This window comes from Mesorhizobium sp. CA16 (assembly GCF_020165175.1).
Classification (GTDB): Bacteria; Pseudomonadota; Alphaproteobacteria; order Rhizobiales; family Rhizobiaceae; genus Mesorhizobium.
This window is the reverse complement of the sequence record NZ_JAIUHP010000002.1, coordinates 227,820-283,646: the sequence shown is the minus strand read 5'-3', so window position 1 is coordinate 283,646 and position 55,827 is coordinate 227,820. Positions and strand designations below refer to the sequence as shown.

52 protein-coding genes, 1 tRNA gene and 1 pseudogene (2 of these 54 running past the window's edge) are annotated in these 55,827 nt (G+C 63.4%); 29 read left to right on the top strand and 25 right to left on the bottom strand.

Annotation, left to right across the window (positions count from 1 at the left end):
* On the top strand, positions 1-879 hold the 3' portion of the coding sequence (locus tag LB525_RS05135; RefSeq protein ID WP_224543784.1) for an alpha/beta hydrolase. The gene continues 282 nt to the left of window position 1, outside the view; only the last 879 of its 1,161 coding nucleotides appear in the window; its start codon lies off the left edge, out of view; its stop codon occupies positions 877-879.
* Positions 880-886: 7 nt separating this feature from the next.
* On the opposite strand, the gene ade is transcribed toward LB525_RS05135, so the two are convergent.
* Complete coding sequence (ade, locus tag LB525_RS05130; protein ID WP_224543783.1) at positions 887-2,704, bottom strand: adenine deaminase; 1,818 nt, start codon at positions 2,702-2,704, stop codon at positions 887-889.
* 161 nt (positions 2,705-2,865) lie between these two features.
* Here ade and LB525_RS05125 point away from each other — a divergent pair, with 161 nt between their 5' ends.
* Positions 2,866-3,522 (top strand): outer membrane protein, encoded by a 657-nt coding sequence (locus LB525_RS05125; protein WP_224543782.1) that lies wholly within the window; start codon positions 2,866-2,868, stop codon positions 3,520-3,522.
* 230 nt (positions 3,523-3,752) lie between these two features.
* Here the strand turns inward: LB525_RS05125 and LB525_RS05120 are convergent, their stop codons facing one another.
* A complete protein-coding gene (locus LB525_RS05120; RefSeq protein WP_095765580.1) occupies positions 3,753-3,980 on the bottom strand; it encodes a hypothetical protein in 228 nt (75 codons plus the stop codon).
* A gap of 263 nt (positions 3,981-4,243) precedes the next feature.
* On the opposite strand from LB525_RS05120, the gene LB525_RS05115 reads away from it, so the two are divergent.
* On the top strand, positions 4,244-4,462 hold the full coding sequence (locus LB525_RS05115; RefSeq protein ID WP_224543781.1) for a hypothetical protein: 219 nt from the start codon (positions 4,244-4,246) through the stop codon (positions 4,460-4,462).
* Between the two features lie 61 nt (positions 4,463-4,523).
* On the opposite strand, the gene LB525_RS05110 is transcribed toward LB525_RS05115, so the two are convergent.
* From LB525_RS05110 to LB525_RS05100, 3 genes are all read right to left on the bottom strand, one after another.
* Positions 4,524-4,967: a hypothetical protein gene (locus LB525_RS05110; RefSeq protein ID WP_224543780.1), complete on the bottom strand. Its 444-nt coding sequence runs from the start codon at positions 4,965-4,967 to the stop codon at positions 4,524-4,526.
* 43 nt (positions 4,968-5,010) lie between these two features.
* Positions 5,011-5,095 (bottom strand) — tRNA-Leu (locus LB525_RS05105).
* A gap of 324 nt (positions 5,096-5,419) precedes the next feature.
* Positions 5,420-5,998, bottom strand: a complete 579-nt coding sequence (locus tag LB525_RS05100; protein ID WP_140627472.1) for an NUDIX domain-containing protein — start codon at positions 5,996-5,998, stop codon at positions 5,420-5,422.
* Positions 5,999-6,187: 189 nt separating this feature from the next.
* Here LB525_RS05100 and LB525_RS05095 point away from each other — a divergent pair, with 189 nt between their 5' ends.
* From LB525_RS05095 to LB525_RS05085, 3 genes are all read left to right on the top strand, one after another.
* Entirely contained in the window at positions 6,188-7,291 is a 1,104-nt protein-coding gene (locus LB525_RS05095; protein ID WP_224543779.1) for an NADH:flavin oxidoreductase/NADH oxidase, read from the top strand.
* Between the two features lie 165 nt (positions 7,292-7,456).
* A complete protein-coding gene (locus tag LB525_RS05090) occupies positions 7,457-7,735 on the top strand; it encodes a DUF982 domain-containing protein (protein ID WP_095765138.1) in 279 nt (92 codons plus the stop codon).
* Positions 7,736-7,760: 25 nt separating this feature from the next.
* Complete coding sequence (locus LB525_RS05085) at positions 7,761-8,000, top strand: DUF2188 domain-containing protein (protein WP_095765137.1); 240 nt, start codon at positions 7,761-7,763, stop codon at positions 7,998-8,000.
* Between the two features lie 70 nt (positions 8,001-8,070).
* On the opposite strand, the gene LB525_RS05080 is transcribed toward LB525_RS05085, so the two are convergent.
* Together LB525_RS05080 and LB525_RS05075 are read right to left on the bottom strand one after the other, a co-directional pair.
* Positions 8,071-8,343 (bottom strand): hypothetical protein, encoded by a 273-nt coding sequence (locus tag LB525_RS05080; RefSeq protein ID WP_224525477.1) that lies wholly within the window; start codon positions 8,341-8,343, stop codon positions 8,071-8,073.
* A gap of 175 nt (positions 8,344-8,518) precedes the next feature.
* Positions 8,519-9,481 carry an alpha/beta fold hydrolase gene (locus LB525_RS05075; RefSeq protein WP_224543778.1) on the bottom strand — a complete coding sequence of 321 codons (963 nt, stop codon included), beginning with the start codon at positions 9,479-9,481 and terminating at the stop codon, positions 8,519-8,521.
* Positions 9,482-9,617: 136 nt separating this feature from the next.
* Between LB525_RS05075 and LB525_RS05070 the strand changes: the two genes are divergently transcribed.
* The 4 genes from LB525_RS05070 to LB525_RS05055 all read left to right on the top strand — a co-directional run bounded on the left by LB525_RS05070 (position 9,618) and on the right by LB525_RS05055 (position 12,721).
* Entirely contained in the window at positions 9,618-10,358 is a 741-nt protein-coding gene (locus tag LB525_RS05070) for a competence/damage-inducible protein A (protein WP_224543777.1), read from the top strand.
* A gap of 80 nt (positions 10,359-10,438) precedes the next feature.
* Positions 10,439-11,272: a universal stress protein gene (locus LB525_RS05065; protein ID WP_224525470.1), complete on the top strand. Its 834-nt coding sequence runs from the start codon at positions 10,439-10,441 to the stop codon at positions 11,270-11,272.
* Between the two features lie 261 nt (positions 11,273-11,533).
* The gene (gene gpt / locus LB525_RS05060) at positions 11,534-12,034 is read left to right on the top strand and encodes a xanthine phosphoribosyltransferase (protein ID WP_095765134.1); all 501 of its coding nucleotides are present in this window, start codon (positions 11,534-11,536) and stop codon (positions 12,032-12,034) included.
* A gap of 198 nt (positions 12,035-12,232) precedes the next feature.
* Positions 12,233-12,721 carry an NUDIX hydrolase gene (locus LB525_RS05055; protein ID WP_224543776.1) on the top strand — a complete coding sequence of 163 codons (489 nt, stop codon included), beginning with the start codon at positions 12,233-12,235 and terminating at the stop codon, positions 12,719-12,721.
* Positions 12,722-12,726: 5 nt separating this feature from the next.
* Here LB525_RS05055 and LB525_RS05050 read toward each other — a convergent pair whose 3' ends face one another.
* From LB525_RS05050 to LB525_RS05030, 5 genes are all read right to left on the bottom strand, one after another.
* Positions 12,727-13,884: a hypothetical protein gene (locus LB525_RS05050; protein ID WP_224543775.1), complete on the bottom strand. Its 1,158-nt coding sequence runs from the start codon at positions 13,882-13,884 to the stop codon at positions 12,727-12,729.
* A 311-nt stretch (positions 13,885-14,195) separates the two neighbouring features.
* Positions 14,196-16,001, bottom strand: coding sequence for an ABC transporter ATP-binding protein (locus LB525_RS05045; RefSeq protein ID WP_224525462.1), 1,806 nt, complete (start codon positions 15,999-16,001; stop codon positions 14,196-14,198).
* A gap of 373 nt (positions 16,002-16,374) precedes the next feature.
* Positions 16,375-16,782, bottom strand: a complete 408-nt coding sequence (locus LB525_RS05040) for a GNAT family N-acetyltransferase (RefSeq protein WP_224525461.1) — start codon at positions 16,780-16,782, stop codon at positions 16,375-16,377.
* Positions 16,783-16,802: 20 nt separating this feature from the next.
* Entirely contained in the window at positions 16,803-18,482 is a 1,680-nt protein-coding gene (locus LB525_RS05035) for an NAD+ synthase (protein ID WP_224525460.1), read from the bottom strand.
* Between the two features lie 228 nt (positions 18,483-18,710).
* Complete coding sequence (locus LB525_RS05030) at positions 18,711-19,424, bottom strand: DNA-3-methyladenine glycosylase I (protein WP_224543891.1); 714 nt, start codon at positions 19,422-19,424, stop codon at positions 18,711-18,713.
* Between the two features lie 91 nt (positions 19,425-19,515).
* On the opposite strand from LB525_RS05030, the gene LB525_RS05025 reads away from it, so the two are divergent.
* Positions 19,516-20,079, top strand: a complete 564-nt coding sequence (locus tag LB525_RS05025) for a DUF1003 domain-containing protein (RefSeq protein WP_224543773.1) — start codon at positions 19,516-19,518, stop codon at positions 20,077-20,079.
* The gene (locus LB525_RS05020; protein WP_140840291.1) at positions 20,076-20,675 is read left to right on the top strand and encodes a DedA family protein; all 600 of its coding nucleotides are present in this window, start codon (positions 20,076-20,078) and stop codon (positions 20,673-20,675) included. Before LB525_RS05025 ends, LB525_RS05020 begins: the two co-directional genes overlap by 4 nt.
* A 14-nt stretch (positions 20,676-20,689) precedes the next feature.
* Here LB525_RS05020 and LB525_RS05015 read toward each other — a convergent pair whose 3' ends face one another.
* Positions 20,690-21,049 carry a diacylglycerol kinase gene (locus LB525_RS05015; RefSeq protein ID WP_224543772.1) on the bottom strand — a complete coding sequence of 120 codons (360 nt, stop codon included), beginning with the start codon at positions 21,047-21,049 and terminating at the stop codon, positions 20,690-20,692.
* A 78-nt stretch (positions 21,050-21,127) separates the two neighbouring features.
* Positions 21,128-21,547, bottom strand: a complete 420-nt coding sequence (locus LB525_RS05010) for a GFA family protein (RefSeq protein ID WP_224543771.1) — start codon at positions 21,545-21,547, stop codon at positions 21,128-21,130.
* 317 nt (positions 21,548-21,864) lie between these two features.
* On the opposite strand from LB525_RS05010, the gene LB525_RS05005 reads away from it, so the two are divergent.
* From LB525_RS05005 to LB525_RS04995, 3 genes are all read left to right on the top strand, one after another.
* A complete protein-coding gene (locus LB525_RS05005; protein ID WP_224543770.1) occupies positions 21,865-22,935 on the top strand; it encodes a GGDEF domain-containing protein in 1,071 nt (356 codons plus the stop codon).
* Between the two features lie 63 nt (positions 22,936-22,998).
* Positions 22,999-23,376: an antitoxin Xre/MbcA/ParS toxin-binding domain-containing protein gene (locus LB525_RS05000; protein ID WP_027166494.1), complete on the top strand. Its 378-nt coding sequence runs from the start codon at positions 22,999-23,001 to the stop codon at positions 23,374-23,376.
* Positions 23,336-24,103, top strand: coding sequence for an RES family NAD+ phosphorylase (locus LB525_RS04995; RefSeq protein ID WP_224543769.1), 768 nt, complete (start codon positions 23,336-23,338; stop codon positions 24,101-24,103). The genes LB525_RS05000 and LB525_RS04995 overlap by 41 nt, the downstream gene beginning before the upstream one ends.
* Positions 24,104-24,289: 186 nt before the next feature.
* On the opposite strand, the gene LB525_RS04990 is transcribed toward LB525_RS04995, so the two are convergent.
* Entirely contained in the window at positions 24,290-24,994 is a 705-nt protein-coding gene (locus LB525_RS04990) for a hypothetical protein (protein WP_140840299.1), read from the bottom strand.
* Positions 24,995-25,186: 192 nt separating this feature from the next.
* Here LB525_RS04990 and LB525_RS04985 point away from each other — a divergent pair, with 192 nt between their 5' ends.
* Positions 25,187-26,767 carry a glycosyltransferase family 39 protein gene (locus LB525_RS04985; protein WP_224543768.1) on the top strand — a complete coding sequence of 527 codons (1,581 nt, stop codon included), beginning with the start codon at positions 25,187-25,189 and terminating at the stop codon, positions 26,765-26,767.
* Between the two features lie 85 nt (positions 26,768-26,852).
* On the opposite strand, the gene LB525_RS04980 is transcribed toward LB525_RS04985, so the two are convergent.
* From LB525_RS04980 to LB525_RS04970, 3 genes are all read right to left on the bottom strand, one after another.
* Positions 26,853-28,226, bottom strand: coding sequence for a class II 3-deoxy-7-phosphoheptulonate synthase (locus tag LB525_RS04980; RefSeq protein ID WP_095765121.1), 1,374 nt, complete (start codon positions 28,224-28,226; stop codon positions 26,853-26,855).
* Between the two features lie 212 nt (positions 28,227-28,438).
* A complete protein-coding gene (gene mfd, locus LB525_RS04975; RefSeq protein WP_224543767.1) occupies positions 28,439-31,936 on the bottom strand; it encodes a transcription-repair coupling factor in 3,498 nt (1,165 codons plus the stop codon).
* A gap of 13 nt (positions 31,937-31,949) precedes the next feature.
* A complete protein-coding gene (locus LB525_RS04970) occupies positions 31,950-32,237 on the bottom strand; it encodes a succinate dehydrogenase assembly factor 2 (protein ID WP_140646163.1) in 288 nt (95 codons plus the stop codon).
* A 93-nt stretch (positions 32,238-32,330) separates the two neighbouring features.
* On the opposite strand from LB525_RS04970, the gene recG reads away from it, so the two are divergent.
* Positions 32,331-34,439, top strand: a complete 2,109-nt coding sequence (recG, locus tag LB525_RS04965; protein ID WP_224543766.1) for an ATP-dependent DNA helicase RecG — start codon at positions 32,331-32,333, stop codon at positions 34,437-34,439.
* Here recG and LB525_RS04960 read toward each other — a convergent pair.
* On the bottom strand, positions 34,391-35,146 hold the full coding sequence (locus LB525_RS04960) for a DUF502 domain-containing protein (protein WP_140840309.1): 756 nt from the start codon (positions 35,144-35,146) through the stop codon (positions 34,391-34,393). The two genes, recG and LB525_RS04960, sit on opposite strands and share 49 nt — an antisense overlap.
* Positions 35,147-35,262: 116 nt before the next feature.
* Positions 35,263-37,086, bottom strand: a complete 1,824-nt coding sequence (gene glmS / locus LB525_RS04955) for a glutamine--fructose-6-phosphate transaminase (isomerizing) (protein ID WP_095765116.1) — start codon at positions 37,084-37,086, stop codon at positions 35,263-35,265.
* Between the two features lie 326 nt (positions 37,087-37,412).
* Between glmS and LB525_RS04950 the strand changes: the two are divergent.
* A pseudogene (locus LB525_RS04950) lies at positions 37,413-37,788 on the top strand (ADP-ribosylation/crystallin J1).
* A 4-nt stretch (positions 37,789-37,792) separates the two neighbouring features.
* Here LB525_RS04950 and glmU read toward each other — a convergent pair.
* Complete coding sequence (glmU, locus tag LB525_RS04945) at positions 37,793-39,163, bottom strand: bifunctional UDP-N-acetylglucosamine diphosphorylase/glucosamine-1-phosphate N-acetyltransferase GlmU (RefSeq protein ID WP_224543765.1); 1,371 nt, start codon at positions 39,161-39,163, stop codon at positions 37,793-37,795.
* Between the two features lie 221 nt (positions 39,164-39,384).
* Here glmU and LB525_RS04940 point away from each other — a divergent pair, with 221 nt between their 5' ends.
* Positions 39,385-41,283, top strand: a complete 1,899-nt coding sequence (locus tag LB525_RS04940) for an adenylate/guanylate cyclase domain-containing protein (RefSeq protein ID WP_224543764.1) — start codon at positions 39,385-39,387, stop codon at positions 41,281-41,283.
* 177 nt (positions 41,284-41,460) lie between these two features.
* On the opposite strand, the gene LB525_RS04935 is transcribed toward LB525_RS04940, so the two are convergent.
* Positions 41,461-42,207 carry a cytochrome c biogenesis CcdA family protein gene (locus LB525_RS04935; RefSeq protein ID WP_224543763.1) on the bottom strand — a complete coding sequence of 249 codons (747 nt, stop codon included), beginning with the start codon at positions 42,205-42,207 and terminating at the stop codon, positions 41,461-41,463.
* Between the two features lie 164 nt (positions 42,208-42,371).
* Here LB525_RS04935 and LB525_RS04930 point away from each other — a divergent pair, with 164 nt between their 5' ends.
* From LB525_RS04930 to rpmG, 8 genes are all read left to right on the top strand, one after another.
* Complete coding sequence (locus LB525_RS04930; protein ID WP_224543761.1) at positions 42,372-42,749, top strand: hypothetical protein; 378 nt, start codon at positions 42,372-42,374, stop codon at positions 42,747-42,749.
* 278 nt (positions 42,750-43,027) lie between these two features.
* Positions 43,028-45,595 (top strand): type I DNA topoisomerase, encoded by a 2,568-nt coding sequence (topA, locus tag LB525_RS04925; RefSeq protein ID WP_224543760.1) that lies wholly within the window; start codon positions 43,028-43,030, stop codon positions 45,593-45,595.
* A gap of 6 nt (positions 45,596-45,601) precedes the next feature.
* Entirely contained in the window at positions 45,602-47,908 is a 2,307-nt protein-coding gene (rnr, locus tag LB525_RS04920; RefSeq protein ID WP_224543758.1) for a ribonuclease R, read from the top strand.
* Complete coding sequence (locus tag LB525_RS04915) at positions 47,908-48,351, top strand: DUF983 domain-containing protein (RefSeq protein ID WP_224543757.1); 444 nt, start codon at positions 47,908-47,910, stop codon at positions 48,349-48,351. The genes rnr and LB525_RS04915 overlap by 1 nt, the downstream gene beginning before the upstream one ends.
* Before the next feature lie 92 nt (positions 48,352-48,443).
* The gene (locus LB525_RS04910; protein ID WP_140840325.1) at positions 48,444-49,184 is read left to right on the top strand and encodes an NUDIX hydrolase; all 741 of its coding nucleotides are present in this window, start codon (positions 48,444-48,446) and stop codon (positions 49,182-49,184) included.
* Positions 49,185-49,204: 20 nt separating this feature from the next.
* Entirely contained in the window at positions 49,205-50,380 is a 1,176-nt protein-coding gene (locus tag LB525_RS04905; RefSeq protein ID WP_224543755.1) for an MFS transporter, read from the top strand.
* A 91-nt stretch (positions 50,381-50,471) separates the two neighbouring features.
* Complete coding sequence (locus LB525_RS04900; RefSeq protein WP_224543754.1) at positions 50,472-50,930, top strand: hypothetical protein; 459 nt, start codon at positions 50,472-50,474, stop codon at positions 50,928-50,930.
* Between the two features lie 156 nt (positions 50,931-51,086).
* Positions 51,087-51,254, top strand: coding sequence for a 50S ribosomal protein L33 (gene rpmG / locus LB525_RS04895; RefSeq protein WP_006201775.1), 168 nt, complete (start codon positions 51,087-51,089; stop codon positions 51,252-51,254).
* Between the two features lie 440 nt (positions 51,255-51,694).
* Here the strand turns inward: rpmG and LB525_RS04890 are convergent, their stop codons facing one another.
* A complete protein-coding gene (locus LB525_RS04890) occupies positions 51,695-53,068 on the bottom strand; it encodes a PleD family two-component system response regulator (RefSeq protein ID WP_095765104.1) in 1,374 nt (457 codons plus the stop codon).
* Positions 53,069-53,099: 31 nt separating this feature from the next.
* Positions 53,100-53,471 (bottom strand): response regulator, encoded by a 372-nt coding sequence (locus LB525_RS04885; RefSeq protein WP_027166515.1) that lies wholly within the window; start codon positions 53,469-53,471, stop codon positions 53,100-53,102.
* 240 nt (positions 53,472-53,711) lie between these two features.
* Between LB525_RS04885 and LB525_RS04880 the strand changes: the two genes are divergently transcribed.
* Positions 53,712-54,011 carry a DUF3572 domain-containing protein gene (locus LB525_RS04880; RefSeq protein WP_224543752.1) on the top strand — a complete coding sequence of 100 codons (300 nt, stop codon included), beginning with the start codon at positions 53,712-53,714 and terminating at the stop codon, positions 54,009-54,011.
* Positions 54,008-54,661, top strand: a complete 654-nt coding sequence (locus LB525_RS04875; RefSeq protein WP_224543750.1) for a hypothetical protein — start codon at positions 54,008-54,010, stop codon at positions 54,659-54,661. The genes LB525_RS04880 and LB525_RS04875 overlap by 4 nt, the downstream gene beginning before the upstream one ends.
* Positions 54,662-54,670: 9 nt before the next feature.
* Here the strand turns inward: LB525_RS04875 and LB525_RS04870 are convergent, their stop codons facing one another.
* On the bottom strand, positions 54,671-55,827 hold the 3' portion of the coding sequence (locus tag LB525_RS04870) for a hypothetical protein (protein ID WP_224543748.1). It continues 421 nt past the right edge of the window; only the last 1,157 of its 1,578 coding nucleotides appear in the window; its start codon lies off the right edge, out of view; its stop codon occupies positions 54,671-54,673.

The following is a 55,827-nucleotide window of genomic DNA, read 5'->3' as shown; positions in this document are numbered from 1 at the left end:
TCGGCAGACTCCAATCCGGCCAAGCAGTTCACCGCCACCGATGTCGTCCACTATGGCGACGCGCGGCAATTCGCCAAGGCGGTCGGCGCCGACATTTCCATGCGCGGCGACCGTGCCCTGGTGTTCGTGCACGGCTTCAACAACGGTTTCGACGACGGCATCTACCGCATCACGCAGATAGCGCATGACACCAAATATCCCGGAACGCCGGTGCTGTTCTCATGGGCATCGAGCGCCAAGGCGACCGGCTACATCTATGACAAGGACAGTTCGACCGCCGCACGCGACGATCTCGAGGCGACGCTGCGGATGCTTGCCAAGACACGCGTCAAGAGCATCGACATCATCGCCCATTCGATGGGCACCTGGCTGACGATGGAGGCGCTGCGCCAGCTCGCTATCACCGGCGACCGCGATCTCGGCGGCAAGCTCGGCTATGTCATCCTCGCCTCGCCCGACATCGACGTCGATGTCTTCAAGAAGCAGATGATCCGCTACGGCAAGCCCGACAAGCCCTTCGCCATCCTGCTTTCGGGCGACGACCGTGCGCTGAAGCTGTCGAGCTTCATTTCCGGCGACAAGCCGCGCGTCGGCGACTACGGCAACGCGGCCGACCTCGCTGATTACGGTGTGACGGTCGTCGACCTGACCCACGCCAAGGGCGGCGACGGACTGAACCACGCCAAATTCGCCGATAACCCGATCCTGGTGCAATTGCTGGGCAACCGGCTGCGCACACCGGCCGGCCTTGCGTCGGACGAGCCCGACCCGACGCAGCTCAACGATATCGGCCAAGGCCTCGGCAAGGCGGTCGGCTCGGTCGCCGAGGTCGTCATCACCACGCCGTTCCGTGTGTTGACAATCGCGACCGGCGGATAGCTGGCACTCAGATAAAAAGATCGACCTTCCGGAACGTCGTCACGTCGACAAGGCCGACATCCGAGATCCTGAGCTCCGGAATGACCACGAGCGCCAGCAGCGAGTGCTGCATATAGGCGTTGTTGAGCGAGCAACCGACCTTGCGCATCGCCTCGGTCAGTTGATCGGCCTTGGCCGCGACGATCTCGGCGCGTTCGTCCGACATCAGGCCGGCGATCGGCATCTCGACCAGCGCCAGTTCCTTGCCCTCGGAATAAAGCACGACGCCGCCGCCCACCTCGCCCAGCCGGTTGACGGCCAAGGCCATATCCCCCTTGTTGGTGCCGACGACGATTATGTGGTGCGCGTCATGCGCCACGCTGGACGCCATCGCGCAGTCTTTCACATAGCCGAAGCCGGAGACGAAGGCGTTGGTGATGCCGCCCGTGCCGCGATGCCGCTCGACCAGGGCGATCTGGCAGATGTCGTTGCGGCGATCCATGGCGACCAACCCGTCCTCGACCGCCAGATCGGCTTCCAGAGCCCGCGTCGGCGCCTGGTTCTCGATCACGCCGATCACCCGCGCCCGCACCTCGTTGGCGCCCTGCGGCGCGGAAATGTCAAAATCCTTCGCCGCGAGTTTCTTGCCGAGCTTGACAGTGTTCTTCGCGGATTGCGGATAGTCATAGGCGGGGATGTCGATCTCGAGCTTGCCGGCCTTGGCCAGCCGGACGCCGCGGGCATAGACCTCGTCGATGGTCATCCGGGCAAGGTCCGAAACGATCAGCAGATCAGCCAGCCGTCCGGGCGCGATGGAGCCGATCTCGCGCTCCAGCCTGAAATGCTGCGCCGTGTTGAGCGTCGCCATCTGGATCGCCGTCACCGGCTTCAGCCCCTGGCTGATGGCATGCCGCACCACGCGATCCATATGGCCTTCATGCACCAGCGTGCCGGAATGGCTGTCATCGGTGCACAGGATGAAGTTGCGCGGGTCGATGCCGCCTTCGGTCACCGCCTTGATCTGCGCCGCGACGTCGTACCAGGCCGATCCCAGCCTCAGCATTGCCTTCATGCCCTGGCGCACGCGCGCGATCGCATCCTCCGCGCGCGTGCCTTCATGGTCATCCTCCGCCCCGCCGGCGACGTAGCCGTGAAACGGTAGGCCGAGATCGGGCGATGCATAGTGCCCGCCGACCGTCTTGCCGGCCTTGACCGTCTCGGCGATCTCGCCCGACATCACCGGATCGTTTGCGGCAACGCCGGGAAAATTCATCACCTCGCCAAGCCCGATGATGTTTTCCCAGGTCATAGCCTCGGCAACGTCGGCAACGGTCAATTCGGCGCCGGCATGCTCCAGCCCCGGCGCCGACGGCACGCAGGACGGCATCTGCACATGCACGTTGATCGGCATCGCGACCGCCTCGTCGTGCATCAGGCGCACGCCCGGCAGTCCAAGCACATTGGCGATCTCGTGCGGATCGATGAACATCGAGGTCGTGCCGTGCGGGATGACCGCACGGCAGAACTCCGTCACCGTCACCATGCCGCTCTCGACATGCATGTGCGCGTCGCAAAGGCCGGGGACCAGATAGCGCCCGCCGGCATCGACGACCTTCGTCCGCTGCCCGATGGCATGGCCTGCGTTCGGCCCGCAATAGGCGAAGCGGCCGGCGGCGATCGCGATATCGGTGCCGGGGATGATCTCGCCCGAATGGACGTTCACCCAACGACCGTTGCGGATGACCAGATCGGCCGGCTTTCGGCCCATCGCGACGTCGACAAGATGTGTCGCCACTTGCGTCCACGGCTTTGGCTTTGCGGCGCTAGTCGGCTTGGCGTTCGTCATGGGCTTTGAGTCCTCTGCATGGGCCAGTTTGGCAAATGTCGGCGTCCGGAGCCAGAGCGTCAGGTCGTAAACCACTGTTGCAGAGATGCAATTCCGTTTCGCAGTGATTGGGGCTAGTCTGCCCGAAGGAGTCTTTCGAAACCGCCATTTCGGAGCGCCCTATGCGTCGACTGACGCTCGCCAGTGCCGGCCTTCTTGCCCTGCTGTCCGGCTCTGCCTGGGCAGCGGACCTAGGCACTAATCTGCCGATGACCGCGCCCGGCTTCGACTGGACCGGCTACTATGCCGGCATGCAGGCCGGCTATGGCTGGGGCCGGTCCGACATCAGCGTCGAGGGCGGTTCGGTGAAGCCCGACATCGATGGCGGTTTCGTCGGCGGCCATGTTGCGGGGCTCTGGCAATTCGACCAGGCCGTGATCGGCGCCGAGGCCGATCTCAACTACGCCTCGATCGACGGCACCGCCGAGGCCGGCCCGGCAAACACATTCGGCACCGACATCAAATGGTTCGGATCGATCGATGCCAAGGCCGGCTACGCCATGGATCGCGTGCTGATCTACGGCATCGGCGGCGTCGCTTTCGCCGGCATCGAGACCTCGCAGGCGGCAGTGACGGCCTTTGCCCAAACCCGCACCAGCACCGGCTGGACGCTCGGCGCCGGCGTCGACTATGCCTTGACCAACAACGTCGTCGTCGGCGCGCAATACCGCTACTACGATTTCGGCAAGGAGCATTTCGATGCGCCGGACACCTTCGCCGACCGCGACCAGGACGTGAAGCTGCAGACGCTAGGCGTGAATTTCAGCTACAAATTCTGAGGCTTGCGGTGCCGCGAGATGCGCAACACACCCTTCCGCATCTCTTGAAAATTCAGGTGGCCGGCGCCCGCAGGGGGCGGGGGAATGGGTAGGGGCCTGATAGACGCCGGCCTCGGCGGATCGATCCGCCACGGCGCAAACATTAGCGTTCCCAGGGCAGGCCGTAATAGCGTGATCGCGCCACTTTCCCACCGCCCTGCCCCGCCTAGCGGACATGCTTGGCTGAACGATCAGGATCGGTCCGAAGCCATCTTTCCTTCAGGCATGGCCTCGAGACACTCCTCCAGCCGCCGCAGCCGGGCCTTTTGCCAGCGCAACGTGTGCGCGACCTCGTGCAGGTTCCATTTAGCCTTCGAATTGGCGGCCTCGATTAGCCCCCGTTCGAGCCGACCGATCTCCCTGCGCAGCTGCCGCGCCTCCTCCTCCCGCAGTCCCCTGATCCAGCCTGGCCCACGCATGGGTTCCACCATCAAAGCCGGCCATAGACTCGCACACAAACGCTAATGGGATCAGTTCGGAGAAACTGGCATTTTAAATATCACTAATATTAAATCTGCGCCTAAGAAGGGGCAGGACGGCCGCACAAAGCGCAGCCGACCCGAAACATGGCTTGACGGCTCATATCAGGCATTTGAAAAGGGCATGCCTGCGGACGTGGCGGAATTGGTAGACGCAAGGGACTTAAAACCAAGCGCCGTCCTTGCGAGAAGAGGCTTTGTTGATGGGAAAACGCTCGCCGGTCCCGACTACAGATAAAGAAATCGAGGCGCTTAGCCTTGAGCAACTGAATGCTCAGATCGCCAAGGCTCTGCGGGGCTACGAGAACGGCGGTACCAGTCAAGGGCGCAAAGCGTTTTTTAAGCGGCTGGTGTGGCTTGAGGAACATCGCGAAGCCGCGCACGGCATCATAGCTAAGCAACGTCGATTTGGGGCGCCCTAGATTTCAAGCGCTTTCAACCATTGCAGGCCCTCGCATTCGCCCCAATCTTGTGGGAACGCCCTCAGTCGGCGCTGCGCTCTTCGGCCGCTTCGTTTTCGATAGCCACGCGCTGAACCACCTCGGGGGACACATGCATGACGGTAATATCGAAAGCCCGATAAGCCTCATCTGGCGTAATGCCGCGTTCGATTTCCGCCTTCGTCATGCCGTCCTTCAGTTGCTCGTTGCGCAGTTTGGTCAGGATTGACCCAAGTCCATGGTGATGGCCGAAACTCGGCGCGACGTATTCGCCTGAGGGCGTCCAGCCGCCGAAGTGCATCGCAACATGCACATCGTGGAGTTCCTCCGGATCAGACGCGCTAATCCTGACTAGCTCTTTGATGAGCTCCTCAATTGCAGCTTTGGTCATGTATGCGGTTACGCCCATGACATCCAATCGTAGCGCCAAGCTGTGCGGTCCGGCCGACATCTTTTTCGCTGGTTTTTTCGTTGGTCGTCTAGCCATGCTTAAATTGCCTCCGTGCCGTGATGCGATCCTATGGGAAGCATGGTGCGGGCGGCGGGACTTGAACCCGCATGGCCGAAGCCTCCGGATTTTAAGTCCGGTGTGTATACCAATTTCACCACGCCCGCAGTGTCCGCACATGTACCCGTGGTGTGGGATTTTGCAAAGAGCGAGGGAGCATGCTCGCACACTTGATTGTGTGGGAAATATCGTGGGGATTTCCCACAAATGTGGGAGAAAACCGGACTTCACCATCAGCTCGACGTCCCGGTTTTTCAGGCTATTGAGCGAGAAACACCGCAAAAAAGAGACTTAAAATCCCTCGATCTCTGATCGTACGGGTTCGATTCCCGTCGTCCGCACCACCCCTTCGCTCTTCGACGAGTCCTCCGAAGCCTTGGCGAAGGAGGAGCTTCGGGTGGCAGGCCACTCTTCGTCGGTGAGGACGGCACTCAACCCCTCATCGGATTGAGCTTCAAATGCTGGATCAGGATAATCGTCTTGGCATCGACGATGCGGCCGTCGGCGATGCCGGCCAGCGCCTCGTCCAAGGGCATTTCCAGAACCTCGATGTCCTCGCCTTCTTCCGGCGCACCGCCCCCGTCGGAAATGCGGTCGGCCGGCGAATAGCGCGCGGTGAAGAACCAGAGCCGTTCCGTCACGCTTCCCGGACTCATGAACGGCGAAAACAGCCGCTCGACATCCTTCAGGTGATAACCCAGTTCCTCCTCCGCTTCCTTGCGGATGGCGGTTTCGGGATCGTTCTCGTCGAGCAAGCCGGCGCAAGCCTCGATCAGCGGCTCGTGGTGGCCTACGGCGTAAGCCGGGAAGCGGAATTGACGCACCAGGAGGACGGTCGAGCGCTGCGGATCGAAGGGCAGGATCACGGCGCCGTCGCCGCGGTCGTAGGTCTGGCGGGTCTGCGTCTCCCATCGCCCGTCGCGGCGGCGATAGTCGAGCACCGTCTTCTTCAGCACCGCCCAGTCGTCCGAAAGGACCTCCTGCGAACGGATGCGAATGCGATCTTCCATGACGACCTCCGTATTGGTTGCAAAGGCGTAGCGGTGAAAGGTGTCGCAGGCAATCCAGGAAACCGACTGGCCTGGTATCCGACTGGCCTCGAAACCGATTGGTCCAGCGGGGGAGTCTCACCGGCTCGTGTCTGGCGCGCCGCGCCGCGACTGCCTAGATAGCGGTATCTCTCCAGGAGCCCGTTTCACATGACGTCATCGCTTTTCCAGCCGATCACCCTCGGCGGCCTCACCTTCCCCAACCGCATCGCGGTTGCCCCCATGTGCCAGTATTCGGCCGAGGACGGCTCGGCCAGCGATTGGCATCTCCATCACTGGATGAACTTGGCAATGTCGGGCGCCGGCATGGTGACGGTCGAGATGACCGATGTCGAGCGGCGCGGGCGCATCTCGCATGGCTGCCTCGGCCTCTATTCGGACGACAACGAAGCGGCCGCGAAGCGTACGCTCGACGCCGCCAGGCGCGTCGCCGCGCCCGCCACGAAATTCGGTGTCCAGCTTGCCCATGCCGGCCGCAAGGCCTCCAACCGCAAACCCTGGGAAGGTGGCGGTCCGCTGCAGCCGGGCGAAGATCCCTGGCAGACGGTTTCTGCCTCGGCCATCGCCTACGACACGGGCTGGAACGTGCCGCATGCGTTGGAGGAGGACGAGATCCTGGAGCTCATTGCACGTTTTGCGCAATCGGCCGTGCGCGCCGAACGGGCCGGCTTCGACTTTGCCGAACTGCACGCCGCGCATGGCTATCTGATCTTCCAGTTCCTCTCGCCGCTCTCCAACCAGCGTACCGACCGTTGGGGCGGGTCGCTGGAAAACCGCATGCGCTTCGCTCTCGAAATCGCCAGGGCGGTGAGAAAGGCCGTCCCGTCCATGATGCTGGGGGCGCGCCTTTCGGTTAAGGAATGGGTCGAAGGCGGTTTCGACATCGAGGACGCAATCGAGGTGGCCAAGGCGCTGAAGGCCGAGGGCATCGCCTATATCTGCTGCTCCAGCGGCGGCAATTCGCCCCTGCAGCAGGTGCCGCCCGGTCCCGGCTACCAGGTGCATCTGGCGGAGGCCGTGCGCAACGGCGCCGGCATTCCGACGCGCGCCGTGGGGCTGATCGACGATCCGAGCCAGGCCGAGGCGATCGTCGCCGACGGCCGTGCCGACATGGTGGCGCTGGCGCGCGCATTCCTCGCCGACCCGCGCTGGGGCTGGCGCGCGGCCGCCGCCTTCGGTGAGGAAATCCATCCCGCGCCGCAGCTGGCACGTTCGGTGACGACGATGCGGCATTGGATGAAGGCCGCCGGCTAAAGCAATTCCAGGGAAAGTGTGACACGGTCAGCCTCGGCGGCTTCGCCGTGGCTTTCCGTCCGAATTGCGTCAAAACAAAACCGGAAATCGGCCGGGTCCTGAGACGTTTGGGCGCAGGATCCTCGCCACAACTGCAACCAATTTGGCCGCTTTACGTTGGCGGCCATGATGGACAACAAACCCTTTGAAAAGCCGGTGGTGGTCGAGCTCGGCCATGTCGGCAAATACCGCCAGATAAGCAGCACCCGCGAGGCCGCCGAGTGCCTGATGACCGTTTGGCCGCTCAATCGCGGCGATCGCCATCGTTATGCTCTCGACACTTGCCTCAAAGCGCTGGAAGGTTATCGTTCGACAGCGGACGCGCGTCGCGCCCTTGTCGAGGCAGCCAGGGAATCGGAAGTTCTGGTTCCCGAAGACAGGCTGCCCGACGGAAAGCTGCACTGAGCACGCTTCTTAACCGGAGGATTCCATGGCGAAGCTGACTTACAAGATCGTCGAGCATGATGGCGGCTGGGCCTACAAGGTCGGCTCGACATTTTCCGAGACTTTCCGCACGCACCAGGAGGCGCTGCGCGCCGCCGAGATCGCCTCGTCCGAACAGCAGGTTGCCGGCACCACCGACGGCATCCAATATGAGGACGCTGAAGGCACGTGGCACGACGAACTCGCCGACGGCCGCGACCGCCCGCAAACCGAAGTCTCCGACTAAGCGAGTTGGAACCGCCCCGCGACCGGCGAAGCCGGAAGGCCTCGCACCGGCCGCTGGTGGCTATGCGGCACTACTTACCGCAGTAGTTATCGTTGACGTTCTGTTGCGAGTTGGCATCCGGACCGGGTGTGTTGTGGGCGCACGGCCCCATGCCACCGGTATTCCCGTAGGTGGTCAGCCCGGAGCCGCCATTGATGCTGCCTGTGGTATAGGGATCTACCTGCTGCCTCGTGTCGGGACGATGATCGCGGTGCCACCACCACCAGTCATCGGATGACTGCGCCATGGCTGCGCCACCCATGGCCAGCACCAGCGCCGAAGCTGCAATGAGTCTTGTAATCATTGGATTCTCCATTCTCTTGATCGCCAAAAAAAAGGGCGCCAAGGCCCTGGCGACACCAACGAAACCCTGGGTTGGGTGCGAAGGTTCCCCTGGAAATTCCGGGTAGGACAGAATGTCCGACACATTTGCGTGACGCCGCTTGAAGAGCCGCGAGCCCCCGCCAAGGTCATTGCGGTCAATGCGCGAAAGCGCGCGCGGCGATACGCTGGACGAAGGCGACGACCCGTTCAGGGTCCGTAAATTGCGGCATGTGGCCCAGGCCTTCGATCCGCTCAAAGTCGAGGCCGTCGATCTTGTCCAGCATCGGTTGGCCATGGACCGCCTCGCCGATCACCTGGTCGCCGGTGCCGAACAGAATGCCTGCCGGCATCGCAATTTCGCGGTAAGACCGTTCGATTTCGCCAAGATCCCGTTCCACGGCCACGACGTCGGTGGACGTGGCGAAATAGTGGGACGGACGCAGCCCAAGCCATCCGCCGCCGCCGATCATGTAGTCTGCCGGAACCGCTTGCGGCGCGAAAATGAACTGCAGCGTCGGCTGCGCATAACGGAGGCTGAGCGGTACCGCCACCGTATAGGCCAGGACACGGCGCAGCAGCCGTGACGGAACATAGAGCAGGTCAAATCCCTGACACCCCCTCGCTTCCAGATGCGTCAGCGGCGAGAGCAGCGCAATGCCGGAAATCGCGGTCGGATGCCCGGTCGCCAGCGCAAGCGCGATGGCCCCGCCGAGCGAATGGCCGACGACCAAAGGCCGTTCCAGGCGCAATTCCTCGATGAAGCGCCGCACGATATCAGCCTGCTCGGGCAGCCGGCCGGTGGCCCCGCTCGCCCGAACTGAATAGCCGGAGCCCGGCCGGTCGAGGGCGATCAGCCGGTAGCCAGGACCGAAGCGGCCGAACAGCGTCTGGCGGAAGTGGTGGAGTTGAGCGCCCAGCCCGTGCACAAAGATGATCGGCCTGCCGTTGCCCTCTTCCACATAGTGGATGCGGTTGCCGTCGATCTCGACGAATTTGCCGCAAGCCGGCACCAGTCTTTCGGCCTTTGCCGCAATCCACCAGGTCGCAACTGTCACGGCCAGCACGGCAAGCGCCGCCGCGACGAGCAAGCCGGCGAGCAACCACGGGACAAACGACATCAGCATGTTTTCACCCCAAGCCGACCGACCGCACCATATCCGCAACGGCCGCCGCCACAAGCGCTGATCCGGCTTTCGCATTGCGGCCCGCCGCGGGCCGCGTTATCTCAGGCGACCTTTGCTGCCGGAGCCCGCCATGCCTGAAATCGTCACCGCCGCCATGCTCGTCATCGGCGACGAAATCCTCTCCGGCCGCACCAAGGACAAGAACATCGGCCATCTCGCCGATATCATGACGGCGATCGGCATCGACCTGAAGGAAGTGCGCATCGTCCCCGACGAGGAAGACGAGATCGTTGCGGCGGTGAATGCCGTGCGCGCTCGTTATACCTACGTCTTTACCACCGGCGGCATCGGCCCGACGCATGACGACATCACCGCCGACTCCATCGCCAAGGCCTTTGGCGTGCCTTGCGAATACGACGCCAAGGCCTATGCGCTGCTCGAAGCAAGCTACGCCGGGCGCGGCATCGAGTTCACCGAAGCGCGCAAGCGCATGGCGCGCATGCCGCGTGGCGCCGACCATATCGACAATCCCGTCTCGGTCGCGCCGGGCTTCCGCATCGGCAACGTCCATGTCATGGCCGGCGTGCCGTCGATCTTCCAGGCCATGCTCGACAATGTGGTGCCGACGCTCAAGGCAGGCACCAAAATGTTGTCGGCCACGGTGCACTGCCCCTTCGGCGAGGGCCTGATCGGCGGGCCGCTGGCCGAGATCCAGAAGGCGCATCCAGGCACCATCATCGGCTCCTATCCCAAATATGGCGACGGCAAGTTCTGGACCGAGCTCGTTGTCCGCGCCCGCAGCGAGGAAGCGCTCGGGGCCGCGCGCAAGGACGTCGAGGCGATGGTGGCGGGCTTGGCCGAGGCAGGCTGATCCGCGGCTGGAACCAGTCAATGCGCTGAGGCGTTCCCTTGCCGCGCAGATGCGCGGGGTAAACAATTGAGGGACCAGCCATGCGCTTCAAGACGATTGTGGCCATTTTGCAGAACGAACAGGACGCCGAGCGCGTGCTCGATTGCGCCCTTCCGCTTGCCGAAAGATTCGAGAGCCATCTCGTCGGCATCCATGCCGAGGCGCTTCCCGTGCCCTACACATCGGCCACGGGCTTTCCCGACACCGAATTCCTGCAGGTCTCGGCCGAGATGAACAAGGAGCGCGCCGACAAATTGCAGGCCTATTTCCTCAAGCGGATCGAGGAATCCGGCCTCTCCTTCGAATGGCGAAGCCTGGAGAGCTTTTCCGGCGACAGCGCGCTGACCGGCATATCGAGCGTGCGCGCCGCCGATCTGATCATCGCCGCGCAGCGTGACACCGGCGGCGATCCGAGCGCCGATGTCGACACGCTGGTCTACGATGCCGGCCGGCCGGTGCTGGTCGTGCCGCATGACGGCCCGCTGGTGACAACCTTCAGGCGTGTGTTGCTGGCCTGGAACGGCAGCAAGGAAGCGGCCCGCGCGGCCTTCGACGCCCTGCCCTTCATTGCCGAGGCCGACAAGACCGACATTCTTGTCATCGATCCGCCCGAGAGCCTGGACGAATCCCCCGAGGCGGCCGGCGCCGAGATCGCGGCCGCCCTGTCGCGCCACGGCGCCAATGTCAGCGTCTCGGTGCAGAAGTCGGATGGCTCGGCAATCGACGACATCATCCAGTCGAGGATGGCCGAGTCCGGCACCGATCTGCTCGTGCTCGGCGCCTACAGCCACTCCTGGCTGCGCCAGCTCCTGTTCGGCGGCGTTACCCGCACGGTACTGCGCAGCACGAATGTAGCCGCTTTCCTGTCGCGGTGACGCCGGAGCAACTCCGGGAAAGCGCGACACGGTTCTCCGTCCGCGATGATATCTCAGTCACGCTCTCGAAACGGAGATCCACCGTCTCCCGCGGAAGATCGCAGGAAATTCAGGTCGAGGGCCGTCCCACCTGCCGTGGTCAAACATCATCCGGGGACGTCCATCCGCTGTCCCTTGCCAAGAGCAAGGCTTTCCAGCTAATTCCGCCTGCATTCCATTGTTTCTGCGCGCTGATGGCGCGCGCTTGCGGAGTGCGCGAACATGTCCCTTCCCGAAAAAGCCTTTCCCGTCTCCTGGGACCAGTTCCACCGCGACGCCCGCGCGCTTTCCTGGCGGCTGTCCGGCGCCAACAAGGGGCAATGGAAGGCGATCGTCTGCATCACGCGCGGCGGTCTGGTGCCCGCCGCCATCATCGCGCGCGAACTCGGCATCCGCGTCATCGAGACGGTGTGCGTGGCCTCCTATCATGACTACACCAGCCAGGGCCAGCTGCAGGTCCTGAAGGAGATTTCGCCGCCGCTGCTCGCCGATGACGGCGCCGGCGTGCTGATAATCGACGACCTGACCGACACCGGCAAGACGGCCGGCATAGTGCGCGCGATGATGCCGAAGGCGCATTTCGCGACGGTCTATGCCAAGCCGAAGGGCCGTCCGCTGGTCGACACATTCGTCACTGAGGTCAGTCAGGACACCTGGATCTACTTCCCGTGGGACATGGGCTTCACTTACCAGAAGCCGATCGCCGACGATCACGCCGGCTGAACGGCCACCTTATTTTCCAGAGAATCTGCCTCAAACTTGGGTCGTCTAGTCGTGCCAAGGAGCACGACTACTTTGCGGGATTGACTTTTTCTGGTGAGATTTTCCGACGGAGTGAAGTTTTTTACTTTTAAAGCTCATAATTCGCCGTAAGATTCGTAAGGTGGCAAACGATTCTGGAGGCTGGGGCAGCTTCTTACCATGTTGACGAGGCCGACGACGCACAACCAGATGGCCGAAAGAGTCCGGCGGCTCTTCGGCGTTGCGCCTTGTCGCCTGCAGGTTGCCGCCTTGCCTTGGCGCGAGAGTGAGAACGGCGTCGAGATCATGCTGATCACCAGCCGCGACACCGGTCGCTGGGTGCTGCCCAAGGGTTGGCCCGAAGCCAGGGAACCGCTTTGCGAAGCCGCCGCTCGCGAAGCAGGCGAGGAAGCCGGACTGCGCGGCTCCATATCGCATGTTGAAGCCGGCCGCTATTTCTACGCCAAAGTCCTCGCCTCCGGCGAGGAAGTGCCTTGCGAGGTACTGGTCTTTCCGCTGCATGTCGACCGCGTCGCGGATCGCTGGAAAGAGAAGCGCGCGCGGACGCGCAAATGGGTTGGCCCGAACGACGCCATCCGGATGGTCAACGAACCCGACCTTTGCCAGATCATTGCCGGCTTCTGCGCCGCGCCGCGCAAGTTCGCCTGACCCGCTCAGGCACGGCCAAAATCGTCGGAACTGAGCCGGGTCCAACGATCGCCCATCAACCCGCCGATGAAAATGTCGCCGGAGCGGACCGCTTCGGTGACCTCGGCGATGCGCGAGCGGACCATCGTGCCCCCGGCATAGCGGAAGAAGACGTCCTTGTGGCCGAAGAGTTGCGGCATGAACCGGTTCTGCGTCTGCCCGGCGATGCCGAAGCAGCCCATCTCCCGCGCAGCCGCGATGAGGCCATCCAGCGTCGCTCCCCAATGGGATCCGGATGCCTGGATTTGCAATAGGTTCGCGATGCCGCCGGCCTGGCCGTAGAAGGCGTAGCAGCCCAGCATCCTGCCCGTTTCGTCGTAAGTCCCGCCGAAATGAAGTGGCCCGTCGGCCCGCTTCTCGGCCGCCAGCGCGAGCAGCCGCGGCAACTCCTCGCCCCTCCAACTCGGCCGAAGGGAGTAGTCGGTCATGAGGGCAGGCAGTTGCTCCGCAAATTGGGCCGCATCGATCGGCTCCCGGTGGAGCCGTTGGGATGACGAATGCTGGGCCGATGGCTCGAACCTTTTTCCTGCAAGAGCGTCGAACGCTCTCGCGCAAGGATCGAGTGCCAGGCGCGGCAGCCCGGGCCATTTACGGCGCAGCACGGCGGCGGCCATGGCGCCCGGCCGGAAAATACAGGTCCACTCCAGGCAATGCACCGGCAGCAGCTGATACTTCATCGGACGCGCGAAGGCCAAGGATGTCCGGTTGGCGGAATCGGTCAGGTACAGATCGAATTCGCCTTGATGCAGGGCACGCAGCAATTGCGGGCCGGCCCAACCGTGATCGGTGCGGGAGTCGGTCATGAAGGGACCGATGATGGCCGCGCTCAATGCTCTTCCATTGAGCTCATAGCGGGCTTTCAGAACGCCCATGAAGCCACCCAAGCGGCCCTGCGGGTTGATCTGGACAAGAGCCTTGCTCTCATCCCCGTCCAGGTAAAGCCCCCTCATATAATCCGCCGTCAGCGCGATCGCGTGATCGCGCTGGCGGCGACGATGGCGAAACTTCATCAGGAACAGCGCGGCGACCTGCTCGAGATCCTCGGCGGTTAAAGGCCGAACCGAGCCATGCTGGGATTCCAGTGGCGCAACCACCTGTCCCGGACTCGCGGAAACAAGATTCATCGTGATTGCCTATACGAAAGCGCTAAAGGCGGTCGTGCTTCTCAAAGGAAATCTCCGCCTGGTCGGCTTCCTGCAAAAAAATCCTATAGGCCTTCTTCTGCCATATCTGATTTTCTTTTCTGTAAATACATTAAAATCATTGTTTGAATGTGCGTGAATAGCTAAAATCTAAAATATAATTTCCTAAAAATTTCAATATATATAAAGTAATTTGAAAAACATATTGAACCCCTCTAACCGTATGACGGGAGAGCGGTTGCAACCGTGTTGCGGCTGATGGCGCCCGGCGGAGGCCGGGCGCCGTCCTTTCCTCAGGCGACGAGGCCCTTGGTCAGCTCGAGCGCCTGACGCTCGAACAGCCGCCGGTAGATGCCGCCGTTCAGCCGGATCAGCTCGTCATGCGAACCTTCCTCGGCAATACGCCCGCGATCGAAGACCAGCAGCCGGTCGAGCGCGCGCACCGTCGAGAGCCGGTGCGCGATCACCAGGGTCGTGCGCCCGACCATCAATCGCTCCATCGCCTTCTGAATCAGCACTTCCGATTCCGAATCAAGGCTCGATGTCGCCTCGTCCAGGATCAGAATGCGCGCGTCGGCCAGGAAGGCGCGGGCGATCGCCACACGTTGACGCTCGCCGCCCGACAACTTCACGCCACGCTCGCCGACCAGGGTTCCATAGCCCTTGGGCAGGCTGGTGATGAAATCATGCGCGCTCGCGAGTTTGGCCGCATGCTCGATCTCGGCCTGGCTGGCGCCGGGCCTGGCATAGGCGATGTTTTCGGCGAGCGACCGGTGGAACAGGATCGGCTCCTGCTGAACGATGGCGATCTGGCTGCGCAACGAAGCCTGCTCGACCTGCGAGATGTCCTGCCCGTCGATCAGTATCCGCCCGGCACTCACATCATAAAGCCGCTGGATCAGCTTGACGAAGGTCGTCTTGCCCGAGCCCGAATGCCCGACCAGTCCGATGCGCTCGCCGGCCGCGATATCGACCGAGAAATCGCGGTAGAGCGGCAGAAGGTGGGTGCCGTAGTGGAACGTCACCTTGTCGAAGGCGATGTGCCCGTCGCCGATCCGGATCGGCCGAGCGCCGGGCCGGTCCTCGATGCCGAGCGGCTCGGACTGGAAGTCAACCAGTTCCTCCATGTCGTTGATCGAGCGCTGCAGGTTGCGGATATGCGTGCCGATGTCGCGCAGATATCCCTGCAGCACGAAAAACGAGGTCAGCACGAAAGCAACGTCGCCGGCGCTCGCCTGGCCCCAGGCCCACAACATGAGGGCAAGACCGATGACCGCCGCCCGCATCACCAGCAGCAGCACCCCTTGCGTGGTGCCGTTGGCAGTGCCGCGCATCCAGGTGCGGCCGGTGCGCAGGCGCCATTTGGCGACGACGCGCGCCAGCCGCGCTTCCTCGCGAGCCTCCGCGCCGAAGCCCTTGACGACGGCGTTGCAGCTCACCGCGTCTGCCAGCGAGCCGCCCAGCCGCGTGTCCCAGCTGTTGGCGAGCCGCGCAGCAGGCGCGACATAGCCGAGCGACAGCATCGCCGTGACGGCGATGAACAGCACCGAACCGGCGGCCACCACGGTCCCCATCAACGGCCAGAACCAGCCGAGCAGCAGCGTGGAGCCGACGAGCATGACGACCGACGGCAGCAGCGCGATCAGGATCGTGTCGTTGAGCAGGTCCAGCGCCCACATGCCGCGCGTTATCTTGCGCACCGTCGATCCGGCAAAGCTGTTGGCGTGCCAGTCCGTCGAAAAGCGCTGCACCCGATGGAAGGCGTCGGCCGCGATGTCCGACATCATCTTCAGCGTCAACTGGACGATGCACAGGAACGCGACATTGCGCAGCGCGACACCGGCCAGCGCCAGCGCCATCAGGGTCGAGAACGCCGTCATCGCCGCATTCCAGGCGACTGCGTCGGTTCCGGCGCCGCTGGCGACGGCATCGACCAGGCGGCCGGAATAGAAGGGTGTCAGCACGTCGGCGAGCGTCGAGAGCAGGAAGGCGCCCATGATGAGCGAAAGCCGCCACGGCTGGTGGCGCCAATGGCTGAACGTAAAGCCAAGCACGCTGCGAAAGGCGCTTGCGCGCAGGTCGATCTTGAAACGAGCCATGATGTCATCCGGGCGCAAACAAGCCCGGTCCCGGTAAAAATCGAATTGGAAAACCCGCGTCCGCGCGTTGCGGCGACCCTGAAAGCGGGAGGTTCAGTATGGTAGGCCGCCTGCCCTGAGGCGGCGACCGGCAGCGGCAGATGCCTGGTCCGCGTCTGGCTCTCCGAGAAACCCTCGGAGCGCCAGCGCCGACCTAGGCCTCGCGGCCTCGCATAACGATGTCAAATCCTGCCATACGGTCCTCCCGGAAGGGAATCGCGGAAAGGTTGTTATAGGCAGGCATCAACCGATCGCCAAGTCGGCCCGTCGCCAAAACGACATCTGGTCCAAGCACTGCGACGAATTTGCAACAACGGCGGGTTGTGGCCAGGCCTCAGGCAGCGGGTGAGCGATCCAGTCGCATGTAGCGCCCTTCCGCCCGGAACCCGAACTTCTGGTAGAGGCTGTGAGCGTCGCTGGTCGTGAGGCTCCAATGAGAAACCGTCTTCATATCGGGATGATCCAGGAGTGCCTGCACAAGCCGTTTGCCGATGCCATGCCCACGACGCTCCGGCCAGACGATGACGTCGGCAAGATAGGCAAAGACCGTGTAGTCGGTGATCGCGCGGGCGAATCCGACCTGCTTGCCATCGAGATAGGCGCCGACGCAGAGCGAGTTGTCGAAGGCGCGGCGGTTGGCTTCGTCGGTTCTGGACGCACCCCAATAGCTTTGCATGAGCAGATCGGAGGTCGCCCGGAAATCGATCCGCGACACGTCGAAACTGATTTCAACATCCTGCATGCGCGGCGCAATCTCGCGGACTAGCCGCGATCCCGGAACCGGTTGGTGATCGGGTAGCGGCGGTCGCGGCCGAAATTCTTCTTGGTAATCTTCACGCCAGGCGCCGCCTGCCGGCGCTTGTATTCGGCGATATAGAGCAGATGCTCGACACGCGTCACCGTCGCCCGGTCGTGGCCACGCGCGACGATGTCGTCGACGCTCATCTCGTTCTCCACCAGGCATTCCAGGATGTCGTCCAGCACCGGATAGGGCGGCAGCGAATCCTGGTCGGTCTGGTTCTCGCGCAGCTCCGCCGACGGCGCCTTGTCGATGATGTTGTTCGGGATTACCTCGCCCGACGGTCCGAGCGCACCCGGCGGCACATGGTTGTTGCGCCAGCGCGACAGCGCGTAGACCTGCATCTTGTAGAGATCCTTGATCGGGTTGAAGCCGCCATTCATGTCGCCGTAGAGCGTGGCGTAGCCGACCGACATCTCGCTCTTGTTGCCCGTGGTGACCACCATCGAGCCGAACTTGTTGGAGATTGCCATCAGGATCGTGCCGCGGGCGCGGCTCTGCAGGTTCTCCTCGGTGATACCTTCCTGGGTACCCTCGAAGAGCTGGGTCAGCGCGTGCCTGAAGCCTTCGACCGGCTCGGAGATCGGCACGATATCATAGCGGCAGCCAAGCGCGCGCGCGCAGTCCTCGGCGTCCTTCAGCGAATCCTTCGACGTATAGCGGTAGGGCATCATGACGGTGCGCAACCGCTCTTCGCCCAGCGCATCGACGGCCAAAGCCGCGCAGATCGCCGAGTCGATGCCGCCGGAGAGGCCGAGCACGACGTTCTTGAAACCGTTCTTGTTGACGTAGTCGCGCAGACCCAGCATGCAGGCCCGGTAGTCGGCCTCTTCGCGCTCGGGGATCTTCGACATCGGGCCTTCCGAGCAGACCCAATGATCGCCTTTCCGTTTCCAGGTGGTGACGGCGACCGCCTCCTCGAACTGGCTCATCTGGAAGGCCAGCGTCTTGTCGGCCCCGATGGCGAACGAGGCGCCGTCGAAGATCAGCTCGTCCTGGCCGCCGAGCTGGTTGGCATAGATCATCGGCAGGCCGGTCTCGATGACCTGGCGGATGACGACCTGGTGGCGAACGTCGATCTTGGCGCGATAGTAGGGGGAGCCGTTCGGCACCAGCAGGATCTCGGCGCCGCTTTCGGCAAGCGTCTCGCACACGGCGATGTCGCCCCAGATGTCCTCGCAGATCGGAATGCCGATGCGCACGCCGCGGAAGTTGACCGGACCCTGCAGTTCCGGCCCGGCCTGGAAGACGCGCTTCTCATCGAACTCGCCATAATTCGGCAGGTCGAGCTTGTAGCGCTCGGCGATGATCTTGCCGCCGTCGGCGAAGACGATCGAGTTATGCGTGCCGGTCCGGCGCTTCAGCGGCGTGCCGACGATGACGCCCGGCCCGCCATCGGCCGTGTCCTCGGCGAGATCCTGCGCCGCCTTCTCGCAAGCCTTCAGGAAGGAAGGCTTCAGCACCAGGTCTTCCGGCGGATAGCCGGCGAGGAAGAGCTCGGTGTAGAGCACCAGATCGGCGCCCTGGCGCGCTGCGTCCGCCCTCGCCTCGCGCGCTTTTGCCAGATTGCCGGCGACGTCGCCCACGGTCGGGTTGAGCTGGGCGACGGCAATGCGCAGGATATCGGGAGCGGTCTTGGTCATGGTACGGATTTAGCGTGGCTGAAATCGCCCCGCAATGGCGTTTGGTTGTGCCACTTAGGACTAATCGGCGGAGCCGATTATGTCCCTGATCGATCGAAGATCGTATCCTGACTAATCGGCGGAGCCGATTATGTCCCTGATCGATTGAGGACCGTATCCTGACTAATCGGCGGCGCCGGCAGAGCCGACTATCTCCCTGATCGACGGACGTCGATCGATCCCAACCACCTAGTCGCCCATATATTCGCGCAGCGCCTCTGCCGAGCGGTTCTCGCCGATCGACATCGCTAGGATGCGCGAGATGTGGCGGCGCGGCAGGCCGGTCTCGGCCGACCATTGGTTGATCTGCGCCTGGATCTTGTCGAGGTCCCGCTTCGAGGTCGGGTTTTCGGCGATGTCGAGGCCGGCATCGCGCAATGCCGCCGCCATGTCGGTAGAGAGGACAAACGTGTCCCATTCGAGCCAGCGCAGGAAATACTGGCCGGTGTTGCCGCCGAGCCGGCTGCCATGCTTGGCGAGATAGGCGGTCAGGCCGACCTGATCGTCCGCGGGCCAGGAGGCGATGAATTTGCCGAAGCTGCCATTCTCCTTCGAGACGCGATCGACGAAGGCGGCATTGTCGCGCACCGACTTGATCTTCTGCGGATTGCGCACGATGCGGCTGTCGGATGCAAGCTCGTGCCAGAAGTCGTCCGGCTGGAACAGAAGCCGCTTCGGCTCGAAGCCGAGGAACGCTTCCTCGAAACCTGGCCATTTCTGCTCGATGACCCGCCACACGAAGCCGGCGGCGAAAATGCGCTCGGCCATGGTGGAGAGGATGCGGTCGTCGGGGATCTTTGCAACCGCCATATTATCGGGCGCGGGGCCAAGCAACTGCGCCAGCACGGCCTCTCCGCCCTTGCGCTTTGCCGCCCGTGCATGGATTTTCTGGAAATCGAGCATCATTGTCCCCGCTTGTTCGCCGCAATCTATCACTTCACGTCCGGCCCGGCAGCCTCTACCTCTATCGACGCCCGGCCGAAGGAGAGGACAAATGAACAAGATCGTCGAAGATATGGCGAACCGTCTGCTCAAGCGAAAGCCGGACGGTTTCGGTCCGATCGAGAGCCGCGTGCTCCAGTCGACGCTCGAGCGCACCACCATCACCCGCGACACCAACAAGGCCGTGGCCTTCCACGAGACCTATGGCGACCGTATTGCCGACACTATCGCCAGGATCGGCGGCTCCTGGTCCTTCATCCTGAGCTTCCTGGCCTTTCTTGTTGTCTGGACTGCCGGCAACGCCTGGCTGCTCACCCGCGACGCCTTCGATCCCTACCCTTTCATCTTCCTCAACCTTGTTCTGTCGATGCTGGCGGCGATCCAGGCGCCGGTGATCATGATGTCGCAGAACCGCCAGACCGAGCGCGACCGCATCGACGCCGCCCATGACTACGAGGTCAATCTGAAGGCCGAGATCGAGATCATGGCCCTGCATGAAAAACTCGACGAGCTTCGCCATAGCGAGATCATCGGCATGCGTGACGAAATCCTGCGCATGGCCGAGCAGATCAGGCGCATTGACGAAAAACTGTCCGCGCGGCCCGCAACGGAATGAGCGAGACCATCCATCGCCTCATCGAGCAATACGGGCTGATCGCGGTCTTCCTGGGTTGCGTGGCCGAAGGCGAAAGCGCGGCGATCCTGGGCGGCTTCTTCGCTCATCAGCATGTTTTCGTGCTCTGGCAGACTTTCTTTGCCGCCTTCCTCGGCGCCTTCGCCGGCGACACGTTCTTCTTCACCCTGGGGCGCAGCTTCGCCGAACATCGCTATGTGAGACTGTTGCGCAGGCGTCCGGGCTTCAGCCGAGCCTATCGCCTGCTCAACACCCATCCCAACATTTTCGTGCTGACCAACCGCTATATCTACGGCATGCGCCTGGTCGGCGGCGTCGCCGCCGGCCTGTCGACCGTGTCCATGCCGCGTTTCGTCATCCTGAATGCCATCTCGTCCGCGGTCTGGTCGGCCCTGTTCAGCGGCATCGGCTATGTCTTCGGCCTGGGCGCGGAGGAAATCGTGGGCCAGGCGTTTGCTCGCCATCAGCGCCTGCTCATCGCCCTCGGCGTCGGCATCGTTATCGCCGTGGTCGCCTGGTTGGTAGGCCATCACTTCGCGAAGCGCGAACGCGCCAGGGAAGACCAGGCAGGATCTTGATCAATCCGCGAGGATCAGATCGGCGCGCCGACAAGGCGTTCGATGATGGCGATGCCCCAGACGCCGCCGGCGATCACGATCGAAATCAGCACGGCCAGCGAACCGCAGTCCTTGGCAAGTTGGATGTCGATGTGGAATTCGCGCGAGATTGCGTCGCAGGCCGCCTCGATGCCGGTGTTGAGCACTTCGACCATGATCAGGATCAGCACAGCACCGATCAGCAGGGCATAGCCGCGCCAGGAAACCGAGATGAACCAGCCGGCCGGCAAGGCGAGCGCCAGCAACAGCAATTCCTGCTGGAACGCCTTTTCGTGGGCGGCCAACTTGCGGAAGGCCCGCACTGAATTGATGAAAGCATCGATCAGCCGCTGCATTCCTCTGCCCCTTTGCGAGTCACCGGCAGGGGATATCGCAATGGTGGGATCAAGGGAATAAGGCAGCCGCTGCAAAATTCATCCGCCCGCGACCTTTATCGACGGCGCCGATTTCTCGAACTGCGGCAACCCGTCCTCGATCGAATAATAATCGCCCTTGTCGCCGACGAAGATGTGGCATTCGCCCCGAAGCCCGCTCGGTTCCTCGAATGAACCAGCCATAACCGAAACATATGCATCGCCTTTCGGCTTCCAGAACAGCACCGAGCCGCATGTCTTGCAAAAGCCACGCTTGGCGAAGTCGGATGCCTCATACCAGGTGAGATTTTCCATGCCTTCGATAACGATGTCGGCGTCCGCTACATTGGTTGCGGCGTAGAAATGGCCGCTCTGCTTGCGGCATTGTGAACAATGGCAATAAATCACGCCGCGTAGCGGGCCCTTCGTTCTGAAACGCACCGCCCCGCACAGGCACGATCCGCTATGATTGTCGTCCATTCCGGCCTCCTTCGACGTCGTCTGCACCGTTCATTGCCGGATGTAGAATTTCAGTTTTGAGATGACCGGGCACCGGAAAATGCGACACCGAAGCGACGCGTTTCAGAAGCTGCCCCTGCACCGCTTTGCACCCTGTGGTAGCAAGGACAATGAGGAAATGCAGGCTATTAAGGAAACTTTAGCAGGACTGCATTTATGATTCCCACAAGCGATGGTCGTGTTGGGGACGCGCCGTCGCAATTCTGATTCAAATCCCCGCGTGAGCGAACGCCGGCGGTGGCAGGTCTCCGGTCGCACTGAAGGGGCAGTGAACAGACATGAAGCCGGCAGCCATTCCGACCGACAGGAATACCGACATCGCCAGCACCGTCGTGACGACGATGCGACAGCTCGGCGTGCTTGGCCTGCCGCGTAACTATGAAATCTTCTACGAGGCGCTCAGCAGCAGCAATCGCGAACTCAGCCTTGCCGTCGTCTCGTTGAGCAACCGCCCAACCCAGGAAGATCTCGACCGCATCGGACGGAGCTTCTTCCCGCAGCACCACGGCCCCGCCATTGTCGAGCACGCCCGTGAGGTGGTTGCCAAGGAGCTCGAGGACATCGCTGCCCTGTTGCGCAGCGAGCGCTCGCATATCGAGAAGTATGGCCGCATCCTCGACGAGACCTCGAGCGGCCTGAGCAATCGCAGCCTGCTTTCGCAAGAACTCCTGCAGAAGATCGCAGGCGCGATGTCGGCCGCCACCAGCTCGACGATCGACCATGGCCGTCAGATCGCCAGCACGCTCAGCGAAAAGACAGCCGAGCTTGAAAGCGTCAAGTCGAAGCTCGAGGAATACAAGCGGCTCGCCGACACCGACCCGCTTACGCAGCTGTGGAACCGCCGCGCCTTCGACAAGGAGATCACCCGGATCTACAACAGCAACCGCGGCATATTGTTCAACGCCTTGATCCTTGCCGATATCGATCATTTCAAGGACATAAACGATCGCTATGGCCACCCGGTCGGCGACAGGATCCTGCAGATCATCGCCGAGATCTTCCAGTCCAGCGTGCGTGCCGACATATTTGTCGCGCGAACCGGCGGCGAGGAGTTCGCGCTTATCGTCGAAGGCGCCAGCGAGGAAGCCACATACGAGATCGCCGAGCGCATCCGCGCGCTAATCGAGCAGACACCGTTCACCAGCAGCCAGACCGGCATGAACTACGGCACCGTTACCGTATCGATGGGCATCTGCATGGCCTCGGAGGCGGAAAACCCCGAGGATCTCTACACCAAGGCCGACCAGGCGCTTTACCGCTCCAAGGTCGGCGGCCGCAACCGTGTGACAAAGCACTCGGCCACGGTCAGCCGGGCTGGCAAAAGCTGGCTGCTTTACAAGAAAGACTGACACACCCCTTTCCAGGCGAATTTTTGTGGATTATATTTTCCACAGAAATGAATGGGTGCGCTTATGCAACGTCCAGTCGCGGCCGCGACGGCGGCCGAAAATGCCGTCATTACCAAGGCCACGCTGCGCGCGGCCGACCTGCTCGATATCACCGCCAGGACGCTTGCCTTGGTCATCGGCGTGTCGGAAGCAACGGTCTCGCGCATGCGCCGGCAGGAATTCCTGCTTGAACGCGGCACCAAGCCGTTCGAATTGGCGGTGCTGTTCGTGCGCCTGTTCCGCTCGCTCGACGCCATCGTCGGCGGCGACGAGACAGTCGCCCGGGCGTGGCTGAAGAATCCCAACACCACGCTCGACGGCACGCCGCTCGAAAAAATCCTGACGATTGCCGGACTTGTCGATGTCATTGCCTACCTGGACTCCCGGCGCGCTCTCGTCTGAGGCCGTCCGGCTCGAAGGCAAGTACTGGCGGATGGTCGAGGCGCAGCACCGCGTCTCGACCCTTAAGCTCATCGACACGCTCGACGAGCAGGCGCTGCTTGAGGATCTCATCGAGGACACCAAGCCGCGGATCCCGCTTGAGTGCCGCCATCTCCACTATCTGTTGGCGACGCCTTTTCGCTACGGCTCCGTCTATCCGTACGGCTCCCGCTTCCGCCGCGCCGGCAAGACGAAAGGCGTCTACTACGCTGCCGAGACGGTGCTGACGGCGGTGGCGGAGATGGCCTTCTACCGCTTGCTGTTTTTTGCGGAGTCGCCGGCGACGCAATGGCCGAGCGACGCGGCGGAATACACCGCCTTCGCCGCCGCGATAAAATGCGACCGCGCAGTCGACCTGACACGGCCGCCGCTCGATCGCGACGAGAAGGCCTGGACGCACGCCACCGACTACACCGCCTGCCAGGCGATCGCCGACGTCGCGCGTGAGGCCGAGCTGCAGGCGATCCGCTATCGCTCGGCGCGCGATCCCAAGGGCGTCAATATCGCGCTGTTGACGTGCAAGGGCTTTGCCAAGGCAAAACCGCTGGAGCCGCAGACCTGGCGCATCCGGATCGGCTCTTTCGGCCTTCAGGCGATCTGCGAATTCCCGGACAAGCGGCTGGAATTCTCACGCACCGCCTTTGCCGATCCCCGATTGGCCGGCATGCGCTGGGAGCGCGGCTACTGAACTCCGAAAACTGTATCGAGATTCAGGTCCGGATGAGCCAAGAATGGTGGCTTCCGAGAACCGGCCTACGCCGGCCGTAGCCTTACCTGCTATGCAACTCTCCCAAATGCATGCTTCGGCCGGCGAAGGCCGGAAGCGCAGGAGGCCGTCATTCGCAGGCCGACCTCTCCTGAATATCGATACAGTTTAGGCCAGGATGTTGACGGCACGCGCCGCCACCAGCGCTATGGTCAGGAGCGAGATCATCGCTTCGGCCATCATCAGGAGCTTCGCGCGCTGCGTGAGCGGCAAGGTGTCGGTCGGCGAGAACGCCGTGGCATTGGTGAAAGCCAGGAAGACATAGTCGACGAAGCCCGGCAGCCAGCCCTGTATCTCGCGATCTGGCAGCGTCATTTGCGGAAACAGGAAGTCTGCCTGCGCGCGCTTGACCAGCCCGCAGGTCGGCGGGCCGCCCCGGTCGGTGCTCCAGAACCATAGCGCAAAGACAATCACATTGGTGACCCAGATGTTGAGCGCGTCGACGAGCAGCGTCGTGCCGGCCCCAGCATGCCCTTCCAGCAACGCCCGCACCAGGAAGACCAGCGACCCGCAATTCATGATGCTGATGACGCCGGTCATCACCAATGCTGCGCGGCGGATATAGAGGCGCAATCGGCCGATCGCGTACCAATGCTCATGGTCGACGGCATTGCGCGTCGCCATTTGCGTCCAGGCCGTCGCGATCGACAGGGGCGCCAGCAGCGCCGCCTCCACTGTAGGGGCCAGCCAGCGCGGACCGAAGGACAGGTTGTTGATGACCAGAAGCTGCAGGCAGATGACGACGAGAACCGCGGCGCGCGCCGACCAGAAATCGAGCCCACGATGATGGATGACGGCATGCTGATGGCGCATGGAGGAACCTGTATTGCTAAAACCGCGGCGCTACGGACGGGCTCCGGCAATGATCGGCCGGCCGGTCCTGCCCGAAGCGCCGGCGACGGGTTCCATCGCAATCTTGGTTTTACAATGTTGCGGAAGAATACTTTTTCGTAAGCTTTTGCTATCGGACTGTTCAGCAATCCATCGGTATGATTTTAGGCCCGTATGTCGAGAACCAGTGAATCCGTGCATGTCTGGCCCGCCGCGGCTGCGGCGGAAGACGATCTGTCTTCCATCTGGAACGGTCTGGTCCGGCATCCATGGCGGTTACTGGCGCTTTTGTGCCTGATCCAGATCGCCTGCTGGACCGTCATGCCCGCGCTCGTCAACGTTGGGCCGCCGCGCGACGTCGTCGAGGGTTTCATGTGGGGACGCGAATGGGTGCTGCTGACCTACAAGCACCCGCAACTCCCCTGCTGGCTGCTCGAGATCAGCCACCTGCTCACCGGCTCGTTCCGCTGGCCGCAATATATGCTGTCGCAGTTGATGATCTCGACTACTTTCGTCCTGGTCTACCTTCTCGCGCGCGACATCATGGGCCCGACCCGGGCGATCGCTGCCGTGCTCTTGATGCCGTCGATCTATTTCTTCGGCTGGCCGACCCCGCAATTCAACCATGATTACGCGCAAATGCCGTTCTGGGCCGCAATCTCATGGTTGCTGTGGCGCTCGGCGCGCGACGGCCGTCCAGGCTGGTGGCTCGCCCTCGGCCTCGTCTCGGGCATCGGGCTCTACGCAAAGTTCTCGACGGCTCTGCTACTGGTGTTCGGTGGTATCTGGATTTTGTACGACGCCCGCGCTCGAAGCCGGCTTGCCACCCCATGGCCATGGCTCGGTCTTGCGGTTTTTCTGGGCCTCGCGGCGCCGCTGGCAATTGCGCTTTTCCGCCTCGATTTCCTGCCGCTGACCTATGCGGAGCATCGCAACGCCTGGGTGCTCGCTAACCGCGCCCGGCTTTACTATATCGGCGTTCAGCTTGCCGGGCTTGCCGCTCTTCCCGCCGTTCTTGCTATTTCCGGCCTGCTGCGACGGCGGCCCGACCCGGCACGAGACCCCTTACCGGCCCGCCGTGCCCCCGAGCGGCGCGCGATTGTCTACCTGGCATGGATGGGCCTGGGGCCGGCGCTCCTGATCATGGCCGCCTCGCTGTTTACCGGCACCGGCGAGTCCTGGGGCGCGACGATGTACAATTTGGTCGGCGCCCTCGCGGTTGCACTCTTGGGACAGCGCCTGGGCGCGGCCGAGTTGCGCCGACTGACGCTGCTGGCACTGCTATGCGTGGTCGGCGTATCGAGCGCCTATGCGATTACACGCTGGACCGGTTGCAACGTCCTCGGTCGCCTGCAGCCGATGTGCTGGCCGGCACGATCGATCTCGCAGACGGCCGAAGCGATCTGGCATGAGACGGTACCAGGACCACTGGGCATCGTCGGCGGCGAGGACGGCGTGGCTCAGCTTGCCGGGTTGGAAGCGGCGGACCAGCCGTCGATTTTCACGACGCTCGACAGGCGCCTTGCCCCCTGGATCACGGACCAGCGCCTGCGCGATCAGGGCCTGCTGCTGGTGTGGCCGACCGGTTGGAGGCTCTCCCCGCAACAGCAGGCGTGGATCGCCGGCCTGCCGGTCAAGACCGTGCCGTTCGACTGGTCGCTCAAGGCACCGCCGCTGGAGATCAGCTTTGCCGTCATTCCGCCCGGCAGGACCAGTTTCCCGGGCGATCCGCCCGGACCGCCCGATCCGGAATGACCCGCGACTTGAAGTTTATCAGCCCGACGTCAAAAGGCGACGGCATCGCCGCCAGCGCCTCCGACGATAGGCGTCAAGCCTCTGTTCAGGCGTTAGCGGCCTGCTTGTGCTGGACCGGATGGCTCTTCTTGAGCAGGTCCGAGACCAGGAAGGCGAGCTCGATCGCCTGATCGGCGTTGAGGCGCGGGTCGCAATGGGTGTGATAGCGGTCCTGCAGGTCTTCCGCCGTGATGGCGCGGGCGCCGCCCGTGCATTCGGTGACGTTCTTGCCGGTCATCTCTATATGGATGCCGCCCGGATGCGTGCCTTCCGCGCGATGAACTTCGAAGAAGGTCTGCACTTCCTTGAGGATGCGGTCGAACGGCCGCGTCTTGTAGCCGGCCGCCTCGATCGTGTTGCCATGCATCGGATCCGACGACCAGACAACGTTGCGGCCTTCCTTCTTAACTGCCCGCACCAGCTTCGGCAGATGCTCGGCGACCTTGTCGGAGCCGAAGCGCGCGATCAGCGTCAGACGGCCCGGCTCGTTTTCGGGATTGAGCAGGTCGATCAATTCCATCAGGCCGTCCGGCGTCAGCGACGGCCCGCATTTCAGACCGAGCGGATTCTTGATGCCGCGGCAATATTCGATATGCGCGTGATCTGGCTGGCGGGTGCGATCGCCGATCCAGATCATGTGGCCCGAGGTCGCGTACCAATCGCCGGAGGTCGAATCGACTCGCGTCAGCGCTTCCTCATAGCCGAGCAGCAGCGCCTCGTGGCTGGTGTAGAAATCCGTCTCGCGCAGCGCGAAATTGGTTTCGGACGTGATGCCCACCGCGCGCATGAAATCCATCGTCTCGGTGATGCGGTTGGCGAGCGATTCGTATTTTTCTCCCTGCGGGCTGTCGGCGACGAAGCCCAGCATCCAGCGATGCACGTTCTCAAGGCTGGCATAGCCGCCCTGCGCGAAGGCGCGCAGAAGGTTGAGCGTCGCGGCGGACTGGCGATACGCCATCTCCTGGCGCGCCGGATCCGGAATGCGCGAGGAAGCGTCGAATTCAATGCCGTTGATGATGTCGCCGCGGTAGCTCGGCAGCGTCACGCCGGCCTTCGTCTCGTTGTCGGACGAGCGCGGCTTGGCGAACTGGCCGGCGACGCGGCCGACCTTCACCACCGGCTGCGCGCCGGCGAAGGTAAGCACCACCGACATCTGCAGGAACACGCGGAAGAAGTCGCGGATGTTGTCGGCGCCATGCTCGGCAAAGCTCTCGGCGCAATCGCCGCCCTGGAGCAGGAAGGCTTCGCCGGCGGCGACCGCCGCCAGCTGCTTCTTCAGCTTGCGCGCCTCGCCGGCGAAGACCAGCGGCGGATAGGTCGCGAGCCGCGCTTCCGTGGCTTGCAAAGCCCCAAGGTCCGGGTAGGCCGGGACCTGCTTGATCGGCTTTGCCCTCCACGAATTCGGCGACCATTTCGTCATCGCTGCACCCAACGCCCTTCCAGAGCAACTCCAGGAAAGTGTAACGGCTTTCCGTCCGGAATTGCGTCAAATAAACCGGCGAGCGTGGTTGCCCGCCATTCCAGCCTCGATACGAGGTCGCGGCTCCTTACACGAAGCCGACTGCCTATTCTAGCCGGGTTTTTCAGTGGTGGCGAATGCGTTGAGCTGCTCGGCTTCCAATGTAGACGCCGTTACGCGGCCTTATCGACGAGCCGCGCCAGTTGCGTCATCACCACGGCCGAGCCGGCGAGCCGCTTCTCCGCGTTCGGCCAGTCGCGGATGAAAACGACGCTATGGTCGGCCCTGATCTTGGCCAGCGATCCCTGCTCGCCGATGAACTTGACCAGCCCGACCGGATTGGGGAACTCGCGCTTGCGGAAATGAATGACGACGCCCTTGGGCCCGGCATCGAGCTTCTCGACATTGGCCCTGCGGCAGAGCGCCTTGATGAAGACGATCTTCAACAGGTGCGTCACCTCTTCCGGCAAAGGCCCGAAACGGTCGATCAGCTCGGCGCCGAAGCCGTCGATCTCCTCGGTGGTTTCGAGGTCGCCAAGGCGTCGGTAGAGCGCCATGCGGAGCTGCAGGTCGGGCACATAGCTTTCCGGGATCATCACGGCGGTGCCGACGGCGATCTGCGGCGACCAGCCGCCGTCCTGCGCCTCGCCGGTATCCTTCACCTCGGCCACCGCCTCTTCCAGCATCTGCTGGTAGAGCTCGAAGCCGACCTCCTTGATATGGCCGGACTGCTCTTCGCCCAGAAGATTGCCGGCGCCACGGATGTCGAGGTCGTGGCTGGCGAGCTGGAACCCTGCGCCGAGCGTGTCGAGCGACTGCAGCACCTTCAGCCTGCGCTCGGCCGTATCGGTGAGCTTGCGGTTCGCCGGCAGCGTGAACAGCGCATAGGCGCGCACCTTCGAACGGCCGACGCGGCCGCGCAACTGATAAAGCTGCGCCAGGCCGAACATGTCGGCGCGATGGATGATCAGCGTGTTTGCGGTCGGGATATCGAGCCCGGATTCGACGATAGTGGTCGACAGGAGCACGTCATACTGACCGTCGTAGAAGGCGTTCATGATGTCGTCGAGCTCGCCCGGCGGCATTTGGCCATGCGCCACTGCCACTTTCAGCTCCGGCACGGATTCCCTCAGGAAATCATGGATTTCGGCAAGGTCGCTGATACGCGGCACGACATAAAAGGAATGGCCGCCGCGATAGCGTTCGCGCAGCAGTGTCTCGCGTATGACCAGCGGATCGAAGGGCGAGATGAAGGTGCGCACCGCCATGCGGTCAACCGGCGGCGTGGCGATCAGCGAGAGCTCGCGAACGCCGGTCAGCGCCAGTTGCAGCGTGCGCGGGATCGGCGTCGCCGACAGCGTCAGCACATGCACGTCGGACTTGAGATCCTTCAGCCGCTCCTTGTGCTTGACGCCGAAATGTTGCTCCTCGTCGATGATCAGCAGGCCGAGGCGCTTGAACGAGATCGAGCTGCCGAGCAGCGCGTGCGTGCCGACGACGATGTCGACCGTGCCTTCGGCGATGCCCTTCTTGGTTTCCGCCAATTCTTTTGAACCAACCAGGCGCGACGCCTGCGCAATGCGGATCGGCAGGCCCGAAAAGCGCTGCGAGAAGGTTTTGAAGTGCTGCCGCGACAACAACGTCGTCGGCACCACGACCGCGACCTGGAACCCTTCCATGGCCGCGATGAAGGCGGCGCGCAACGCAACTTCCGTCTTGCCGAAGCCGACGTCGCCGCAGATCAGCCGGTCCATCGGTTTGCCGGCGCCGAGATCATCCAGGACGGAATCGATCGCCGTCTGCTGGTCGTCGGTCTCCTCATAGGGGAAACGCGCGGCGAACTCGCCATAAAGCCCTTCCGCCGGGATCATGGAGGGCGCTGCACGCATCTGCCGCTCGGCGGCGATGCGGATCAATTGCCCGGCCATGTCGAGCAGGCGCCGCTTCAGCCGTGCCTTGCGCGCCTGCCAGGCGCCGCCGCCCAGCTTGTCGAGCGTCGCCTCAGCCGAATCCGAGCCATAGCGCGACAGAAGCTCGATGTTTTCCACCGGCAGGAACAGGCGATCGTCGCCCGCATAGTGGATTTCGAGACAGTCATGCGGCGCGCCGAGCGCTTCGATGGTGCGCAGCCCGACGAAGCGGCCTATGCCATGGTCGGCATGGACGACGATGTCGCCTGCCGACAGCGACGAGGCTTCGGCTATGAAATCGGAGGCCTTCTTCTTGCGCTTGGAACGCCGAATGAGCCTGTCGCCGAGGATGTCCTGCTCGGCGACGACGACCAGATCGTCGGTCTCAAAGCCGGATTCGAGCGGCAGCACGGCAAGGCCCGCCCGCCCCGGCTCTAGCTTTTCGACCTCGGCCAGCGTCGCGACAGGTTTCAGATTGCTGAGATGGTGCTCCGCGAGAATTTGCCCGAGCCGGTCGAGCGAGCCTTCAGTCCAGCCGGCGACGACGACGCGGCGACGCGCCGCGCGCTCGTCGGCAATATGCTTCACGACGACGTCGAAGACGTTGACGTTGGGATCGGCGCGCTCCTCGGCAAAGCTGCGGCCTTGCCGCGAGCCGCCATGGAAGACTTTTTTGCCACCGACGTCGGGGGCGTCGAAGACGGTGAAGTCTATGTCCTCGCGCGGTCCGAGCGACGCCTTGAGGTTTTCGGGCGAGAGATAAAGCAGGTCCGGCGCCACCGGCTTGTAAGGGACGGCATCCTTGAGCGCACTGTCGGCCTGCTTGCGGCGTGCCTCGTAGTGGTCGAGGATCAGCGTGTGGCGCTCGGCCAACGCCTCATGTGCCAGATGGTCGAACACGACGGGCGCATCCGGCAGATAGTCGAACACGGTCGCCAGCCGCTCGTAGAAGAACGGCAGCCAGTGCTCCATGCCGGCGAAGCGGCGGCCTTCGCTGACCGCAGCGTAGAGCGCGTCATCGCGCGACGGCGCGCCGAAGGCCTCGATATAGGAGCGGCGAAAGCGGCTGATCGTTTCCGGTGTCAGCGCCACCTCGCTCATCGCTTGCAGCGACATCGACTTGCGCTGCCCGGTGGTGCGCTGCGTCGCGACGTCGAAGACGCGGATCGATTCCAGCGTGTCGCCGAAGAAGTCGAGCCTGAGCGCCTCGCTCCAGCCGGGCGCGAAAAGGTCGAGGATGCCGCCGCGCACCGCGAATTCACCAAGCCCGCGAACGGTCGGCACGCGCTCGAAGCCGGACGTCTCCAGCCGCGCGATCAGCGCGTTCATGTCGATCTGGTTTCCCGGCTTGGCGTGGAAAGTCTGCGCTTCGATCAGCTCGGCCGGCGGGATGCGCTGCAACAGCGCATTGGCGGTGGTGAGGATCACCGCACGATGCGGTTTCTTGGCCAGCGCGATCATGGCCGAAAGCGCGTCGAGCCGCCGCGCCGCGGCATCTGCGCCGGGCGAGACGCGATCGTAAGGCAGGCAGTCCCAGGCCGGCAGCTCCAGCACCGGCAGGCCGGGCGCGGCAAAGGCGAGCGCCTCGATGATCGCTGGCAGCCGCTGGCCGTCGCGCGCGACGAACAGCACCGGCTTGTCGGGCGCGATCTCCTGCGCCGTCTGCACCAGGGCGAAGGCTTCGTAGCCGTCGGCGACGCCGTCGACAACGAACTGGCCGGCGCGGCCCTTGGGCAGGCCAATGGAAGGAATGAGGGTCATGGATATGCGTTTTTCAAAATGTCATGGTCCGGCGCGACGCCAGGATCTTCCGCAGAACCGCGCAGTCGATATCGGGCGGAACCGGGCGCTCGCCGGTGACCATCGGGAGAAATTCGGTGTCGGGAATTTCGAGAAGTCTCTCATATTGGTCGATTTCATCGCCGGTCAAGGCGCCGATCTCGGCGTCGGCGAAGGAACCGAGAATCAGGTCCATCTCGCGCATGCCGCGATGCCAGGAGCGGAACAGGAGCTTGCGGCGGCGCGCGTCCAACCCCTCGCTTGATCGCTGTGTTCCGGTCATGGCGCCGCATCCCTGTCCAAAGCGGCGCATATAGCGTGGATAGAGAGCGGTGTCAGCCTTTGCGCTGCCCTCGTCGCGACATAAGCTGACACGATGCGTCCCACCGTCCTCGATCCCTTGTTCGTTCCGATCACTTCGCTTGCCGGCGTCGGCCCGAAGGTCGGATTGCTGATCGAGCGTGTCGTGCCAGCCGACCTCGGCGATCGCGCTGCGCGCGCGGCCGACCTTCTGTTCGTGCTACCCAACACCGTCATCGACCGCCGCAACCGGCCCGGCATCGCGCTGTCGGCCGAGGGCCAGATCGTCACGCTCGAGGTGCGCGTCGACCGCCACCAGCCGCCGCCGCGCGGCAACAGGTCGGTGCCGTACAGGGTTTACGCCCATGACGACACCGGCGAGGTCGCGCTGACCTTCTTCCATGCCCATGCCGCCTATCTGCAGAAAATGCTTCCCGAGGGCGAGCGTGTGGTGATCTCAGGCCGCATGGAGTGGTTCAACGGCCGCCCGACGATGGTCCATCCCGACCACATCGCGCCGATCGACGAGGCCGAGGGCCTACCGTTGGTCGAGCCGGTCTATCCGCTCACCGCCGGCCTCTCGGCAAAGGTGTTGCGCCGCGCCATCGGACAGGCGCTTGGCCGCCTGCCAGAGCTGCCGGAGTGGCAGGACGACGCCTTCATGCGCCGCCATACATTCCCGTCCTTCGGCGATGCGCTTGCGCGCATCCATTATCCGAAGGATCCGATCGACGTTGCCGTCGAGGGGTCGGCCTGGCGACGCCTTGCCTATGACGAATTGCTGGCCGGCCAGGTTTCGCTGGCGCTGGTGCGAGCGAGAATTCGCCGGCTCTCGGGCCGGCCGCTTACCGGCGACGGCAGCATCGTCGAGAAGCTGCGAGCTGCCCTTCCCTACAAGCTCACCACAAGCCAGGAATTCGCGCTCGGCGAAATCAATGCAGACCTTGCCGATCCCGAACGCATGCTGCGCCTGCTGCAGGGCAATGTCGGCTCAGGCAAGACGGTGGTGGCGCTGCTCGCCATGGCGCGCGCGGTCGAGGCCGGCGGCCAGGCGGCCCTGATGGCGCCGACCGAGATCCTGGCGCGCCAGCATCTGGCGACGATCGCGCCGCTGGCGGAAAAAGCCGGCCTGCGCCTCGCTATCCTGACCGGGCGCGAGAAGGGCCGCGAGCGTGCCGAGACGCTTGCCGGTCTTGCCGGCGGCGAAATCGACATCATCGTCGGCACGCATGCGCTGTTCCAGGAAAGCGTGACGTTTCACGACTTGGTGCTTGCCGTCGTCGACGAGCAGCACCGCTTCGGCGTTCATCAGCGCCTCGCCATCACCGCCAAGGGCGATGCACCCGATATGCTGGTGATGACGGCGACCCCCATCCCGCGCACGCTGGTGCTGACCGCCTTCGGCGACATGGACGTCTCGAAACTGACCGAGAAGCCGGCCGGCCGGCAGCCGATCCGCACCGTCACCTTGCCGATGGAACGGCTGGATGAGCTGGTCGGCCGCATGCTTGACGCCGTCGCCGATGGCCAGAAGATCTACTGGATCTGCCCGCTGGTCGAGGAATCCGAAGAGATCAAGCTGATGTCGGCGGAGGACCGCTTTGCTTCGCTGAAACCGCTCTTCGGCGACCGGATCGGCCTGGTGCACGGTCGCATGAAGGGTGCGGAGAAAGACGAGGCGATGCGCTCCTTCAAGCAGGGCGAAACGCGCATCCTCATCGCCACCACCGTGATCGAGGTCGGCGTCGACGTGCCCGACGCCACGATCATGGTGATCGAGCATGCCGAACGCTTCGGCCTTGCCCAGTTGCACCAGTTGCGCGGCCGGGTCGGGCGCAGCGACAAGCCCTCCTCCTGCGTCCTGCTCTACAAGGAGCCGCTCGGCGAGACGGCCAAACGCCGGCTCTCGGTGATGCGCGAGACAGAGGACGGCTTCAAGATCGCCGAGGAGGACCTGAAACTGCGCGGCGAAGGCGAGTTGCTGGGCACCCGCCAGTCCGGCACACCAGGCTTCCAGGTGGCGCGCCTCGAGTTCCATGCCGATCTGCTCGAAGCCGCGCGCGACGACGCACGCCTGATCCTGTCGCGCGACCCAGAATTGCAGTCCGAACGCGGCGGGGCGCTGCGGCTGCTGCTTTATCTGTTCGGCCGCGATGAGGCGGTGCGGCTGCTGCGCGCCGGCTGAGCGGTGCCAATCGCCGGGTTGGCGAGGCCGCCTTCGACGGGCTCGCCGTTCAGCGTCACCAGCTTGGCCTTGACCTCCGGCGCCACCATGCCGGCCGAGACGATCAGCTTGGCGCCGTCCTCGATCGACATGTCGAGCGGCACGATCTCGGATTTGTGGACATACATCAGGAAACCGGTGGTTGGATTGGGCGTGCAGGGCATGAACACCGCAATCAGCGGATCACCTTCCTGATCGAGCTTCTGGTTGATCTCGGTTTCCTTGTCGCTGGCGACGAAGACCAGCGACCAGACGCCCTTTCTCGGATATTCGACCAACCCGACCTGGCGGAACATGTCGCCCTTGTTCGACAGCACCGTCTCGAAAATCTGCTTCAGCGAGCCATAGATGCCACGCACCAGCGGCATGCGGCCAAGCAGCCGCTCGCCGAAATTGACAATGGCGCGGCCGACGATGTTCGCCGTCAGGAAACCGATCAGCGTGATCAGCACCAGCGCCACGATCAGCCCGAAGCCCGGAACCGGGAACGGCAGATAGGTATCGGGATTGTAGCGGGCTGGAATATAGGGTTTTACCCAGGAATCGACCCAGCCGATAAGCGACCAGGCGATATAGACCGTGATCGCCAGCGGCGCGCAGACGATGAAGCCGGTCAGGAAATAATTCCTTAGCCGGGTCATGCCAGAGGTCTTCAGGGCGTCGGACATGGGTTCACCGCGGCGCAGGTTGCAACGCTGAGATTAGTGAACCGCGAGCCGGTTTGGAACTGCGAAGTTTTTAAAGAGCGATCGTCAGGCCGCTGTAGCCAGCGGCACGGCACAACCTACTCCACGGTCACCGATTTCGCCAGATTGCGCGGCTGGTCGACGTCGGTGCCCATGAAGACGGCGGTGAAATATGCCAGCATCTGGATCGGCAGCGCGTAGATGATCGGCGAGATGATCTCCGGCACTTCGGGCAGGATGATCGTCTCCATCGTCTTGATGCCGGCCTGCGCCGCGCCCTTCTTGTCGGTGATCAGGATGATCTTGCCGCCACGCGCCGCCACTTCCTGCATGTTCGAGACGGTCTTTTCGAAGATGCGGTCATGCGGCGCAATGACGATCACCGGCATGTTCTCGTCGATCAGCGCGATCGGCCCGTGCTTCAGCTCGCCGCCGGCATAGCCTTCGGCGTGGATATAGGAGATTTCCTTGAGCTTCAGTGCGCCTTCCATGGCCAGCGGAAAATTGGTGTCGCGGCCGAGATAGAGCACGTCCTTGTAGCGCGACAGCTCGCGCGAGATGCGCTCGATCTGCTCGTCAAGCTTCAGCACCCGGGTGGCGTAGCGCGGCGCCTCGGAAAGCTCGCGCACCAGCTGCTTTTCCTCATCGCGCGAGATCGTGCCGCGCGCCACGCCCGCGCGGACCGCGAGCGCAGCCAAGACGGATAGCTGGCAGGTGAAAGCCTTGGTCGAGGCGACGCCGATCTCCGGCCCGGCCAGCGTCGGCAGCACGACGTCGGATTCGCGCGCCATGGTCGATTCCCGCACATTGACGACAGCGCCGATTTTCATGCCGGCCTTGCGGCAATAGCGCAGCGAAGCAAGCGTGTCGGCGGTCTCGCCCGACTGCGAGATGAAGAAGGCCGCGTCATTGGCCGAAAGCGGCATCTCGCGGTAGCGGAACTCGGAGGCGACGTCGATGTCGATCGGCAGCCGTGCATAGCGCTCGAACCAGTATTTGCTGATCAGCCCGGCGAGGTAGGCGGTGCCGCAGGCCGAAAGTGCCAGGCGGCCGATCTTGGCGAAGTCGAAGGGCAGGTCGAGCGGCTTCGACACCCCCGATGCGAAATCCAAGTAATGCGCCAGCGTGTGCGAGATCACCTCCGGCTGCTCATGGATTTCCTTTTCCATGAAATGGCGGCGGTTTCCCTTGTCGACCATGAAGCTGGTCGACAGTGACTGCTGGCGCTTGCGGTCGACCTGTCTGCCGTCGATGTCATAGATGGTCACGCTTTCGCGACGCACGACCGCCCAGTCGCCGTCTTCCAGATAGGTGACCGCATTGGTGAAAGGCGCCAGCGCAATGGCGTCGGAGCCCAAAAACATCTCGCCCTCGCCATGGCCGACGGCCAGAGGCGGTCCGTTGCGGGCGCCGACGATCAGGTCCTCGTCGCCCTTGAACATGATTGCCAGGGCAAAGGCGCCGGAAAGCCGCTTCAGCGCCGCATGCGCGGCTTCCACTGGCTTCAGCCCCTTGGCGAGCTCGCGCGCCACCAGATGCGCGACGACCTCGGTGTCGGTCTGCGAAGAGAAAGAGTAGCCGTCGCGGGTGAGTTCGTCGCGCAGCTCGGCGAAATTCTCGATAATGCCGTTGTGGACGATGGCGACGCCTTCGGAAAAATGCGGATGCGCATTGGTCTCGTTGGGCACGCCATGCGTCGCCCAGCGTGTGTGGCCGATGCCGATCGTGCCGTCCAGCGGCTCGTCCTTCAGCCGGCGTTCGAGATTGACCAGCTTGCCCTCAGCGCGGCGGCGGCCGAGCTCGCCCCTTTCGATGGTGGCGACGCCGGCCGAGTCGTAGCCGCGATATTCAAGCCGCTTCAGCGCATCGACGATGAGCGGCGCGACTTGGCTTCGGCCAACGATTCCAACGATACCGCACATGGCGATTGCCCCCGATTCCCAGCAGAAAACCCAGCGCTATCTATGGATTGCCGGCCTGCCGTAAAAGTCACTTTGCGTTTCGTTCCATGTCACCGGGAACGGTTTTGTACCATTGGACATTCTCAGAACGCCCTTGCAATCCGGTTACCGCAAACGCTTGTCTTGTCGCTTAGACGGTTTGGCGGTGTTCATCACCATGTAAACATTTGAGGCCGGAGCATGTCATCGTTCGAACGACGAACGCCACGCCACAGTTGGCAAAGGCCCGTATGGCGAACGCTCCTTGGGGCCTTGCCTCGGCTCGAATTGGGCAGTTTATTCGACCAATGAGCAAAGCGACGCATACCGTAACGCTGTGGCGGCCGGTCGGACCGCAGGAGTTGACGCTGATCAAGGCTTTTGGGCATGCGCGAATTTCCGCCGCGCCTGCCCGATCAGCCGATTTTCTATCCGGTGCTCACTGAAGCCTATGCTGTCCAGATCGCCCGAGACTGGAACGTGTAGGCGAGCGGTTCCGGCTTCATCACGCGGTTTGAGGTCCTGAAAAGCTTCCTCGACGGCTATCGCGTCGAGCACGCCGGCAGCAGGGCGCATCTCGAATATTGGATACCCGCCGAAGACCTGCCTCAATTCAACAAGGCAATCGTCGGCGAGATCGTGGTAACGGCTGCTTTCGGCAAAATCACCGAAAGCACCACCTGAAACGCTATTCCGCCGCAGCCTTCTTCTTCGCCGCAGCGGCGGAAGCGAAGCGCTCGCGCAACTCCTTGCCCTTGCCGGGGATCGTTTTCTGGCGGGCGCGGCCGAAGGCCAGCGCGTCGTCGGGCACGCTTTCGGTGATCACGCTGCCGGAGGCGATATAGCCGCCTTTGCCGATCGAGACCGGCGCCACCAGCGAGGAATTCGAACCGACAAAGGCGCCCTCGCCGATATCGGTGAAGAATTTCGAGTAGCCGTCATAATTGCAGGTGATGGTGCCGGCGCCGATATTGGCTGCCGCACCCACGCGCGCATCGCCGATGTAGGTCAGGTGATTGACCTTGGCGCCCTCTTCGATCGTCGCCTGCTTGACCTCGCAGAAATTGCCGACCTTTGCCTTGTTTCGAAGGTCCGCGCCAGGCCGCAGCCGGGCGAACGGCCCGACATCGCAATTTGAGGCGATCGTTGCGCCCTCGATGTGGCTGAAGGCGTGAATCTTGGCGCCTGACGCGATCTTCACACCCGGCCCGAACCAGACATTCGGCTCGACGAGCGTATCGGCGCCGATCTCGGTGTCGTGCGAGAAATAGACGGTTTCGGGCGCGATCAGCGTAACTCCGGACAGCATCGCCTCGCGCCGACGGCGCGCCTGCCAAATCGCTTCCGCCTCGGCGAGCTCGGCCCGGTTGTTGATGCCGAGCGCGCTTTCGAAACTCGCTTCCGTTGCCACTACGTCGAGCCCTTCCGCGCCGGCGATCTCGACGATGTCGGTGAGGTAGAATTCGCCCTTGGCGTTCTTGTTGCCGACCTTGTCGAGCAGCCGCAGCGCATGCTTGCCCGCCACCGCCATCATGCCGGCATTGCAGAAGCCGATCTTTTTCTCTTCCTCCGAGCAGTCCTTCTCCTCGCGGATGGCAATGAGATGACCGCCTTTTTCGATCAACCGGCCGTAGCCGGTCGGGCTTGGCGGACGGAAGCCGATCACCGCGACGGCCGCCCCCTCCGCCAGCTTCTGCCGCGCTGCGGCCAACGCCTGCGCATCGATTAGCGGCGTGTCGCCGAACATCACGAGAATATCGTCATAACCCTTTGATATTGCTTCACGCGCCGCGAGGACCGCATGCGCGGTGCCGAGCCGCTTGTCCTGCACGAAAGTCTCCGCCTTTGGCGCAAATTTCTGCACCGCCTTGCGCATCTCGTCTGCGCCGTGGCCGATCACGAGCGCCACGCCGGTCGCACCGGCACCCTCAGCGGCTTTCACGACGTGAGCCACCATCGGCAGGCCGGCAATGGCATGCAGCACCTTGGGCATCGCGCTTTTCATGCGGGTGCCTTCGCCGGCGGCAAGGATGACAGACAGGCAGGATCTCTGGCTCATGGATGGGCAACCGTATGAAAAAGGTTTGAATCAACGCATATTAACAGCGTAGGCCATGCTGCACCAATGCGGTTAAATTCCGGTGAGATGGCAAAGCCAAGTCTCCAAGTGCGAACGTCGGGTGTGATGCCCGATACAAAAGCACCGCCACGGTGGCGTCAGCCGGTTACACAGGTCAGGAAATATCCCCGGCCTGCTGGGGGTGCTGCGTCGCAAGCGGGATGGCGAAATCTCGTGAAGGCAAGATCGAGCTGCGTTTTCCGTTCCACATCGGCGACGGGCGGAGACTGGGAGAGATGGATACCATGCGCGTGGCGCGTCTGGAAGTTGGCGGGACATGGACGCGGAGCGGCACGCGTGCAGGCGCTTGGCCGAGCGGTGCGATGACCGTGCGGCGCCACCTCGCTGCGATCCTGGCTTGCGACGTGGTCGGTTATTCGCGCCTGATGGAGCGCGACGAGCGCTGCACGCTCGAGCGGCTGAAGATCTACCGCAAGGACCTCCTCGAACCGCTGGTCTCCGAGCATCAGGGTCGGATCGTCAAGCTCACCGGCGACGGCATGCTGTGCGAATTCGCGAGCGTCGTCAACGCGGTGACCTCGGCGATGGCGATCCAGCGGACCCTGGCAGAACGCGAGGCGGAGACCCCCGAGGAAGAGAGGATTCGCTTCCGCATCGGCGTCAATCTCGGCGACGTGGTTTGCGAGGAGGACGGCGACCTCTACGGCGACGGGGTCAACATCGCCGCCCGCCTCGAAAGCGTCGCCGATCCCGGCACCGTTGTCGTCTCGGGCACCGCCTACGACCACCTTCAGGGCAAGCTCGACTGCGGCTTCACGCCGCTCGGCGAGCTGCGCCTCAAGAACATCGAGCGGCCCGTGCGCGCCTACCGCGTCGAGTCCGACGCCAGCGCTGCCCCGCCTCCCCTGCCCGAGAAACCCTCGATCGCGGTTCTGCCTTTCACCAACATGAGCGGCGACCCCGATCAGGAATACTTCGCCGACGGGCTGGTGGAGGACATCATCACGGGATTGAGCCGAGTGAACTCCTTCTTCGTGATCGCCCGCAACTCGTCCTTCACCTACAAGGGCCGGGCGGTGGACCTGCGCCAGGTCGGGCGCGAGCTGGGCGTCCGCTACGTGCTCGAAGGCAGCATCCGCAGGGCAGGATCGCGGGTGCGTATCAGTGGGCAGTTGGTGGACGCGATCAGCGGACACCATGTCTGGGCCGACCGCTTCGAGGGCGATATGTGCGACATCTTCGACCTGCAGGACAAGGTGACCGAGAGCGTCGTCGGCGCTGTCGAGCCGAGCATCCGGCTGGAGGAAATCAAGCAGGCGCGCATGAAGCCGACCGACTACATGAGCGCCTACGACCTCTACCTTCGCGCGCTGCCGCGCTTCTACAGCATGACGCGCGAAGGCTTTGCCGACGTGCGTCGGCTCACCAACGAGGCGCTTAGCATCGACCCCGGCTTCAACTTGGCGAAGGCACTCGGCGCCTATATCCGCAGCATATCCGTGAGCCAGTGCTGGCACGAGCCCGAGGATACCCGGGTCGCCACGCGCATGGCGCGCGAGGTACTGGCGGAAGCGCGCGACGACCCCACGAGCCTGCGCTTCGCCGCGCAGGTGATCGCCTACAGCGCGAAGGACTACGAGATGGCGCTGGCCACGATCGAACGATCCCTGCTGCTCAATCCCAATTCGGCGCAGGGCCATACGAGCTGCGGTTGGGTCAACGCACATTCCGGCCGCCCGCTCGTCGCGATCGAGCACTTTCACAGGGCAATGCGGCTGAGCCCGGTCGACCCCGAGAAGGGCATCGCGCTCTCGGGCATCGGGATGAGCTACCTGATGCTCGAGCGCTACGAGGAAGCGCTGGCATGGGGAGAACGCGCGCTGCAGGAGATGCCGAACTACGGCTCCTCGCACCGGGTGGTGATTATGGCGCTGGTCAAACTCAACCGGCTGGAGGAGGCGCGGGCGGCGGCGCGGCGGCTGATGGAGGCGTTCCCGACCTACACGCTCACCCTGCAGAGACAGATCAACCCATGGCAGGACAAGGTGTTCGGCGAGCGTTACGTCGAGGCGCTGGGCATCTCCGGCGTGCCGGAGTGATCGTCGCGGCGGAAATTCCGGTGAGACGGCGGAGCAGGTGACTCGATGGGTTGTCTGAACATAGTGGTCGCCCCAGGTCTCCATAGCAAATTATGGAACACGAGATAGAGGGCACAGGACCCTTCGATGCTGATCTCTACAACGGGTTCACAGCTCGACTCTCTGCCAGCAACTAAACTACCCCAGCCTTCCCAGCACCGGGAAATTCTCCAAGAGCCAATAGGACGCGCTCTGCACGCCGCCAGTGAGGAAAAACACGCCGGCGACGACCAGCAGCGCGCCGATCGCTTTCTCGACACGGCCGAGATGGACGCGGAATTTGCCGAGGAAGCGCATGAAGGCGCCGGAAAACAGCGCCGCGATCAGGAACGGGATGCCGAGGCCCAGCGAATAGGCGGCAAGCAGCAGCGCGCCCTCGCCAACGGTCTCGCGCCCGCCGGCCAAAGTCAGGATCGGCCCCAGCACCGGGCCGATGCAAGGCGTCCAGCCGAAGGCGAAGGCCAGCCCCATGACATAGGCCGCGATCATGCTGGCCGGCTTGCCCTGCGACTGGAAGCGCGCCTCGCGCGACAAAAGCGGAATGCGCAGGATGCCAAGGAAGTTCAGGCCCATGATGATGATCAGCACGCCCGCCGCCATCGCCAGCGGTTCCTGCCAGACGCGCAGCAGGCGGCCGATGGTCGAGGCGCCGGCCCCAAGCGCCACGAAGACGGTGGAAAAGCCGAGCACGAAGGCCACGGAAGCATAAAGCAGCGCGCCGCGCGCGCCTTCCTTTGCGGTCACGCTTTGATTGCCGCGGAAATCCTCGACCGAAACACCGGCCATGTAGCAGAGATAGGGCGGCACCAGCGGCAGCACGCAAGGCGACAGGAACGAGATCGCCCCTGCCCCGACCGCGCTGACATAGCCGATGTCCAATGCCATCCAGTGAGTCCCGATTATGCTGGCGTCGATATAGCGATGCGGGCACGCCCCTGCCAACCACCATTGTGTGGCACGTCGCCGCTTCGCCGCAGGAAGAAACAGGCATCCCAACGCGTTGACCGAACAGCGCGCGACTGCCGCGCGCTTGTTTCAGGGAGACTATCGTGAAAGCAATCGCACTCGGGTTTGCCGCGCTACTGCTGGGCACCGCCGCATCCCAGGCCGCCGAAGCCTGGAAGGAAGCCGAAGTGAGCGGCACCAAGATTTATACCGACGCCAAGGGCATGACGCTCTATACCTTCGACAAGGACGAGAAGGGCAAGTCCAATTGCTACGACAAATGCGCCGCCAACTGGCCGCCGTTGAAGGCCGAGGCCGGCGCCAAGGCCGACGATGAATGGACGATCGTCGACCGCACCGACGGCACCAAGATGTGGGCCTATGACGGCAAGCCGGTCTATACCTTCGTCAAGGACAAGAAGGCCGGCGACATGACCGGCGAAGGCGTTGCCGGCACCTGGCACGTGGTCAAGGCCGACTGAGGCAACGTTGTTGAATGCTCCGGCTGCCGACTCTCTTGATCCGGCAGCCGGTCGTCTTTTACCGGTTGTCCGCCCGGTTGGAGGCGTGCATGCCTCCATCCCCAAAAATGTGATCTTTGCCATACACTCTAAGAGTGTATTGCCAGCGGCCGGTTCCCAAATTGGCGACTTCCCCTTGACCGATCGCAAAAGCACGGCCATGTGAGCGACGAAAAGAGTGGGATTTCGTCGCGCGTCGCGGAGTTCTTCCGCCACCTCACAGCTGATTAAGAGACCTCATGGACGTCGTCGTCGTCGAATCGCCGGCCAAGGCGAAGACAATCAACAAATATCTCGGCAAGAACTATAAGGTTCTGGCCTCCTTCGGCCATGTCCGCGATCTTCCCGCCAAGGACGGCTCGGTGCGCCCTGACGAGGACTTCGCCATGTCCTGGTCGGTCGACACCGCGTCCGGCAAGCGCCTTGCCGACATCGCCAAGGCGGTGAAGGATGCCGACGGGCTGATCCTCGCCACCGACCCGGATCGCGAGGGCGAAGCGATTTCCTGGCATGTGCTGGAAGTCCTGAAGCAGAAGCGCGCGCTGAAGGACAAGCCGGTCAGCCGGGTCGTCTTCAACGCCATCACCAAGGCCTCGGTGCTCGATGCCATGGCCCATCCGCGCCAGATCGACGCGCCGCTAGTCGACGCCTATCTCGCCCGCCGCGCGCTCGATTATCTCGTCGGCTTCACGTTGTCGCCGGTGCTGTGGCGCAAGCTGCCGGGCGCCCGCTCTGCCGGCCGCGTCCAGTCGGTGGCGTTGCGCCTGGTCTGCGACCGCGAATCCGAAATCGAGCGCTTCATCCGCGAGGAATACTGGCAGATCGCCGCCATCCTCGGCACCCCGCGCAACGACAGTTTCGAGGCGCGGCTGACCGCCTTTGCCGGCAAGAAGCTGCAGAAGCTTGATATCGCCAACAAGGCGCAGGCCGACGACATCAAGGCGATGCTCGAAGGCGCGACCTTCAAGGCATTGTCGGTGGAAGCTAAGCCGACAAAACGCAATCCCGGCCCGCCCTTCACAACCTCGACGCTGCAGCAGGCCGCCTCGTCAGGCCTCGGTTTCTCGGCCAACCGCACCATGCAGGTGGCGCAAAAGCTCTATGAAGGCATGGATGTCGGCGGCGAGACCGCCGGCCTCATTACCTATATGCGAACCGACGGCGTGCAGATGGCGCCGGAGGCGATCGAGGCCGCCCGCAACGCTATCGTCAGCGAGTTCGGCGCGAAATACCTGCCGGAGAAGCCGCGTTTCTACACCACCAAGGCCAAGAACGCCCAGGAAGCCCACGAGGCGATCCGCCCGACCGATTTCAAGCGCACGCCGGCTTCCGTTCGGCAATATCTCGATGCCGACCAGGCCCGGCTTTACGAGCTGATCTGGAAGCGCGCCATCGCCAGCCAGATGCAGCCGGCCGAGATCGAACGCACCACGGTCGAGATCGAGGCGGTCAACGGCGCCCGCACCGCCGAGCTGCGCGCGATCGGCTCGGTCGTCCGCTTCGACGGCTTCATTGCCGCCTACACCGATCAGAAGGACGAGGACGCCGAGGACGAGGAGAGCCGCCGCCTGCCCGAGATCCGCTCCGGCGAGCAGCTTGCCCGCCAGGCGATCAACGCGACCCAGCACACCACCGAGCCGCCGCCGCGCTATTCCGAGGCGTCGCTGATCAAGAAGCTGGAAGAGCTCGGCATCGGCCGGCCATCGACCTACACCGCGATCCTGAAGACGCTCGAGGATCGCGACTACGTCACCATCGACCGTCGCAAGCTCGTGCCGCAGGCCAAGGGCAGGCTGCTCTCGGCCTTTCTCGAAAGCTTCTTCGAGCGCTATGTTGAATATGACTTCACCGCTTCGCTCGAGGAGAAGCTCGACGAGATTTCCGACGGCAAGCTCGCCTGGAAGGACGTGCTACGCGACTTCTGGAAGGATTTCTCCGGCGCCGTCGACGACATCAAGGAACTGCGCGTCGCCGACGTGCTCGATGCGCTCAATGAAGAACTCGCGCCGCTGGTCTTCCCGGAGCGTGAGGACGGTTCCAATCCGCGCATCTGTCCGAAATGCGGCACCGGCAACCTGTCGCTGAAGCTCGGCAAGTTCGGCGCCTTTGTCGGCTGCTCGAACTATCCCGAATGCTCCTACACCCGCCAGCTCGGCGACGCCGCCAATCCCAATGGCGAGAACGGCAATGGCGAGGACGGCGTCAAGCTGCTCGGCAAAGATCCTTATACCGCCGAGGAAATTACCCTGCGCAGTGGCCGTTTCGGCCCCTATATCCAGCGCGGCGAAGGCAAGGAGGCCAAGCGCTCAAGCCTGCCCAAGGGCTGGACGCCCGACTCGATCGACCACGAGAAGGCGCTGGCGCTGCTGGGTCTGCCGCGCGATGTGGGAAAACATCCCGAAACCGGCAAGATGATCTCGGCTGGCCTCGGGCGCTACGGCCCGTTCGTGCTGCATGACGGCACCTACGCCAATCTGGAGAGCATCGAGGACGTGTTCTCGATCGGCCTGAACCGCGCCGTTTCGGTGATCGCCGAGAAGCAGCAGAAGGGCAAGGGTGGCCGCAACGGCGCCACGCCGGCGGCGCTCAAGGAATTGGGCGATCATCCGGACGGCGGCGGCAAGATCGTCGTTCGCGACGGCAAATACGGCCCGTACGTCAACTACGGCAAGGTCAATGCGACGCTGCCAAAAGGCAAGGACCCGCAATCGGTGACGATGGAAGAAGCGCTCGCCCTGATTGCTGAGAAGGAAGCCAAGGGCGGAGGCGGCAAAAAGCCCTTCCGCCGGGCGGCGAAGAAGGGGTAGCAGGACGTGGCGCGCAGGATCTCCGGAAGAAGCCACGGCGATCCGCGCAACGCCGACACCAGGGCCAAGGTCAAGGACGACTATCGTCCGTCGCGTGACGAGGTCCTGCGCTACATCGCCGAAAATCCCGATCGCTCCGGCAAGCGCGAGATCGCCAAGGCCTTCGCGCTGCGCGGCGAGGACCGCATCTGGCTGAAAGACCTGTTGCGAGACCTGCAGGATGAAGGCCTCCTCAACAAGGAGCGCAAGCGCCTCACCCGCGCGGGCGCCGTGCCTCATGTCGCGGTGCTCGACATTTTCGGCCGCGACGATGACGGCGTGCTTCTGGCGAATCCGAGCGAATATACCGGCGCCGGCTCGCCCCCCGTCATCGCCATCCGCATCTCGCGCGCCGCCGGCGGCCCGGTCCCCGGCATTGGCGACCGCGTGCTTGCCAAGACTTTCCCGACCGACGATCCGTCAGGCCCTGCTTATACCGGGCGGGTGATGAAGATCTTCGAGAAGCGCAGCGACGCCGTGCTCGGCGTCTTCCGCGTGCTGAAGGACGGAACCTTCCGCATCGAGCCGGTCGAACGGCGCCAGCCGGAACTGATCGTCGACAAGGAATTCCAGAACGGCGCCAGAAATGGCGATCTGGTGGAGGTGGAGCCGGCGCGGGCATCCCGTTACGGACTGCCCCGGGCAAAGGTGCTGGCGGTGCTGGGCTCGCTGAGCAGCGAGAAGGCTGTCTCGATGATCGCCATCCACGCCCACGACATTCCCCATGTCTTTCCTGCCGACGTGATTGCCGAGGCCGAAGCGGTGAAGCCGGCGACGCTCGATCACCGCGAGGACTGGCGCAGTCTGCCGCTGGTGACCATCGATCCGGCCGATGCCAAGGATCATGACGACGCGGTCTTCGCCACGCCGGACACGGACGAGAAAAATCCCGGCGGCGTTGTCATCACCGTGGCGATCGCCGATGTCGCAGCCTATGTTCGCTACGGTACGCCGCTCGACCGCGAAGCCCTGAAGCGCGGCAATTCGGTCTATTTTCCGGACCGCGTCGTGCCCATGCTTCCTGAACGCATCTCCAACGATCTCTGCTCGCTGCGCGAGGGCGAAGACAGGCCGGCAATCGCCGTGCGCATGACCTTCTCCTCGGAAGGCCGCAAGCTCAGACATTCCTTCCACCGCGTCATGATGAAGTCGGCCGCCAAGCTCGCCTACCCGCAGGCGCAGGCCGCGATCGACGGCGCGCCCGACGACAAGACACGGCCGATCCTCGACAGCGCTTTGAAGCCGTTATGGGACGCCTACGCCGTGCTCAGGCGCGGCCGCCAGTCCCGCCAGCCGCTTGAACTCGACCTGCCCGAGCGCAAGATCCTGCTGAAACCCGACGGCACGGTCGACCGCGTCGTCGTGCCGGAGCGCCTCGACGCTCATAAGCTCATCGAGGAATTCATGATCCAGGCCAATGTCGCGGCCGCCGAGACATTGGAGGGCAAGAAAGAGCCGCTCGTCTACCGCATCCATGACGCGCCGTCGCTCGCCAAGCAGGAATCGCTGCGCGAGTTCCTGGCAACGCTCAGCCTGTCCTTGGCGCGCGGCGCGCAGATGCGGCCGAGCCAGTTCAACGGCATTCTGGAGCGGGTGCGCGGCGCCGACAACGAGGCGCTGGTCAACGAAGTGGTGCTGCGCTCGCAGAGCCAGGCGGAGTACTCGCCGAAGAACATCGGCCATTTCGGTCTCAACCTCAGGCGCTACGCCCATTTCACCTCGCCGATCCGCCGCTACGCCGATCTGATCGTGCACCGCGGGCTGATCGCGGCGCTTGGCCTCGGGCCCGGCGGCCTGGCGCAGCAGGAGGCGGACCGGCTGGAAGAGGTCGCCGCGCTGATCTCGGCGACTGAGCGTCGCGCCATGGCGGCCGAGCGCGATACGGTCGACCGGCTGATTGCCGCCTATCTCGCCGAGCGCGTCAACGACACGTTCGACGCGCGCATCTCCGGCGTCACCAAGGCGGGACTCTTTGTCCAATTGCCGCAGTATGGCGCCGACGGCTTTATTCCGGTGTCAACTCTGGGCGGCGACTACTATATCTACGACGAAACCGCCCGATCACTGTTCGGTGAACGCACCGGCAAGGGCTATCAGCTTGCCGATCGCGTCGAAGTCCGGCTGGTCGAGGTCGCGCCAATGGCCGGTGCGATGCGTTTCGAGATGCTGACCGACCCGAAGCCTCTGCCCGGCTCGAGGCGGTCGTTCCACAAGGCCAAGGGCCGCGCCCGCGCGTCGCAATCGCGCGTCGGTCCGCGCGGCAGGAGACGATAATGCCAGGTAACGTCCAAGTGCAAGAACAGGTTTTCGGCGGCGAGCATCATTCGGGCCGCGTCGCGCGTCCCCTGTGGACGGCGATCAAGCGCGGGATACTCGGCCGCTGCCCGCATTGCGGCAAGGGAAAGCTGTTCCGCGCTTTCGTGAAGCCCGTGGACAAGTGCGAGGTCTGCGGCGAGGAGCTGCACCACCATCGCGCGGACGACCTGCCCGCCTATCTGGTCATCGTCATCGTCGGTCACATCGTCGTTGGCGGCTTCATGGCCGTTGAGGCCGCGTCGACGCTGTCGACCTGGCAGCACGCGCTGATCTGGGTTCCGCTGACCATTATTCTGGCCGTCGCACTGCTGCAGCCGGTCAAGGGAGCTGTCATCGGCCTGCAATGGGCGCTTTATATGCACGGCTTCGGCGACGAGAAGGACGAATTCGAGAGCCATTAATTAAGCCAGGCCGCACCGCGGTCGGCCCTGGGTCAAAGGCCGCGACGCGCAAGCCACTTTCGCATCAAGGAAGTTTCCGCTAGGTCGAGCGCATGGAAGGAATGACCAAGGCGGATGTCGACAAGCTCGATAAGGGCCTGGCCGTACGCAGCGGCCGAGCGTTGCGTCCGCGTGATGCGGCGACCCTCATTCTGCTCGATCGCCGGGGCAAGGACGTTCTGGTGCTGATGGGCCGGCGCCATGCCGGGCACGCCTTCATGCCCGGAAAATTCGTCTTCCCCGGCGGCCGCACCGATCCCGCCGACAGCCGCGTTCCCGTCGCTGCCCCTCTGGGTGGTGAGGAAGAAGGCAAGCTGGCCGCAGGCCCCGGCCGTGCCAGCGCGGCGCGGGCCCGCGCAATCGCCCTGTCGGCGATTCGCGAAACCTATGAGGAAGCCGGCCTGCTGATCGGCCGCAAGGGCACCTTCTCGACCGCAAAGCGCGACTGGCAGGGTTTCGCCGAACACGGCGTGATCCCCTCGCTGGACGCGCTCCGCTTCGTCGCCCGCGCCATCACTCCGCCCAATCGCGTGCGCCGTTTCGACACGCGTTTTTTCAGCGCCTGGCGCCACGACGTTGCCGTGGAATTGCCCGGCGGCGGTCCGACGAACGAACTCGAAGAACTCGTCTGGCTGCCGCTTGCCGATGCCCGCAAGGCCGACATCCCCGACATCACCGGCATGGTCCTGGAAGAACTGGAAAGTCGGCTTGCCGAAGATCCATTGTTGCGGCCGGGTGGCGCCGTGCCGTTCTTCCGGCTCGTCCGCAACCGCTTCGTCCGCGAAGTCCTTTAGAAGCAGAGCATTTTGATCTCATGACGGTCGATACCCAACAACAGGGCGACGAACGCGTACACTGGCTGCCGATGGTCGCCGCGATCTCTTCGATCAGCGTCGTCGGCATCGCCATCGGCCTCGGCATGCCGTTGCTCAGCGTCATTCTGGAAAGCCGCGGCCACTCCGCTTCGATGATCGGCCTGAATACCGCCGTCGCCGGTCTCGCCTCGATCGCCGGCGCACCGCTGGCCACCCCGCTGGCCATGCGGCTCGGCGTCGCCTGGACCATGCTGTTGATGATTGCCATCGGTGCGCTCGCCTTTGTCGGCTTCCATTTCGCGCCGGACTTCTGGATGTGGTTCCCGCTCCGTGTCGCCCTGCACATCTCGCTGACGGTGCTGTTCATCCTGTCGGAATTCTGGATCAGCACCTCCGCCCCGCCCAGCCGCCGCGGCCTTGTGCTTGGCATCTACGCCACCGTTTTGTCACTCGGCTTTGCCGCCGGACCCTGGCTGTTCGCCCATCTCGGCAGTTCGGGCTTCCTGCCATTCGGCGTCACCATAGCGCTGGTGACGCTTGCCGCCATTCCGGTGCTTGCGGCCCGCAACGAGAGCCCGAGCATCGTCGCCGACAGCGAAACCAGCCACTTCCTGCGCTATATCTGGCTGGTGCCGACCGCGACCTTCGCCGTGCTTGTTTTCGGCGCCGTCGAGACCGGCGGTTTCTCGCTCTTCCCCGTCTATGGCAGCCGTATCGGCTATTCGGAAGCCGACGCCGCGCTGCTTCTGACAATGATCGGGCTCGGCAATGTGCTTCTGCAGATCCCGATCGGCATGATCAGCGACCGCGTTTCCGACCGCCGCTACCTGCTGCTGGCCTGCGCCACGGTCGGGCTCATCGGCACGGTCTTCATGCCGTTCTTCGCACAGAACTGGCATCTGATGGCGGCCCTCCTGTTCGTCTGGGGCGGCGTCGTCGCCGCCATGTACACGATCGGCCTTGCCCATCTCGGCTCGCAGCTGTCCGGCCATGAGCTGGCATCCGCCAATGCTGCCTTCGTGCTTTGCTATGGCGTCGGCATGGTGCTGGGTCCGCAGGCGATCGGCATCGGCATGGATGCCTTCGGCCCATCCGGCTTCGGCTGGTCGCTGGCCTTCTTCTTCGCCGCCTATATGGCTTTGATCTTGGTCAGGCTGGTGCGCAAGATTCTCTAGGCAATGCCGCTGAAGCGTCGGGCATCCTGACATCACCGTGTCAGCAGCACCCCTGCTATACCTGTCTCCAGCGCGAGGTAGGAGAATTGCGATGGTCGACAGCGGCTTTGAAACCAAATCCCTCAGGATGGAACTGCTTCTGCTCGTCACATTCCAGGCGCCGGCCGCCGATGTCGAGCGCATCATGGAGGCCGTGGTGGCGATCACGCCGCTGCGCATGGGCAAGTATGACGCCAACGCCTATCAGTCGGCGCAAGGCATCGAGCGCTACCGGCCGCTCGAAGGCGCCGCGGCCGGCGCTGAGACCGAACTGCGCCGGCGACTCGGCACCGTCGAAGTGTCGTTCGAGATCGCCGACGACCAGGCGCTCGCCGCCCGTGTCGTCGAGGCGATATTCCAGGCCCATCCCTATCAGGAGCCCGTCATCCGCATCCAGCCGCTGCTCGCCAGCCGTTCCAAGGGTCTTGACGACCGTGCCAATCCCAACCGCTGGTGGAACACCACGGGCGACTGGAAAAAGGCGGGGCAATTGGTCGAGCATAACGCTTGAGACGTGGACACGGGCCATGCCGAAATGAGGCGAAGAAGGCGCTCGGGCTTGACTTTCCGGGCGCGTTCTTTATGTGTCGCGCCAAGTTTCCCGCGTCCGGGTGTTTTCCCCGTGCTTCAGCGGCCAAAACTCCACGAACATTAACGGACGAAAATCATGGCCAAAGCCGCAAACATCAAGATCAAGCTTCTGTCGACCGCCGACACCGGGTTCTTCTACGTCACCAGCAAGAACAGCCGTACCAAGACGGACAAGCTCTCGTTCCGCAAGTACGATCCGGTCGCCAAGAAGCACGTCGAGTTCAAGGAAACCAAGATCAAGTAATCTGGTTATCCCGAGAAATCGAAACGCCGCCCTCTGGGCGGCGTTTTTGTTTTAGGAAGGACCGGACGACAAAAAGGGGGCCGGTCGGCGGTTGGCAGCGGTACGAGGAGGCCACTATGTGCCAGCGCCGGCCGGCCGACCCCACGGACCCAGGAGATGCGGCGGACCTGAGCATCATGGGGTATTTTTGGATCGAGCCGGCTACTCTACCCTCGCGCCGGCCTCGTCTTCTGTCTATGCGTCGCAGATTTGCGCAAGACCTCATAAAAATCAACCATTTCTTAACCACCGCTCACGAATCGCTTGGGTTAAGGTAAATTCGTAACCCTGTTGCAGCGCTGGAGAATCGTGGCCTTTATGCCGAGCATGTCTCCCGAAAGTGGAAACCGGTTTCAGGATAAAGACAGGCGCGTGCGGGGTCTGAAAGATCGAGACGCGTTTTAGGCAGCCTTGGCGACCACCCTGTTGCGGCCGCCGCTTTTGGCCTCATAGAGCGCCAGGTCGGCGCGCTTCATCAGCGCGGCGACGCTGTCGGTCCCTTTCAGGAGAGACGACACGCCGACGCTGACCGTGACCTCGATCGCCTTGCCGTCGGCACCGATGGCAAAAGCTGCCTGTGCGATCTCGGCGCGAATGCGTTCGGCCACCTTCTCGGCGACCGCGCCGTCGGTGTCCGGCATAACCACGACGAACTCCTCGCCGCCGAAGCGGCAGGCGAGATCGATGCCGCGCACATTCTTGCGCAGCCGCCGGGCGAACTCGCGCAGAACGTCGTCACCGCCGTCATGGCCATGGGTATCGTTGATCGACTTGAAGCGATCGAGATCGGTGATCATCACCGACAAGGGCCGCCGCCGCGCCACGGCGCGATCGAACAGTGTCTGCAGATGGCTGTCGAGGTAGCGGCGGTTGTGCAGCCCGGTCAGCCCGTCGATGACCGCCATCTCGATCGTCTGGGCGACGCTGGCGCGCAACTGATCGTTGTAGCGCTTGCGCCGCACCTGTGTGCGCAGGCGCGCCGTCAGCTCATGCTGGTCGATCGGCCGGATCAGGTAGTCATTGATGCCAAGTTCCAGACCACGCAGGATGCGGCCCTCCTCGCCCTCGTCTGCGAGCAGCATGATCGGCAGGAAGCGGGTGCGGTCGAGCGAACGCAGCTGCGAGCAGAGTCTCAGCGCATCGAAGTCGGAGAAGGCAGTCGAGATCAGCACGCATTCATACGCCGTCTCGGCCGCCTGGAAGAACCCCGCATTCGGGTCGGTCGCGACATCGAGCTCGGCGGTGTTGCGCAGCATCTTCTGGATGCGTTCGACGGAAGTTTTGCGCTCGTCGATGAGCAGCACCCGCGGCTTTGCGTCTTCGGTCGCGAAATCGCGGCTCAGAAGTTCCTCGATGCCGATATTGCGCGTGGTCGAGGCGCGCAGCCTGAGCTCGTCGGTCAGCGACTTCAGCCTGACCAGGCTCTTGACGCGTGTCATCAACTGCAGGTCGTTGACGGGCTTGGTCAGGAAATCGTCAGCGCCCGCCTCGAGGCCGCGTACCCGGTCCGACACCTGGTCGAGCGCGGTGATCATGACGACAGGGATATGCGAGGTCGCCGGATCGCTCTTCAGGCGCTTGCAGACCTCGAACCCATCCATGTCCGGCATCATCACATCGAGCAGCACGACGTCGACCTTGCCGTTCTCGCAGGTCTCGATCGCATCCGGGCCGTTATTGGCCGTCAGCACCTCGAAATACTCGGCAAGCAGCCGAACCTCCAGCAGCCGCACATTGGCGGGGATATCGTCGACGACGAGGATCCGCGCGGTCATCTCAAAACTCCGGTTCTGCTGGTCTCGGGCATCAGGCGTCGCCCAGATAGGATTTGATCGTCTCGATGAAGCGCGGCACCGAGATCGGCTTGGAAATATAGGCCTCGCAGCCGCCCTGGCGGATGCGCTCCTCATCGCCCTTCATGGCGAAGGCGGTGACGGCGATAACGGGGATCGAATGCAATTCGTCGTCTTCCTTCAGCCATTTGGTCACTTCCAGGCCGGACACTTCCGGCAGCTGGATGTCCATCAGGATGAGGTCCGGCCGGTGCTGGCGCGCGAGATCGAGCGCCTCCAGGCCATTGCGCGTGCGAACCGTTTCGTAACCGCTGGCTTCGATGAGGTCCCGAAAGAGCTTCATGTTGAGCTCATTGTCCTCGACGATCATCACCTTCTTAGCCATCAGTTTCCCGTCCCGACCGCCCTCGAAGCCGAAGGCCGTCGCAATGCGTCCCCTTCGGACCGCACCCAACCCGTTTCCACTCTAGCCCAATATGATTGACGAAACGGAAACCGGAGGTTGGAAAGCTGCACCAATTCCACCTTCGGACGTTGCATGGGAAAGAGCGGAGGCTTGCCGCAAGCGACGCTTGCCGTTACTCCGGAAGGAGACTCGAAAAAATCCACCATTGCAAAGGTAACGATGGCGAACGCAGCGTCAATGCGCGAGGAAGCGGAAACCATTGCCGTCAAGGCCCTGGCCTTCGTCGCCGCCGACCCGGAGCTTCTGCCCCGCTTCCTGGCGATCACCGGCATCGAGGCGAACTCGATTCGCAGGGCCGCAGCTGAGCCAGGCTTCCTTGCCGGCGTTCTGCAATTCATCCTGGCGCACGAACCGACGCTGCTGCGCTTCGCCGAGGAGACCGGCACGCCGCCTGCCGCCGTCGGCAAGGCGCTGCGCGCCCTTCCGCTCGGCGACGACGATCACGAGCGCTCGACATGAGCGACGATTCCGAGACGGCGCGGCAGATCGAAGAGCTTGCCGCCGACGATCGGCCGCTGCTGGTGCTCGATGTCGACGATGTCGTGCTCGAATTCGTCCGGCCCTTCCCGCATTTCCTGAAAACGCGCGGCTTCGGGCTGACGCTGGCTTCCTTCCGCCTCACCGGCAACATCGCCGAGACGGTGAGCGGGCGGCTGATAGAGCAGCCGGAAGTGACGGCGCTGCTCGGCGATTTCTTCGACGCCCAGGCGGATTGGCAAAGCATCACTGACGGCGCGGCGGATGCGCTCGCGATGCTCGGCCGAAGCGCCGAGATCGTCATGCTGACCGCCATGCCGCACAAGCACCGCGCCGTGCGCCGCGCGCATCTCGATGCGCTGGGGCTCAACTACCCGCTGCTGACGACGGAGATGGCCAAGGGACCGGCCATTGCCAAACTGCGCGGCCTTAAAAGTCGGCCCGTCGCGTTCGTCGACGACCAGCCTTCCAACCTGGTTTCGGCGCGCAACTCCGTGGCGGATGCCCATCTCTTCCATTTGATGGCTGACAACTCGCTGCGCGCCTTCCTGCCGCCGACGCCGGAAGACATTATCTCGGTCGACGACTGGCGCGATGCGGCGCCAAAGATCGCGGCCGCGCTCGGGCTTTAACCCAAGCGCTCAGGGCTTCAGCTTCGCTCCGGCCCCACCATTGTCGCCGCCGTCCGAATCGTCTCCGCCGGTGGAATCATCCGTTCCGTCCGCGCCGTCATCGCCTGAATTGTCATCCTGACCCGCGCTGTCGTCCTGGGCGGCGTCCGGTCCCTTCAGCATCGCGCCGTTGACCGTGACCGATCCATCGGCCTTGGTGTTGATCGTCCACTCCAGCCGGCCATCCGGCAGCGTCTTGCCAAAGCCTTTGACGGCTAGGGCAAAGGGGAAGGCCTGCGCCATCTGCTCATCGCTTTTGGCGGCTTCCTTCAAGGCATCGACGATCTTGTCATAGCCGGCGACATCGACGGTCACGCTCGCATCGGGTTTCTCGCCGGGAAAGGTCATCTCGCCTTCCAGCGCAACTTCGATGGCGCCGTTCTTCACTGTGCTGTGCCCGATCACGACCTTCGGATTCTTGGCCTTGAAATCGGCGACCAAAGCTTTGCCGAATTCGTCCGACAGCGGCGGATTCTTATTGAGATCAAAGGCTTCGATCGCCTTTTTCGCCATCGTATCGAGATCGATATTGGCGCCGCCGAAATGCAGGTCGATGTCGGTGGGCAGCAATGGGGCGGTCCATTCCGGCAGGGTCTGATGCGGGATCGTCAGACCGGCAGCCTTGATCGCGTAATCGACCTTGCCGTTCTGGGAGATGCCGTCCATGCCGAATGCGGTGCTGAATTGCGTGGCGCCGAACTTGCCGACAGGGCTGTCGACCTCGAAATTCTTGAAGCCGTAATTGCCGTCGATCCTTTCCCAGATGGGCAGCGCGGCCAGCATCAACGATTTGAGCTCAGCCTGGTTGGCCTTGAGCTTGGCTTCATCCTCATTGGCCACGGCAAAGGCAAGCAGGTCGAGCAGCGGCTTCGTCCGCACGCCCTTGCCGTTTGCGTCCACCGAAAGTTCCGGCGTCTTCAAGGTGAGCGGAAAATTCATCCCGCTGTCGGGATCGTTCACCTTGATCATCTCGACGAAGTCCGAGACTTTCTGCGTGGCCGTGAAGTCGACGCCGCCATTGGCGGATTTGGTCGCGGTAACGGTGGCGGTGCCGGCGCCAGTCGAGACATCTGCCTGCTGCTTGGCTTGCCGCGACGTCATAGTCATTCCGGCCAATGAGCTGGTCG

What these genes read in the sequence shown, in the direction of transcription:
- LB525_RS05065 (WP_224525470.1), top strand. Translation starts at nt 10,439, where the DNA reads ATGCGCTTCAAGACGATTGTGGCCATTTTGCAGAACGAACAGGACGCC.
- LB525_RS05020 (WP_140840291.1), top strand. Translation starts at nt 20,076, where the DNA reads ATGAGCGAGACCATCCATCGCCTCATCGAGCAATACGGGCTGATCGCG.
- LB525_RS04905 (WP_224543755.1), top strand. Translation starts at nt 49,205, where the DNA reads ATGACGGTCGATACCCAACAACAGGGCGACGAACGCGTACACTGGCTG.
- topA (WP_224543760.1), top strand. Translation starts at nt 43,028, where the DNA reads ATGGACGTCGTCGTCGTCGAATCGCCGGCCAAGGCGAAGACAATCAAC.
- gpt (WP_095765134.1), top strand. Translation starts at nt 11,534, where the DNA reads ATGTCCCTTCCCGAAAAAGCCTTTCCCGTCTCCTGGGACCAGTTCCAC.
- LB525_RS05115 (WP_224543781.1), top strand. Translation starts at nt 4,244, where the DNA reads ATGGGAAAACGCTCGCCGGTCCCGACTACAGATAAAGAAATCGAGGCG.
- LB525_RS05030 (WP_224543891.1), bottom strand. Translation starts at nt 19,424, where the DNA reads ATGCTCGATTTCCAGAAAATCCATGCACGGGCGGCAAAGCGCAAGGGC.
- LB525_RS05080 (WP_224525477.1), bottom strand. Translation starts at nt 8,343, where the DNA reads ATGATTACAAGACTCATTGCAGCTTCGGCGCTGGTGCTGGCCATGGGT.
- LB525_RS05100 (WP_140627472.1), bottom strand. Translation starts at nt 5,998, where the DNA reads ATGGAAGATCGCATTCGCATCCGTTCGCAGGAGGTCCTTTCGGACGAC.
- LB525_RS05000 (WP_027166494.1), top strand. Translation starts at nt 22,999, where the DNA reads ATGCAACGTCCAGTCGCGGCCGCGACGGCGGCCGAAAATGCCGTCATT.
- LB525_RS05095 (WP_224543779.1), top strand. Translation starts at nt 6,188, where the DNA reads ATGACGTCATCGCTTTTCCAGCCGATCACCCTCGGCGGCCTCACCTTC.
- LB525_RS04875 (WP_224543750.1), top strand. Translation starts at nt 54,008, where the DNA reads ATGAGCGACGATTCCGAGACGGCGCGGCAGATCGAAGAGCTTGCCGCC.
- LB525_RS05125 (WP_224543782.1), top strand. Translation starts at nt 2,866, where the DNA reads ATGCGTCGACTGACGCTCGCCAGTGCCGGCCTTCTTGCCCTGCTGTCC.
- LB525_RS05015 (WP_224543772.1), bottom strand. Translation starts at nt 21,049, where the DNA reads ATGCAGCGGCTGATCGATGCTTTCATCAATTCAGTGCGGGCCTTCCGC.
- LB525_RS04940 (WP_224543764.1), top strand. Translation starts at nt 39,385, where the DNA reads ATGGCGAAATCTCGTGAAGGCAAGATCGAGCTGCGTTTTCCGTTCCAC.
- LB525_RS04990 (WP_140840299.1), bottom strand. Translation starts at nt 24,994, where the DNA reads ATGCGCCATCAGCATGCCGTCATCCATCATCGTGGGCTCGATTTCTGG.
- glmS (WP_095765116.1), bottom strand. Translation starts at nt 37,086, where the DNA reads ATGTGCGGTATCGTTGGAATCGTTGGCCGAAGCCAAGTCGCGCCGCTC.
- LB525_RS05025 (WP_224543773.1), top strand. Translation starts at nt 19,516, where the DNA reads ATGAACAAGATCGTCGAAGATATGGCGAACCGTCTGCTCAAGCGAAAG.
- LB525_RS04915 (WP_224543757.1), top strand. Translation starts at nt 47,908, where the DNA reads ATGCCAGGTAACGTCCAAGTGCAAGAACAGGTTTTCGGCGGCGAGCAT.
- glmU (WP_224543765.1), bottom strand. Translation starts at nt 39,163, where the DNA reads ATGAGCCAGAGATCCTGCCTGTCTGTCATCCTTGCCGCCGGCGAAGGC.
- rpmG (WP_006201775.1), top strand. Translation starts at nt 51,087, where the DNA reads ATGGCCAAAGCCGCAAACATCAAGATCAAGCTTCTGTCGACCGCCGAC.
- LB525_RS04995 (WP_224543769.1), top strand. Translation starts at nt 23,336, where the DNA reads ATGTCATTGCCTACCTGGACTCCCGGCGCGCTCTCGTCTGAGGCCGTC.
- LB525_RS04980 (WP_095765121.1), bottom strand. Translation starts at nt 28,226, where the DNA reads ATGACGAAATGGTCGCCGAATTCGTGGAGGGCAAAGCCGATCAAGCAG.
- LB525_RS05035 (WP_224525460.1), bottom strand. Translation starts at nt 18,482, where the DNA reads ATGACCAAGACCGCTCCCGATATCCTGCGCATTGCCGTCGCCCAGCTC.
- recG (WP_224543766.1), top strand. Translation starts at nt 32,331, where the DNA reads ATGCGTCCCACCGTCCTCGATCCCTTGTTCGTTCCGATCACTTCGCTT.
- LB525_RS05075 (WP_224543778.1), bottom strand. Translation starts at nt 9,481, where the DNA reads ATGTCGTTTGTCCCGTGGTTGCTCGCCGGCTTGCTCGTCGCGGCGGCG.
- LB525_RS05070 (WP_224543777.1), top strand. Translation starts at nt 9,618, where the DNA reads ATGCCTGAAATCGTCACCGCCGCCATGCTCGTCATCGGCGACGAAATC.
- LB525_RS05120 (WP_095765580.1), bottom strand. Translation starts at nt 3,980, where the DNA reads ATGCGTGGGCCAGGCTGGATCAGGGGACTGCGGGAGGAGGAGGCGCGG.
- mfd (WP_224543767.1), bottom strand. Translation starts at nt 31,936, where the DNA reads ATGACCCTCATTCCTTCCATTGGCCTGCCCAAGGGCCGCGCCGGCCAG.
- LB525_RS04935 (WP_224543763.1), bottom strand. Translation starts at nt 42,207, where the DNA reads ATGGCATTGGACATCGGCTATGTCAGCGCGGTCGGGGCAGGGGCGATC.
- ade (WP_224543783.1), bottom strand. Translation starts at nt 2,704, where the DNA reads ATGACGAACGCCAAGCCGACTAGCGCCGCAAAGCCAAAGCCGTGGACG.
- LB525_RS05055 (WP_224543776.1), top strand. Translation starts at nt 12,233, where the DNA reads ATGTTGACGAGGCCGACGACGCACAACCAGATGGCCGAAAGAGTCCGG.
- LB525_RS04885 (WP_027166515.1), bottom strand. Translation starts at nt 53,471, where the DNA reads ATGGCTAAGAAGGTGATGATCGTCGAGGACAATGAGCTCAACATGAAG.
- LB525_RS05005 (WP_224543770.1), top strand. Translation starts at nt 21,865, where the DNA reads ATGAAGCCGGCAGCCATTCCGACCGACAGGAATACCGACATCGCCAGC.
- LB525_RS04880 (WP_224543752.1), top strand. Translation starts at nt 53,712, where the DNA reads ATGGCGAACGCAGCGTCAATGCGCGAGGAAGCGGAAACCATTGCCGTC.
- LB525_RS05050 (WP_224543775.1), bottom strand. Translation starts at nt 13,884, where the DNA reads ATGAATCTTGTTTCCGCGAGTCCGGGACAGGTGGTTGCGCCACTGGAA.
- LB525_RS04970 (WP_140646163.1), bottom strand. Translation starts at nt 32,237, where the DNA reads ATGACCGGAACACAGCGATCAAGCGAGGGGTTGGACGCGCGCCGCCGC.
- LB525_RS04985 (WP_224543768.1), top strand. Translation starts at nt 25,187, where the DNA reads ATGTCGAGAACCAGTGAATCCGTGCATGTCTGGCCCGCCGCGGCTGCG.
- LB525_RS05010 (WP_224543771.1), bottom strand. Translation starts at nt 21,547, where the DNA reads ATGGACGACAATCATAGCGGATCGTGCCTGTGCGGGGCGGTGCGTTTC.
- LB525_RS05090 (WP_095765138.1), top strand. Translation starts at nt 7,457, where the DNA reads ATGATGGACAACAAACCCTTTGAAAAGCCGGTGGTGGTCGAGCTCGGC.
- LB525_RS04960 (WP_140840309.1), bottom strand. Translation starts at nt 35,146, where the DNA reads ATGTCCGACGCCCTGAAGACCTCTGGCATGACCCGGCTAAGGAATTAT.
- LB525_RS05045 (WP_224525462.1), bottom strand. Translation starts at nt 16,001, where the DNA reads ATGGCTCGTTTCAAGATCGACCTGCGCGCAAGCGCCTTTCGCAGCGTG.
- LB525_RS04900 (WP_224543754.1), top strand. Translation starts at nt 50,472, where the DNA reads ATGGTCGACAGCGGCTTTGAAACCAAATCCCTCAGGATGGAACTGCTT.
- LB525_RS05085 (WP_095765137.1), top strand. Translation starts at nt 7,761, where the DNA reads ATGGCGAAGCTGACTTACAAGATCGTCGAGCATGATGGCGGCTGGGCC.
- LB525_RS05110 (WP_224543780.1), bottom strand. Translation starts at nt 4,967, where the DNA reads ATGGCTAGACGACCAACGAAAAAACCAGCGAAAAAGATGTCGGCCGGA.
- LB525_RS04890 (WP_095765104.1), bottom strand. Translation starts at nt 53,068, where the DNA reads ATGACCGCGCGGATCCTCGTCGTCGACGATATCCCCGCCAATGTGCGG.
- LB525_RS05040 (WP_224525461.1), bottom strand. Translation starts at nt 16,782, where the DNA reads ATGCAGGATGTTGAAATCAGTTTCGACGTGTCGCGGATCGATTTCCGG.
- LB525_RS04910 (WP_140840325.1), top strand. Translation starts at nt 48,444, where the DNA reads ATGGAAGGAATGACCAAGGCGGATGTCGACAAGCTCGATAAGGGCCTG.